Raw genomic sequence first — 56,482 nt, 5'->3', positions numbered from 1 at the left:
CGTACCCGGACGGCACGGGGGACGGCGAGGGCGGGGCCCCCGGGCTGCGCGCCGCCCAGTTGGCCCGCCTCGGCCCCCGCACCGGCGACCTCCTCTGGGACATCGGCTCCGGCGGCGGCGCCCTGGCCGTGGAGGCGGCCCGCTTCGGCGCGGCGGTCCTGGCGGTCGACAGCGACCCCGCGGCCTGCGCCCGCACCGCGGCCGCCGCCCGGGCCCACGGCGTCCAGCTCCAGGTCGTCGAGGGCCGGGCACCCCATGTGCTGGAGCGGCTGCCGGAACCGGACATCGTACGGATCGGGGGCGGCGGGGTGCCCGTCGTCACCGCCGTCACCGACCGGCGCCCGGAACGCGTCGTGACCCACGCCTCGACGCGGGACGAGGCCGAGGCGCTCGGCGCCGCCCTCGCCGCGAACGGCTACACCGTCCGCTGCTCACTGCTCCAGTCCGTCGAACTCGACACGACCGCCTGGTCGGAACGGGAACGCGCGGTCGTGTTCCTCCTCTCGGGCCTGCGCTCGGACCTGCGCCCGGACCTCTGAGCCGGGCGGTGTGCGGCGCGAGGTAGGCTGGCGGATTGTTGTACCGCGCCCGGACGTTCGTCGCTTCGTTCGTCAATGTCCGGAAAAGGGGACTGTTTTGGTTCCGGCTGTGGTACGGCGGAACCGGGGGACGCGCGACGTGGCGCAGTCCACAGCGGGCCGTGGCGAAATGGGCTGCCGCGGCGGCGAATGGCCGCGAGAATGCAGTATGTCCGCGACCGTTTCGTGCCGCGCGGCGAGCCCGCTCGTTCTTGTTGACGAGCACCGGCCCGCCGTGTTCGGGCGTCCCGGGCGAAGGGCCGAAGAAGACTGACGAATGGGCGAGGGGTACGCATGAGTGACACCGGCCAGATCCCGGGTGAGGGACTGCCGGAGAACGCAGGCACGGTGGAGCAGCCGGGCGTCGCCGCCCCGGAGGCGTACGCCTACCTCGCTCCCTCCGAGCATGTCGTCGAGGACGACGACGTTCTCCTGATGCCGAGCCCCCAGGGCGGATGGAGCGACCCGCAGCCCGTCCCGGCCCCGGTGTACCCCGAGGGCGTCGCCGCCCAGGCCCCGCCCGTGGCACAGCCCTACGCGCAGCCGGCCGGCGAGCCCCTCGCCCAGGAGCCCGTTCCCGCGCCGGAGCCCGCCCCGCAGCCGGTCGCGGAGCCGCTGCCGGTGCCCGGCCAGGGCACCCACGAGTCCGGCGGCCGTGACTCCGGATCGGTCGACCTGAGCGGCGTACGCATGCCGGAGCCCGCCCCCGCCCCGGCCCCCGCTCCGGCGGCCCAGGTCCCGCCGCAGGCACCGGCGCGCCGGCCGTTGCACCGCGGCCCGGTCGCGGCGGACGGATCGCCGACGTACGGCGGTACGCCGACCGGTGGTGTGGTGCGCTCGCTCGCCGACCGGGGGCCCGCGGGCGCTCCGAGGGCGCGTACCCGTGTCCGTGCCCAGGCTCCGGTCGCCCAGGCCCCGGCCCCAGCCGCCCCGGCCGCCCCGGCGCCGGTCGCCACGGGCCCGGAGTACTTCGAGGCACCGGTCGAGGATGCCTCGCAGCTGCCGCAGCCGGGGGAGTTCGTGCCGCAGGGCGGCACCCCGTGGGCGGCCCAGGCGCCTGCCGTGGCCGGGACCCCGGCACCGCAGCCGGAGGCCGTACCGGCCGTGGCGGAGCCGGTCGCCCCGGAACCGGTGGCCGAGACGGTGGAGGCCGTGGCACAGCCCGTGGCCGAACCGGTCGTGGAGGCGGCGGCCGAAGCGGTGGCCGAACCGGCCCCGGCGGAGGTCGAGCCCGCTCCGGTGGCGGAGCCGCAGGCCGAGGCCCCGGTCGTCGAGCCCGTGGTGACCGAGCCGATGGCCGCCGAGGCCGTACCGGTTGCACCCGTCGCTCCGGTCGCTCAGGCCGTGGAGCCGGAGCCGGTGGTGGACGAGGCGGTCGCCGAGGCGCCTGCCGAGGCCGTGGTGGCCCAGGACATCGCCGAGCCCGTTCCCGCGGAGCAGGCCGTGCCCGTGGACGGCCCGGTGGCCGTGGATCCGCACCCCGCCCCGGAGGCCGTCGAGGAGCCCGTCGTGGAACCGGCCGCCGAGGTGGAGGCCGAGGCCGTGCCCGCTTCCGAGGCTCCGGAGACCCCCTCGGTTCCCGAGACCCCCGAGGTTTCCGTGGCTTCGGAGACCGCTGAGCCCGAGACCGAGCCCGAGCGTGTTCCGTTCGTCATGGAGCCCGTGCGGCCCGCCCAGCCGGAGGCCGTCGAGCCCGTCGCGGTTGCCGAGCCCGCCGAGCCCGTTGCGGAGGCCGCCCCCGCCGGAGCCCCGGAACCGGCCCCCGTACCCGCTCCCGCGCCCGAGGTACCGGTCGCGGCCGGGCCGGAACCGGCGGCCGTCGAGATCCCGGACGCCCCGGAGGCCGCCGACGCGCCCGGCACGGGCGACGCGGAAGCGGCCGGTCCCGCCGAGGAGCCGGAACCGGCCCCCGCCGAGCAGCCCGAGGCCGCGCCCGCCGCCTCCGTACAGCCGGAAGCCCGGCCCGAGGAGCCCGCGGTCGCGGAGCCCGAGGAGTCCGCGGAGCCCGAGGCCCCCGCCGGTCCGCCCGCCCCCGGCTACGACGACGCCGAGCGCGAGGCGGTGCTCCGGGTCATGCGCGAGCGCCGTGACATCCGTAACGGCTTCCGCAGCGACCCCATCCCGCACGAGGTCCTGCTCCGCGTCCTCGAAGCCGCGCACACCGCGCCCAGCGTCGGCCACTCCCAGCCCTGGGACTTCGTCGTCATCCGTTCCGCGGAGACCCGCCGCTCCATGCACGAACTGGCCCAGCGCCAGCGCGACGCCTACGCCAAGTCGCTGCCCAAGGGCCGGGCCAAGCAGTTCAAGGAACTGAAGATCGAGGCCATCCTCGACACCCCGGTGAACATCGTCGTCACCGCCGACCCCACCCGGGGCGGCCGCCACACCCTCGGCCGGCACACCCAGCCGCAGATGGCCCCGTACTCCTCCGCGCTCGCCGTCGAGAACCTCTGGCTCGCCGCCCGCGCCGAGGGGCTCGGCGTCGGCTGGGTCAGCTTTTTCGACGAGCGGGAGATGGTCCGCGCCCTGGGCCTGCCCGAACACCTCGAGGTCGTCGCGTATCTCTGCGTCGGTTACGTCGACGAGTTCCCCGAGGAGCCCGAGCTGATGCAGGCGGGCTGGTCCAAGCGGCGCCCGCTGTCCTGGGTCGTCCACGAGGAGACGTACGGCCGCCGCGCCCTGCCCGGCGAGGAGCCGCACGACCTGCTCCAGGAGACCATCGCCAACATCCGCCCGCTGGACGCCAAGGCGCTCGGCGAGGCGTGGGAGCGCCAGAAGCGGATGACCAAGCCGGCCGGGGCGCTCGGCATGCTGGAGATCATCTCCGCGCAGCTTTCCGGGCTCTCCCGCGTCTGCCCGCCGCCGATCCCCGAGCCCGCGGCCGTCGCGATCTTCGCGGGCGACCACGGGGTGCACGCCCAGGGCGTCACGGCCTGGCCGCAGGAGGTCACCGGCCAGATGGTCGCCAACTTCCTGGGCGGCGGCGCGGTCTGCAACGCCTTCGCCTCCCAGGTCGGCGCCGAGGTCTGCGTGGTCGACGTCGGCGTGGCGATGGAACTGCCCGCGACGCCCGGCCTGCTGCCCCGCAAGGTCCGTGCCGGAACGGCCGACTTCACGACCGGCCCCGCGCTCACCCGCGAAGAGGTCCTCGCCGCGATCGAGGTCGGTATCGAGACCGCGCGCGACCTGGTCGCGGCCGGCAACAAGGGCCTGCTCACCGGTGAGATGGGCATCGCCAACACCACCGCGTCGGCCGCGCTGATCAGCGTCTACACCGGCATGGACCCGGCCGAGGTGACCGGGCGAGGCACCGGCATCAACGACGAGATGCACGCCCGCAAGGTCGACGTGGTCCGCCGCGCCCTCGACCTCCACCAGCCCGACCCGACCGATCCGATCGGGGTGCTGGCCGCGGTCGGCGGCCTGGAGCACGCCGCGATGGCCGGGTTCCTGCTCGGTGGCGCGTCGCTCCGTACGCCGGTGATCCTCGACGGCGTCAGCGCGGGCGCGGCGGCCCTGGTCGCGCGGGCGATCGCCCCCGAGGCCCTGTCCGCCTGCATCGCGGGCCACCGCAGCGCCGAGCCCGGCCATGTCGCCGCGCTCAACAAGCTGGGCCTGCGTCCGCTGGTCGACCTCGACCTCCGCCTCGGCGAGGGCACCGGCGCGCTGCTGGCCCTGCCGATCGTGCAGAGCGCCGCACGGGCGATGCACGAGGTGGCGACCTTCGATTCGGCCGGCGTCACCGAGAAGTAACGAACCGCCAACCGGAAGCGACGCACCGCGACCGGGACCGCCGCACCCGGCCCGGACCGTACGCCCCACGGCGTCCGGTCCGGGCCGGACGGCCGTCGGGGGCCGCCCGGCCCTCCCGTCCCGTGGACCGGCGCACCCCGTATCGTGGCCTCACGCTCCACAAAACCGCACGTCACCGCCGCTCCACCGTCGCAGCGGCCCGCATCCCGCATCGCACGAGGAGTCCGCACCGCCATGGCCGAGCACGCCGAGCACGCCGATCACCCCGCGTACCCCGTCGGACTCCGCCTGAGCGGGCGCCGCGTCGTCGTCATCGGCGGCGGCCAGGTCGCGCAGCGCCGCCTCCCGGCACTCATCGCGGCGGGCGCCGACATCACCCTCGTATCGCCGTCCGCGACCCCGTCCGTCGAGGCGATGGCCGACGCCGGGGAGATCCGCTGGGAGCGCCGCCGCTACCGGGACGGCGACCTCGCCGACACCTGGTACGCGCTCGTCGCCTCCGACGACGACACGGCCAACGAGGCCGCCTCCGCCGAGGCCGAGCGCACCCGCACCTGGTGCGTACGGAGCGACGACGCCGACGTCGCCACCGCCTGGACCCCGGCCACCGGCCGCAGCGAGGGCGTCACCGTCGCCGTCCTCTCCACCGACGCCCGGGGCCGCGACCCGCGCCACTCCGCCGCCGTCCGCGACGCCATCGTCGAGGGACTCCGCGACGGCAGGATCGCCGCCCCCCACCACCGCGCCCGGTCGGTCCCCGGCGTCTCCCTGGTCGGCGGCGGCCCCGGCGACCCCGACCTGATCACCGTGCGCGGCCGCCGGCTGCTCGCCGAGGCCGACGTCGTCATCGCCGACCGGCTCGGCCCGCGCGACCTCCTCGACGAACTGCCGCCGCACGTCGAGGTGATCGACGCGGCGAAGATCCCGTACGGGCGCTTCATGGCCCAGGAGGCGATCAACCAGGCGCTCATCGAGCACGCCAGGGCCGGCAAGGCCGTCGTACGGCTCAAGGGCGGCGACCCGTTCGTCTTCGGGCGGGGCATGGAGGAGGCGCAGGCGCTCGCCGCCGAGGGCATCGCCTGCACCGTCGTCCCCGGCATCTCCAGCTCGATCTCCGTGCCCGGCGCCGCCGGAATCCCCGTCACCCACCGCGGCGTCGCCCACGAGTTCACCGTCGTCAGCGGCCATGTCGCCCCCGACGACCCGCGCTCGCTGGTCGACTGGGCGGCGCTCGCCCGGCTCCGCGGCACCCTGGTCCTGCTGATGGCCGTCGACAAGATCGGCCCCATCGCGAAGGCCCTCATAGAGCACGGAAAGTCCCCGCGGACACCGGTCGCCCTCGTCCAGGAAGGCACCACGGCCGCCCAGCGCCGCGTCGACGCCACCCTCGCGACCGCGGCCGAACGGGCCGCCGCCGAGGACGTACGCCCCCCGGCCGTCATCGTCATCGGCGACGTCGTCGCGGTCGGCGCCGACACCGCCCCGCTCCCTGCCGAGTGACCACCCGCGCCCCTCAGAGTAACCAGCGGTAACAGAACTTCTCCCGAGCCGTTGGCACCGCACACCGGACAAGGCAGTATCGAACCCGTGGCTGATCTCATCACCGTCGACGACCCCGACGACCCCCGCCTGAGCGACTACACCGGACTCACCGACGTCGAACTCCGCCGCAGGCGGGAACCCGCGGAGGGCCTCTTCATCGCCGAGGGCGAGAAGGTGATCAGACGGGCCAGGCACGCCGGGTACGAGATGCGCTCGATGCTGCTTTCGGCGAAGTGGGTCGACCTGATGCGGGACGTCATCGACGAGGTCCCGGCCCCGGTCTACGCGGTCAGCCCCGAGCTCGCCGAGCGCGTCACCGGCTACCACGTCCACCGCGGCGCCCTCGCCTCGATGCAGCGCAAGCCCCTGCCGGCCGTCGACGCGCTGCTGACCGGGACGGACGGCGACGACCGCGCGGTCCGGCGCGTCGCCGTCTTCGAGGACATCGTCGACCACGCCAACCTGGGCGCCGCCTTCCGCAACGCGGCGGCCCTCGGCATCGACGCGGTGCTCCTCACCCCGCGCTGCGCCGACCCCCTCTACCGGCGATCCGTGAAGGTCTCGATGGGCGGTGTCTTCCAGGTGCCGTGGACCCGCCTGGACTCCTGGCCCAGGGACGTCGAGGTGCTGCGCGCCGCGGACTTCACGCTCGCCGCCCTCTGCCTGAGCGAACGGGCGATCACCCTCGACGAGCTCGCCGCCCGCGACCACGAGCGGCTCGCGCTGGTCTTCGGTACGGAAGGCGCGGGCCTCGCCCCCGGAACCCTCGCCGCGGTCGACGAGCACGTCCGCATCCCGATGGACGCGGGCGTCGACTCCCTCAACGTGGCCGCCGCCTCCGCCGTCGCCTTCTACGCCACCCGGCCGTCCGCCGCCTGACCCCGGACCGCACCTTTCCCGCCCCGGGGTCAACCGATCGGCCGACCCCGGGGTCGGCCGGTCCGCCCGGCACGAGGAGCCGGTATGCCGACGGGGCGGGGGACCCCCCGGCCGCACTCTTGATCAGAACGGGACGGCAGGAGCCGGCGGGTTCGGACGCCGGATCGCCGGGCGGACGGAGCCGCACCCCGCACCCAGAAGCAGGAGTGAGGCCAGTGACCGCAGTGAAGCACGCCAGGAAGACCTCGACGCGGACGCGCGTCGTCATTGGCGGCACGGTGGCCGGCGCCGTCGCCCTCGGCACGTTCGCCGTGGTCAATGCCAACGCCGGGTCCGCCGGGGCCACCGCCGTCGTCGCCGACGCGGTGGGCGGCAACCTCCAGGAGAGCACGCACCTGACGCTGGAGGCGGCGACGAGGGCCGCGCAGGCGACGCTGGACGCGGCGAAGAAGGAGAACCAGCGGGTCTCGGTCGCCGTCGTGGACCGGAACGGGAACACGATCCTCACCCTGCGCGGCGACGGTGCGGGCCCGCAGGCGTACGAGTCGGCGGTGAAGAAGGCGTACACCGCCGTCTCCTGGAATGCCCCGACCTCCGAGCTGGCCAAGCGCCTGGCCAACGCCCCGACTCTCAAGGACATCCCGGGCACCCTCTTCCTCGCCGGCGGTGCCCCGGTCACCGCCAAGGGTGCCCCGATCGCCGCCATCGGCGTCGCCGGAGCCCCCTCCGGCGACCTCGACGAGAAGTTCGCCCAGGCCGGCGTCGCCACGCTGGGCGAGTAGCGGGCGGAGGAAGCGACCCCGGGACCGTGGCCCGGGGCCCCTACTGACGCAGGCTGTGCGTCGTCCCGTTGCCGGAAGGGGCGACGCCCATGCCCCGGGCCGGTCCCTGGCAGCCCTGGGCCACCGCGATACCGAGCGCCACCAGCAGCGTCACCACGACGAAGACGAAGAGCCGCTGGCGCAGCAGCCGCGGATTGGCCGGGCGCAGCCCCGACGACGTGGGACGGTTCCCGGTCCGGGGCCCCGGGCGGCCGTTCGCCCCGGCCGTGCCCTGCGGACGCCGCCCCGACCGGGTGGTGTCGCGCGGCTGCTGCTGCCGGGGCGGGCGCGAACCGCCGGTCCGGGGAGCACCGGCCCGCGACGACGGGCCGGGCCGGCCCCCCTGCGACAGCGGCTGCTTCTGCTTCTGCGGGCGGGAGGCGGGCGGCGCCGACCGGCGCGTCTGCTGTTCGGTGTACGGGCCGTCCATCCGGCCGGTCGGCCGGTCCAGCTCCCGCGCCGAACGCTGCGCCGGGGGCCGGCTCTCGTGCAGCCCCTGGGCCTCGCGCGCCGCGATCTCCTTGAGCCGCATGGAGAGTTGCAGCGTGCTCGGCCGCTCCTCGGGGTCCTTCGCCAGACAGGCCCGCACCAGCGGCGCGAGCGCGTCGTGCACCTCGTGCAGATGGGGCTCCTCATGCACGACGCGGTACAGCATCACCTCGGAACTGCCGTGCCCGAACGGCGAGTCCGCCGTGGCCGCGTACGCCAGCGTGGCCCCCAGCGCGAACACGTCGGTCGCCGGGGTCACGGCAGCGCCCCGCACCTGCTCGGGCGCGAGGAACCCCGGCGAACCCACCGCCGTACCGACATGGGTCAGGGTGGAGGCTCCGGTCGCCCAGGCGATCCCGAAGTCGATGATCCGCGGGCCCTTGGGGGAGAGGAGGATGTTCGACGGCTTCAGGTCGCGGTGGACCACCCCCGCCTCGTGCACCGCCACCAGGCCCTCCGAGAGAGCGGCCCCGATCGCGGCCACCTCGGCCGCCGACAGCGGACCCTCCTCGGCCACCTTGTCGTGCAACGAGGGCCCCGGAACGTACTGCGTGGCGAACCACGGCCGGTCCGCCTCCAGGTCCGCCGCCACCAGCCGCGCCGTGCAGCCGCCCCGGATCCGCCGGGCGGCGGACACCTCGCGCGCGAAGCGGGAGCGGAACTCCTGGTCCTCCGCCAGGTCCGGGCGGATCACCTTCAGCGCCACCCGCTGGCCCCGCCGGTCCGAACCCAGGTAGACGACACCCATGCCGCCCGCCCCGAGCCGCCGGTGCAGCCTGAACGAACCGACGACACGCGGGTCCTCGCGCCGGAGCCGCATCATCGCCATGTCTGCCCATCCCCGCTGCCTGGTCCGCCTGACGAGGCACAGCTTACGTACCCGGCGCCCGGGGCGCTCAGAGGCCGCGCCCTCGCCCGCCGATCGATTGTCGGTACCCGGCCCGGCCGCTGACGGGGCGGACGACGGCCACCGCGCCGAAGCCCCGGCACGGTGCGGGCCCAAGGGGGCGGCGGCACACGGCGGTTGGCGCCCCGACACCCCAGCCCGCACGCGCCGCCGGAATCCCCGCCCCACCGTCCGACGCCTCCGCGCGCACCGCACCGGGGCGGGCCGGCGCCGTACGGGCGGCGGAAGGGTGAGTGACATCACGGCCACCGCAGCCGTCCCGCCGGTCAACGGTTCGGGCACCCCGCCGAGTTCGCCGTACCCCTCCGGGATCTCCCCCGGCCCGGCCGTACCGGTCTCCACCCAGGGGAGTACGCCGACGGGTCGGGGCTCATCCTCTCGTAGGCCCGGCAATCGGTACGCGGGCATGACGCCCCCTCCGCCGCGCTTCCCTAGTGTGGGACGCGAGCGGTGGGTACAGAAACTCGTTCCCCGAGGTCACACGCCCGCCGCTCCCCAACGAGTCAGGAGAGGAACCATGGCGGACACGGCGGCACGGACCACCATCCGCGCGGCACGCGGGGCGCGCGCCCCGCTCGCCGTCCGGCCCGCGGCCGGCACGCGTCACCCGCTGGTGGCGACGGCGATGGTTCTTCCCCTGGCGGCCCTGCTCGTGGTCGTCTTCGGCGGCTGGGACGCAGTGGTCACACAGGCGTCGTCCGTGGGCGTGATGCTGGGGCGCTGAGCGGCGCCCCGGGTCCGGAAGAGCGGTCCGGACCGGGACATCCGGCCAACAACCCCGTGGGGACGGGGGTGCGTCGGGCGGCAGCGTTTGTCCGGTCAGCTGGGGAGCTGACCGGACATCGCGCTGTCCGGGCCCGTCCGCGTCCCACACGCGAGCGACGGCGGGTCCACCGGGAACGCACTTCCCCTCCACGCCCCGCGTACGCTCGTCGGCGGACCCGGCACGGACCGGGCCGTACCGTCCGCCACCGGGGGAGACCGTGACCACCGCAGTCGTACGCGCTCTCGGCGCCCTCGCCCACCGGGCCGCCCACGCGCACCCCGAGGAGCCCTGCGCCTGCCCGCCCCCGCTGGTGCTCGCCGACCGCGCGGACGGCACGGTGGTCCGCAGCGGCCCCGTCGTCGCCAAGGCCCACGCCCCCGGCACGGACGGCCCAGGGCTGACCGGCCGGATGGCCCTCGCCTCCGACCCCCGCCTGGCCGGGGTCCTCCTCGCCCCTCTGGAACCCCGGCCCGCAGCCCTGCCCGCCCCGCTCCACGACCGCCCCGTCACCCTGTGGCCGCACGGCGACCCGGTCGACCCGGACGATCCCGACGCCGCCCCCTGGGCGGAGGCCGCCGCGCTGCTGGCTGTCCTGCACCGGACCCCCGCCCCGCCCGGCCTCGCCCTTCCTCCGATGCGCGGCCCCGCCAAGGCGGCGCGGGCGGTGGCCCGGATGCGCGCCGCCCGCCCGGACGATCCTGCCGCCGCCCCGGTCCTCGCCGCCTGGCACCGGCTGCCGCCCTGGGCCCGGGGCGAAGCCGCCCCGCCCGCGCACCGCGGCCGCTTCCTGTGCCACGGCGACCTCCACCTCGGCCAGCTCGTCCGCCACCCGGCCCCGCCCGGCCCCTGGCGGCTCATCGACATCGACGACGCCGGTCTCGGCGACCCCGCCTGGGACCTCGCCCGGCCCGCCGCCTGGTACGCGGCCGGAATCCTGCCGCCCGACGTCTGGCACCGCTTCCTCGACGGCTACCGGGCGGCCGGCGGGCCCGCGGTGCGCCCCGGGGGAGACCCGTGGCCGGAGCTGGACGTACCGGCCCGGGCACTGAGCGTGCAGACCGCCGCACTGGCCCTGGCCAAGTCCGCCGCTGAGGGCCGGACTCCGGACGAGGTCGAACAGGCGATGGTCGACGCCTGCGCCCGAATCGCTTCCCTCCCGCCCGAGTTGGGCAACGGGTACCCGTCGTAGGCTGGTCCGACCGCCGACGGGCACGCTGCCCGCCGGTGGAGACCCGACGCGAGGAGTGAACCCGGTCATGCAGTGTCCCAAGTGCCACGCGCAGATGCACACGTACAACCGCAACGGCATACAGATCGAGCAGTGCAGCGGCTGCCGGGGGATCTTCCTCGACTACGGCGAGCTGGAGACCCTCACCCGGATCGAGGCGCAGTGGACGCAGCAGGCCCCGCCCGCACCGCCCGCCCCGCAGGCATACCCGGCGCCCCAGCAGCCCGCCTGGGGCGCCCCTCCGCAGTACCACGGCGGCCACCACGGTGGTCACTACCGCCACAAGAGCTTCGGTCGCATGCTCTTCTCGTCCTGACCGGACCGGTCCGCGGTGGCCGACTCACCGCGGACCGGCAGAAGGCGTGTCCCGAACACGAAAGAGCCCCGGTCGTCGGAACGACCGGGGCTCTCACTGGTGCGCGATACTGGGATTGAACCAGTGACCTCTTCCGTGTCAGGGAAGCGCTCTCCCGCTGAGCTAATCGCGCGGGATGAATCTGCGTGTACTGCGTGCGCGATACTGGGATTGAACCAGTGACCTCTTCCGTGTCAGGGAAGCGCTCTCCCGCTGAGCTAATCGCGCGGGGATCCTTGCGGACCAGTGGACGATACTGGGATTGAACCAGTGACCTCTTCCGTGTCAGGGAAGCGCTCTCCCGCTGAGCTAATCGTCCTTGGAGGTGGAGACGGGATTTGAACCCGTGTAGACGGCTTTGCAGGCCGTTGCCTCGCCTCTCGGCCACTCCACCAGGAGCGGGGGTTCGGGAAGATCCCCCACCTTATGCGAGCGGACGACCAGGTTCGAACTGGCGACCTCAACCTTGGCAAGGTTGCGCTCTACCAACTGAGCTACGTCCGCTTGTCTTTCCCGGTCCGCTTGCGCGTCCCGGCGACGTGTTGAACTCTAGCGGATTCCTGGGCCAGTACAAAAACGCGTTTGCGCAGCGTGCTGAGGTGCGTCCACGCCGGGGCGGGTCGTCGGGGGCCGTCCTAGACTCGACGACGTGCACGACCTTGCTCCGATGGCCCGCTTCGACGGCCTCCACGCCTCCGATCTGCGGGACGTGACCAGTGACCCCGCAGCCCTCGACTCGACCGGCTTCTGGGCGGTGTCCGCCGACTTCGAGGGCCGTCTCGTCTGCGCCCGCTTCGGCTCCGTGCGCCGGGCGGAGGTGCCCGCCCCGGTGCCCGGCGCCTGGCGGGGCCCGGCCGCCGGTGACTGGAGCTCGTCCCTGGACCGCGCCGGGTACGTCGAGGGCGTACGGCGGATCCGCGCGTACATCGCGACGGGCGAGGTCTACCAGGCCAACCTCTGCCGGGTGCTGAGCGCGCCGCTGCCCGACCCGGCCGCCGCCGACGTGGACGCCCTGACCGCGCTGCTCGCCCGCGGCAACCCCGCCCCCTATGCGGGAACGATTCGGCTCCCCGGGCACGGCGTGGAGATCGCCACCGCCTCGCCGGAGCTCTTCCTGCGCCGCGACGGCCGGACCGTCGAGTCGGGGCCGATCAAGGGGACCGGCCGTACCGAGGCCGATCTGCTGGAGAAGGACCACGCGGAGAACGTGATGATCGTCGACCTGGTCCGCAACGACCTGGGCCGGGTCTGCGCCACCGGGTCGGTCACCGTTCCCGACCTCTGCGTGGTCGAGAAGCACCCCGGACTGGTCCACCTCGTCTCCACCGTGCGCGGTGAGCTGGCCGCCGGTACGGGCTGGCCCGAGCTGCTCGCCGCCGCGTTCCCGCCCGGATCGGTCACCGGGGCGCCCAAGTCCAGTGCCCTGCGGATCATCGAGGAGCTGGAGACCGCCCCACGCGGTCCTTACTGCGGGGGGATCGGCTGGGTCGACGCCGACCGCCGCACCGCGTCCCTCGCGGTCGGCATACGCACCTTCTGGATCGACCGGACCGGTCCCGCGCCGCTCCTCCGCTTCGGCACCGGGGCCGGGATCACCTGGGGCTCCGACCCGGAACGCGAGTGGGACGAGACCGAACTCAAGGCGTCCCGGCTCCTCGCGGTAGCGTCGGGTGCCGAGGAATCGACCGGAAGGACCGCGTGATGAGGACATGGGTCAACGGCGCGCTGCGCGACGCCGAGGACGCCCGGGTGTCGGTGCTGGACCACGGGCTCACCGTGGGCGACGGGATCTTCGAGACGGTCAAGACCGTCGACGGCAGGCCGTTCGCCCTCACCCGCCACCTCGACCGGCTGGTCCGCTCGGCCCGGGGCCTCGGCCTGCCCGAGCCCGACCTCGACACGGTCCGCCGCGCCTGCGCCGAGGTCGTCGAGGCCAACCCGATGCCGCTCGGCAGGCTGCGCATCACCTGCACCGGGGGGCTCTCCCCGCTCGGCTCCGACCGGGGAGCCTTCGGCCCCACCCTCGTCGTCGCGCTCGGCGAGGCGTCCCGTCGGCCGGACACCACCGCCGCGATCACCGTCCCCTGGACCCGCAACGAGCGCGGCGCCCTCGCCGGACTGAAGAGCACCTCCTACGCCGAGAACGTCGTCGCCCTCGCCCGGGCCCGCGAGCACGGCGCCTCGGAGGCGCTCTTCGCCAACACGGCCGGCCGGCTCTGCGAAGGCACCGGCTCCAACGTCTTCGTCGTGCTCGACGGGCAGCTGCACACCCCGCCGCTCGCCTCCGGCTGCCTCGCCGGGATCACCCGCGAGCTGGTCGTCGAGTGGACGGGCGCCCAGGAGACCGATCTGCCCCTCGACGTCCTGGAGCGGGCCGAGGAGATCTTCCTGACCTCCTCGCTGCGCGACGTACAGGCCGTCCACCGGGTCGACGGCCGTGAGCTGCCCGGCACACCCGGCCCGGTGACCGCCAAGGCCATGCGGGTCTTCGCCGAGCGGGCCGCCGACGACCTCGACCCGTAAAAGGGGATGACGGGCCGGGGGCCGGCGGATAGAACATCCCTGATGACCACCACCCTCCGGCCGACCGGGCCGATCCAGCAAGGCACCGACGGTGCGAAGAGCCGCGACTACGAGGTGTGCGACAACGGGCGGGCCATCGGCTCCGTCCGCGTCGGCACCGACGCGGGATTCGGCGCCGCCGCCGGTGTACTGAGTTCCCTGACCATCGACGAGGCGAGTCGGCGGCGGGGTCGCGGGACCATCGCCGCCCTCGCCGCCGAGGAGGTGCTGCGCGGCTGGGGCTGCGGCCGGGTCCGCATGGAAGCACCGGAGGGCAACGAGGGCGTCCGGCGCCTGGCCGCCTCCCTCGGCTACACGGAACGCAGCCGCAACATGGCCAAGGAACTCGGCGCCACCGCACCCGCACTCCCCGAGGGGCTCGCGGCCCGGCCCATGACCCCCGCGGAGTTCGAGGCATGGCGGGCCGTCGCCGTCGACGCGTACGCGCAGTCCTGGATCGATCGGGGCGTCCCGGCCGACCAGGCCATGAAGAAGTCCCTGGCCGACCACGCCCGCAACCTCCCGGACGGCCTCGACACCGAGGGCGCCCACCTGCACGTCCTGGTCGACGGCTCCACGGTCGTCGGCCATGTGTGGGTGACGCTGCTCGGGAACGACGACGGCGGGGTGGACGGGTTCGTCTACGACGTCGAGGTGGAGGAGGAGCACCGGGGCCGCGGCCACGGGCGCGCCCTGATGCTCCAGGCGGAGCGCATCGCGCTGGCCGGGGGCGCCCGCGGGATCGCGCTGCACGTCTTCGCCGCCAACACCCCGGCCCTGCGGCTGTACGAGTCGCTCGGTTACCGGACGACCCAGTACAACCTGGTCAAGGAGCTCTGAGGCTCAGCCCCGCCCGGCGAGCAGCCGGTCGGCGATCTCCTCGATCCGGCCGCGCAGCCCGTCCTGGCTCTTGCCGCCGTCCAGTCGCTCGCCGCCGATCACATAGGTCGGGGTGCCGGTGACACCGATCGCCTTGCCCTCGGCCTGGTCGGCGTCGACGATCAGCATGTGGCGCCCGTCGATCAGCGCGGTGTCCATCTCCTCGGCGTCCAGGCCGAGTTCCCGCGCCACCTCGACCAGCAGCGGCTCACCGGTGCGGTCGAGGTCGGCGGTACGGGCGAGGACGGCGTCGACGTACGCCCAGTCCCGGCCCTGGGCGGCGGCCTCCTCGGCGGCCTGGGCGGCGGCGTGGGCGTACCGGTGCTTCTCCAGCGGGAAGTGCCGCAGCCGTACGTCCAGCCGGTCGCCGTACCGGGCCCGCAGGGCGTGCACATCGGTGAGGGCGCGGTGGCAGTCGGGGCACTGGAGATCGCACCAGACGTCGAGGACGATCGGGGTCGCGGGGGTGGAATCGCTCATACGGCCAGTCTCCCAGGGCCCGCGCGAGCCACCCAACCGGCACCCGGTCCACCGCCTCCTCCCCGGCGCTCCGCGTGGCCGGCACCGCACGGAATCGGGACCTGGGGAGGATCCCGGCCCTGAGATGTCCCTGATGCGCCCGTCGATCGTGGCCGCCGTACCGGTCGCCGATGCAGGATGGAAGGGACGTTTCCCCAGCGCCTGGAGGCACCGATGCTTGCCGAGACCATCTGCTCCGCGGTGTCAGCGGCGGGTTTGGGCGTGGCCGCCGTCACCGCCTGGCGGAAGCGTTTCCTCACCGCGACGAGGATCGCCGCCTACTCCCTCGTCCCGATCGGGCTGGTGCTGACCGGGGTGGTGAGCTGGGTCGCCGGGATCGCCTTCAAGCCGGCCGTCTGGCTCGGCTTCGGGCTGCTGGGGCTGGCCTGGCTGCTGTTCATGACCACCCGGGCGATCGAGCGGCGGGCCGGCGGCACCGGCAAGGAACGCCGGGCGGCCGCGCGGGCGGAGCGGGGCCGGGCCGTGGCCCCGGAGTCCTCGGCGCCGTCCCTGGGAGCGGGCGCCTCGAGGGCCCGGCCCGAGGCGGCCCGACAGCGCTCCGCCGATCCGGGCGACGACTTCAGCGACATCGAGGCCATCCTCAAGAAGCACGGCATCTGAGCCCGGTGCCCGTGGGGCTCCCGGGATCCGCCGCCCGGACACCGTCCGTACGATGAGGACACGCCGCGGACCGGGCGCGGCCGAGGCGGCAGTGGGGCGGACGAGTGGCGCGCGTGGCAGGGATCAAGGACGTGGCGCGGCGGGCCGGAGTCTCCGTCGGCACCGTCTCCAACGTGATCAACCGGCCCGAGTCGGTCCTGCCGCGGACCCGGGACAAGGTGCTCGCCGCCATCGAGGAACTGGGCTACGTGCGCAGCGAGTCGGCGCGCCAGCTCCGCGCGGGCCACAGCCGGATCATGGCCCTGCTCGTCCTCGACATGGGCAATCCGTTCTTCGTGGACGTGGCCCGGGGCGCCGAGCGCGCGGCCCGGCGGGCCGGTCTCGGCGTCATGGTCTGCAACAGCGACCAGAGCCCGGCGGAAGAGGCCGAGTACCTCGGGCTCTTCGCCGAACAGCGGGTGTGCGGGGTCCTGATCACCCCGGCCGACGCCACCGGCCGCAATCTGGAGTCCTTCGGCCGCCACCGGATCCCCTTCGTGCTCGTGGACCGGGTGGCGGGGGCGCCCGGGATCTGCGCGGTCTCCGTGGACGACGTCCGGGGCGGTGCCCTGGCCGTCGGCCACCTGCTCGCGGCCGGCCACCGCTCGGTGGCGTACGTCAGCGGGCCGGACGTCCTCTCACAGGTCAGGAACCGGCGCCGGGGCGCCCTGGCGGCGCTGGCCGACGCCGGACTGCCGCCCGGGGCGCTCACCGAGATCCCGTCCGACCGGCTGGACGTGGCGGCGGGCCGGGACGCGGGGGCCCGGCTGCTGGGACTGGTGCCCCGGCCGACCGCGGTGTTCTGCGCCAACGACCTGCTCGCCCTGGGCGTGCTCCAGACCCTCTACGCGGCGGGGGTCGACGTGCCGGGGGAGATCGCCCTCGTCGGCTACGACGACATCGAGTTCGCCGCCGCCGCGGCCGTACCGCTCACCTCGGTCCGCCGGCCCGCGGCGGTGATGGGGCGGATGGCCGCCGAGCTGCTGCTGGAGGAGGCGTACGGCGAGGGCGGCGGTCATGAGCACCGCGAGGTGGTGCTCCAGCCGGAGCTGGTGGTGCGGTCCTCCAGTACGGCACCGCGCTGAGGCGGTACGGAGAGGGCCGGGGCGGGCGCCCGCAGCGCCACGCAACGAGAACCGGGTCATTCCGGGCATGACGTCGAACGACCGCCGAACACCCGTGGACGACTCGGACGCCGGAGCGAATCCGGGGCGCCTGGTAAGGGTGAACTCCCTTGGGCGGCGGGCTTATTGGCCGTCTATAGGGGTGGAGTGGGTCATGATCTTTCCGAGATGGTCGACACCACCCGGGGAGATGTCCCCACACGCCCCGCCGAAGAGCCTCGTGGTTGCCTCTTCGCGCTGTCCCAGCCCCCTTTGATGATCTTCCTCGCGGTCGTCGGCAGCCTGCTGCTGATGGCCGCGGTGCACGATCTCTTCATGCTGTGAGGGGCCGGTCCGTGCGATGAGGGGTCAGCCGGCCGCCTCCTTGCGGCGCGCCCGGTACGCGGCCACGTGCAGACGGTTGCCGCAGGTGCGGCTGGAGCAGTAGCGGCGCGAACGGTTCCGTGACAGATCGACGAAGGCGTACCGGCAGTCCGGTGCCTCGCACCGGCGCAGCCGCTCCAGCTCGCCCGTCACGACGATGAAGGCGAGTGCCATGCCGCAGTCGGCGGCGAAGTGGTCGGCGATGGAGGCGTCGGGCGCGAAGTAGTGCACATGCCAGTCGTACCCGTCGTGGTTGCTGAGCTGCGGCGTCGTGCCGGCGGCGGCGACGAGTGCGTTGACGAGCTCGGCGGCGGTCTTCGTGTCGTCGGTCGCGAAGATCTCGGCGAAGCGGGTCCGTACCTCCCGGACGGCCCGCAGGTCCCGCTCGTCCAGCTCGCCCACGCCGCTGATGCGGTGGCGCCCGGCGAAGTCGTACAGCGCCTCGACATCGGCGAGGCCCTCGCCGTGACCGGTCCGCGGCTGCCCGCCCTCCGGTGGTTCGCTCTCCGGCGCGGTGTTCAGCAGCTCGACCACCGTGTCGAGGGCGATCCTGGTGTCGTGGGGGATCAGCACGCTTACGCTCCCTGCCTCCGGCGGCCGGGTGTCCGCCGATGCGGGCAGACTCTACTGGCTCGGCCGGGACGCGCCCCGGCCCGAGCGGGCCGGTGCGTGGTGCGGGGGCGGATACCGGCCACGGAGACGCGCCGGCGCCGTCACCACGGTGGATTCCGTGAGGACGGCGCCGGTGTCAGCCGTATGCGGTTTTCCGGGCGGCGCCGTCTCCCCGAGTCGGACGGCGCCGTGCGGCTCTCGGCCTGGTCAGCTCTCGGCCAGGATGTGTGAGAGCTCCGTATCGAGATCGAAGTGACGATGTTCGGTGCCCGGTGGTACCGCGGCGTCGGTCCGCTTCAGGAACGACTCCAGGGCCCTTGCCGGGGCTTCGAGCAGTGCTTCGCCCTCCGGGGAGCTCAGCGCGATGCAGACGACGCCCTGGCCGTGGCTACGGGATGGCCAGACGCGGACGTCTCCGGTGCCGGTGGGCCGGTGCAGCCCCTCGGCAAGGAGGTCGCGGGCGAATACCCATTCGACCGTTTCCTCCGCTCCGGTATGGAAGGTGGCGTGCACGGCATACGGATCGGCCGTGTCATACCGCAGGCCCGCGGGTACAGGCAGTGATGACTCGCTCGACACAACGAGGCGCAGGTGCAGCTCGCAGCTGACCGTGGTGTTCATAAGCGCCAGGGCCTTTCGCTCAGTGTGCGCTCGGGGATTCGCACGTCGGCGAAATCGACATGCCACCTACGGTGGCGTTGTAAACCCCTCTGGGCTTTTTGTGTCTCTTCGAGTAGCTCGTACAGCGGTGTGTAACTTTTGGTTATGCGGCCATTCCGGTGAAGAAGGCCGTTCCGGTAGATTGGGTCCATGAATGCGGAGCGTGACGTACGGGACGGCGGTGCCGTTCCCGCGGCGCCCGTTCCGGACACGGGGAACGGTGCGGAGAGCGGCGTGGCCGGAGAGGCTGGAGAGGCCCAGGGAGGTGCCCCCGAGGAGCGGGGGCTCGGTTCGCGGGCGCCGGGGTTCATCCGGGCCTCCAGGCCGCTGCACCTGAGCTGGCAGGTCGGCGTCTTCGTGATCGGCCTCGCCGTGGTGGTGGCGGGGATCATCATGCTGCCGCTGCCCGGTCCGGGCTGGCTGGTGATCTTCGGGGGCATGGCGATCTGGGCGACGGAGTTCGTCTGGGCGCAGCTCGTGCTCCGCTGGACCAGGCGGAAGGTCACCGAGGCCGCCCAGCGGGCGCTCGACCCCAAGGTCAGGCGGCGCAACATCATCCTGACCGTGGTCGGTCTGGTGATCGTCGCGGTGCTGGTGGGGATCTACGTCTGGAAGTTCGGCATCACGATGCCGTGGAAGATCCACGAGTGATCCGGGGGTGGTCATGGGGCGCCGCTGACATGGGGTAATGTTTGCTCCGCACCCGGGCGATTAGCTCAGTGGGAGAGCGCTTCGTTCACACCGAAGAGGTCACTGGTTCGAACCCAGTATCGCCCACCCGGACAGAGGGCCCGTGAGACCGCAGAGTCTCACGGGCCCTCTGCGTTTTCCGGTTCCGGCGGGTCCTCGGCTTTCCCGCCGGCGGGGCCGCGGGAGCGCGGGGTCCGGTGGGTCTCCGGAGTTTTCCGGGACACGGGAATTCCCGGAGGGTTTCCTTCCGGGATCCCGGGCGGGCAATGACTCCGGTTCGCGGAGAATTCCCTATCGGTCGGGGCCTCCGTGAACTGCTGCATTTCCCGGGCGAGTTCGCCGTGGTGTTTCTTTCCCGCCCGGGACGACGCTCCGTCAGCGCATGCGGCCCACACTCTCCTTCAGCCGCCGCGCGTCGCGCAGCCGCTGCTCGTACGTGGCCCCGACCACCAGCAGCAGCGCTCCGGCCAGGGCGGGCGGCAGCCAGCGGGGGAGTGCGCCGACGACCTGGACGACGTACGGCGCCAACTCGTGCACGGCGTCCAGGGCCAGCACCGCGCCGCCGAGCAGCAGCAGGGCCTGGAGCCGCAGCCGGGCGCCCGCGAGGGTGATCACCAGCGCCGCCGTGCCGAGCAGCAGCGGACGCTGCCAGTCCGGGTCGAACCAGGCCGCGCAGAGGCTCGGGACCAGCGTCGCGGCGAGACCCGCCCCGTACGCCGTCCACGACGAGGCCGACGGGTCGCGGCGCCGTCGCAGCACCCCGACCGCCAGGGCGGGCACCGTCACCGGCAGGGTGTACGCCTCCGGGGCCGTCACGCCCGAGGCCGTCAGCCGCACCCAGGTGGCCAGGACGAACAGCGCGACCGCCAGGTGGCCGGCCGCCGGCCGTCGCTCGGCCCGTACCGCCGTTCCCGCCGCCAGTACCCCGCACAGCGCCAGCACCAGCGCCAGGTACGGCCGGTCCGGTGCGGCCATGAGGACCGCCAGGACGGCCGGCACCGCACCGGCGATCTCGATCACCGGGGCCACCGGGCGGTTCCGCAGCCGGGCCCCGAGCAGTACCGTCGCCGCAGTCACCGCCAGCAGCAGGGGTGCCGCCCGGTGGCCGGCCAGGCCCCACGACGCCCCGCCCGCGCGGACCAGTACCGTCGCGCACACCACGGCCCCGCCCGCCGCCACCGCCTGCGCGGCCCGCGACGCCCCCTCCACCGGCCCGTCGAGCAGCACCGCGACCGCTCCGAGCGCCACCAGCGCCATCGCGAACACCGGGTACGTCGCGGACTCCTCGGCGAGCGACAGGAAGCCCACGCCGACCGCTCCGGCCAGCCCGCACACCAGCGCCGTCCACCCCACCGCCTCCGGGCCTCGGCGCAGCCGGGTCACCGCCACGGCGAGCGTTCCGCACACCAGCACCGACTGCGCGGCCACGGCGGCCGGGTACGAGAACCCCAGCACCGCGGGGAGCGTGACGAGCCCCGCCCAGCAGACGGCCGAGGCGACGGCTCCCACCGCCGCCCGCACCCCAGGCCCCGGCCCCGGCACCGGCCCGGCCACCCGCACCAGCCCGTCCCACCAGCGGTACGCGGCCCCCAGCAGCGCGGCCGCCGCCAGCAGCGTCACTGGGGCCGCGGCCGTCGCGGACCACGCCGAACCGGTCACGCCCAGCGCGCCCCGGACACCCCCGTCGGGCGCCCCGGCCCACACCCGGCCCAGCTGCGACACCGGGCCCAGCAGCGACAGCCCGGCCAGCGGCGCCGAGACCAGCACCGCCGCCGTACCCACCGACGCGGCGGCCCAGCCCAGCCCCCGCCCGACCGGCTCCGGCAGCGGCGCGCGCACCGCCGTCAGCAGGGCCGCGCCGCACAGCAGGTACACCGGCACCGACCAGCCCCGGTCCATTCCGGCGCAGAGCACCCCGCCCACCGCGGCCACCCCGCACAGCCCGGCGAGCACCCCGCCCGCCACCGCGAGCCCCCGGGGAGCGCGCCACGCCCCGAAGAGGGCGATCGCCGCCCCCGCGAGCAGCAGTGCGGCCGGCTCCAGCGCGTCCGGCACCGAACGGGCCGCCACCGACTGCGCCAGCGCCACCAGCAGCCCCCAGAGCCCGGTCGTCCAGGCGCCCGCGCAGGCCGTCATCCGGACCGCGTCGCCCCGGCCGCGCACCGCGATCACGCAGTCCAGCGCCGCCGTCCCCAGCAGTGCCCAGCCGAACCCCGAGGCGCCCGCGCCCGCCGACCACGCCCACAGCACCAGCGGCAACTGGGCGGTCACCACGGCCAGCGGCAGGGGCAGCCGCAGCCGTCCGAGAAGCAGTCCGTACCCGCCCCACAGCACCGCGAGCACCGCCGAGGAAGCCGCGGTGAACCCCGCCGCACCGGCCTCCGGCACCGCCACCCGGTGCAGCGCGTAGGCGTCGAGCACCATCAGCAGGCACGCCAGCGCGCCGAGCGACTCCGCGGTCGCGGACAGCCCGCGGCGCAGCAGCGCGACGGGGGCGGCGAGCGCCGCGAGCGTCACCGCGCCGAGCACCGCCGAACGCCCGGCGATCCCCATGTGCCCCCAGCTCACCAGGGTGAACGCGATGGCCGCGACGGCCAGCAGGAGACCGCCGAGGGTGAGCAGCACGTTCTGCGCGCCGCCCGGGGCGTTCCCGGCGCGGGCGGCGGGGACCGCGAACGGCGCCGGAGGGGGCGGTCCGAACGGGGCGAAGTGCGGTGCGGGCGGCGCGGCGGGCGGCGTCAGCACGCTCAGCAGCCAGGCCCGGCGGACCAGCAGGTGGGACCGGCGGGCGTCGAGCCGGGCCAGTTCACGGTCGAGGAGCGCCAATTCCTCGGCGGGCGGCGGCACATGTTCCATGGACGTGAGTGTGGCGTCGGCCACGGTTTCGTACATGCGCTCGGATACTCAGTTCCCCGGCTGAGTATCCGCAGACTGGGCCCATGGACTGGAACCACTACCGCTTCATGAGCACCTGGGACCTGCCGGCCCCGCCCGACACCGTGTACGCGATCCTCGAACAGGCCGACCGGTACCCGTGCTGGTGGCCGCAGTTCCGCGCGGTGGCCACGGCCGACGGGACCACCGGGACCATCCGGATCCGCGCTTTCCTCCCGTACGAACTCGTCGTCACCGTCCGCGAGAGCCACCGCGACCCCCGGGCCCGGGTCGTGGAGGCCGTGCTCGGCGGCGACCTGGTCGGCCGGGCCCGGTGGACGGTGACCGCGCACGGCGGCGGCAGCCGGGCCGTCTACGAGCAGGAGGTCGAGGTGCGCAGGCGGCTGATGCGGCTCCTGGCGGTGCCCGGACGGCCGGTGTTCCGGGCCAATCACGCCCTGATGATGCGCGCCGGACGGCGCGGGCTGCTGGGCAGGCTGGGCGCGGTTTGAACCGGAGCCGCCGGGCCCTGTATGGTTCAACCCGTTCCCGGGCGATTAGCTCAGTGGGAGAGCGCTTCGTTCACACCGAAGAGGTCACTGGTTCGAACCCAGTATCGCCCACACCGGGAGAAGCCGGTCCGTCAGTAGCATCGACGGACCGGCTTCTGTGTGTCCGGATCCGGGTCCGGTCCCCTGCTCGTGGGCCGGGCAACCGGACGGCCGGACGGTCCCGGATCCGTCACGCGGCGGTCGGGAGCGCCGGGCGCAGCGGCCACGCCGGGTCCACCGTCTCCGCCGTACCGTTCTTCGTGAACCACGCCTGCAGCCCGCGCGCCTGCGCCGCGTGCCAGACCGCCTGGAGGGTGTGGAGCTCCGACGGGCTCAACCGGTCCAGCCGGGCGGAGAACCGCCGCCCCACCGCCCGTACCAGCTCCAGCGCGGCCGTCGCGTCGGCCTCGGCGTCATGGGCGCCGTTCAGGGCGACGCCGTACAGCGCGCAGAGGTCGGTGAGGGTGCGGCGGCCCTTGCGGTAGCGGTCCAGGTGCTTGTCGAGCACGTACGGATCGAGCACGCACAGCGGGGAGTTCTGCACATACGTCCCCAGCGAGGAGGCGCGGTGGCGCTTCAGCTCGCGGTCCAGCAGGGTCAGGTCGAACGGCGCGTTCATCACGACGAGGGGGCGCCCGGCCGCGCACTGCTCGGCCAGGGCGCGGGCCACCTCCTCCATCACCGGCGCCGGCCAGCGCCCGTGGTGCTGGAGGTGCTCGTCGGTCAGCCCGTGGATCGCGGTCGCCGCGGGCGGCACCGGCACCCCCGGATTGACCAGCCAGCGGGTGACGCGCATCCGGCCGCCCGCCATGTCCTGGACGACGAGGGCGGCCGAAACGATCCGGTCCCCCTCCACGTCGATGCCCGTCGTCTCGGTGTCGAATGCGGCCAGTGGTCCTTCGTACCAGTACGTCATCCCCGAACTCCTCGCAGCCGAACGGCAGATGGTGCTGTTCCTCCGCCCGGTTCGGTGATACCCGCGCCCTTTGCCTGATACGCCGTTTGCGGACCGTCCGGTGCGGTGACAACACAGGTGCGGGGCAAGGCAGTTGCCCGTCGTCCCGAGAACCGGGAAACCGGTCGCCACAGCCCGGAAGGCACCCGCAGCCATGGCGCTCGCGAAGCCCGAACCGAGCGGGCTGCTGCCCCAGCGGACCGAACCGCTGCGCGGCGCACTCGCCACCACCGCCTGCATGGAGACGCTCCAGGTGGGTTATCTGCACGCGGTCGCGGCGGCGGCGGGGTGCTCCCTGTCGCAGCCCTTCCCCGACAACGGCATCGACTGGCACGTCAGCCACGGAGCCCCCGGCCATGCCGTGGACGACGAAGTGACCATCAAGGTGCAGCTCAAGTGCACCTATCAGATTCCGCCGCGACCGCCGGGACCGACGTTCGCGTTCACCCTCGACAACGCCCATCTCGTGAAGCTCGCCCGGACCCCCGTGTCGGTCCACAAGATCCTCGTCGTGATGATCGTGCCGCGCAGCCGGGACGACTGGCTGCGGGCCGGGCACGACCGGCTCGACCTGCGGCACTGCTGCTACTGGACCAACCTGGCCGGTCACCCGGTGACCGGGCGGCGGCGGACCACCGTGCGCGTCCCGACCTCGCGGATCTTCGACGACCGGGCGCTCTGCGGGATCATGGCCCGCGTGGGGGCGGGAGGGAGGCCCTGATGCGCCGGCCGACGGACGGGAACCGCGCGGCACCCCCGGTGGGCGTCCCCGACCCCGCCGGGGTCGACCCGGCCGTCCTGGGCACCCTGCTCGGCCGGCACGGCTGGCTGCGCCGGGGCGGCACCCCGGGACGTTACGGCCGCTGGACCCCGCCGGGCCCCGCAGGGGGCGTGGCGAGCCTCCTGGTCCCCGACACCACCGCCTTCCCCGACAGCGAGGACCTCCTCGCCGAGGCGCTCACCGCGCTCGCCCGCTGCGCGCTGCCCTCCGCCCGCGGGATCCTGCTCTCCCTCGCCGTGCCCAGCGACGAGATCCGCTGGTGGCGGGAGGCCCCCGAACCGGTCGCGGGCGCGACCGCCTGGACCGGCGCGGAACGGCTGCACACCGCCGCCCGGCAGATCCTGCTCGCCGGGGCCCTCGCCGTGCGTTCCACCACCGGCTACCACGGCGCACGCCACCGCCGCCGGGCGCGGGCCGCGCTCGACGGCGTGCTGGTCGAGCCCGCGCCCGGCGGCCGCGAGCTCGCCGCCTTCGTACCGGTCGCCTCCGGGCGGGCCGTCGCCGTCCGGCTCCACCGGGCCCTGCACGCCACCCGCGAGGCCGTGGACTACCAGCGCGCCACCGGCGGCTTCGAAGCCTTCAACACGGCCGTCGCGGCGGGCGTCAGCCGGGAGCTGACCCAGGCCCTCGTCGCCCTCGTACGGGGTTCGGAGGGGGCGGGCATCGCCCTGGACTGGGCGCCGGCCGCCGGACCGCCCGGGGGCTGCCCGCCCCGGCCCGAGCCGGTGGAGTTCTCCCCGGGCGACCTGCCCGCGCTGCGCCGGGCGGGCGCCCGCTACCTCAGGGACGAGCCGCCCGAGACCGTCCGCGTCACCGGAGCCGTCGTCCGGCTGCGGAGGGCCGCGCCGGGCGGCCCCGGGATCGTCCGGCTGCGGGTGCTGGCGGGCGCCGAGGTGCCGCACGTACGGCTGGAACTGGACGAGGAGGCGTACCGGATCGCCGGCCACGCCCACCTGGTGGGGCTGCCGATCCGGGTGGAGGGCAGGCTGGAGAGCCACGACGGGTTCCGCCGGCTGACCCGGACCGCGCGGGTCGTGCCCGTACGGGTCGACGACGCGGAGCGGGACCGGCTGATGAAGTCCCTCCACGAGAACCTCGACTGCTTCGAGGAGGCCTGCGGCGGCGAATGAAGGGGGCGGCCCCGGCCCTTTTCGCACGGGGGGCCGTCGGCTCGGTACGATTCCCCTGGCACGCGCTAGAGGAATGCGGGTGCGCCCCCTGAGTCAGGAGAGACCGGTGTCAGACGTCCGTGTGACCATCCAACGCGATTCCGAGCGGGAAGAGCGCGTGGTGACGACGGGCACTACGGCAGCCGAGCTCTTCGCCGGCGAGCGCACCGTCGTCGCCGCCCGGGTCGCCGGTGAGCTGAAGGACCTCGCGTACGCCGTCGCCGACGGCGAGGTCGTCGAGCCCGTGGAGATCTCCTCCGAGGACGGTCTGAACATCCTGCGGCACTCCACCGCCCACGTGATGGCGCAGGCCGTGCAGCAGCTCTTCCCCGAGGCCAAGCTGGGCATCGGCCCGCCGGTCAAGGACGGCTTCTACTACGACTTCGACGTCGAGAAGCCGTTCACGCCCGAGGATCTCAAGGCCATCGAGAAGAAGATGCAGGAGATCCAGAAGCGCGGCCAGCGTTTCTCCCGCCGGGTCGTCACGGACGAGGACGCCCGCGAGGAGCTGGCCGCCGAGCCGTACAAGCTGGAGCTCATCGGGATCAAGGGCTCCGCCTCCTCGGACGACGGCGCGGACGTCGAGGTGGGCGGCGGCGAGCTGACCATCTACGACAACCTCGACCCGAAGACCGGCGAGCTGTGCTGGAAGGACCTCTGCCGGGGTCCGCACCTGCCGACCACCCGGTTCATCCCGGCGTTCAAGCTGATGCGCAACGCCGCGGCGTACTGGCGCGGCAGCGAGAAGAACCCGATGCTCCAGCGCATCTACGGCACCGCCTGGCCCACCAAGGAAGAGCTGAAGGCGCACCTGGAGTTCCTGGAGGAGGCCGCCAAGCGCGACCACCGCAAGCTCGGCAACGAGCTGGACCTCTTCTCCTTCCCCGACGAGATCGGCCCCGGCCTCGCGGTCTTCCACCCCAAGGGCGGCATCATCCGCCGCGCCATGGAGGACTACTCGCGCCGCCGCCACGAGGAGGAGGGCTACGAGTTCGTCTACTCCCCGCACGCCACCAAGGGCAAGCTCTTCGAGAAGTCCGGCCACCTGGACTGGTACGCGGACGGCATGTACCCCCCCATGCAGCTCGACGACGGGGTGGACTACTACCTCAAGCCGATGAACTGCCCGATGCACAACCTGATCTTCGACGCGCGCGGCCGCTCCTACCGTGAACTCCCGCTGCGCCTCTTCGAGTTCGGCACGGTGTACCGGTACGAGAAGTCCGGCGTGGTGCACGGCCTGACCCGCTCGCGCGGCTTCACGCAGGACGACGCGCACATCTACTGCACCAAGGAGCAGATGGCCGAGGAGCTCGACCGGACGCTCACCTTCGTCCTCAACCTGCTCCGCGACTACGGTCTGACCGACTTCTACCTGGAGCTCTCCACCAAGGACCCGGAGAAGTTCGTCGGCTCCGACGAGATCTGGGAGGAGGCCACCGAGACGCTGCGCCAGGTCGCCGAGAAGCAGGGCCTGCCGCTGGTCCCGGACCCGGGCGGCGCCGCGTTCTACGGCCCGAAGATCTCGGTCCAGTGCAAGGACGCCATCGGCCGCACCTGGCAGATGTCGACCGTGCAGCTCGACTTCAACCTGCCGGAGCGCTTCGACCTGGAGTACACCGGCCCGGACGGCACCAAGCAGCGCCCGGTCATGATCCACCGCGCCCTGTTCGGTTCCATCGAGCGCTTCTTCGCGGTGCTCCTGGAGCACTACGCGGGCGCCTTCCCGGTCTGGCTGGCCCCGGTCCAGGCGGTCGGCATCCCGATCGGCGACGCGCACGTCCCGTACCTCCAGGAGTTCGCGGCCAAGGCCCGCAAGCAGGGGCTGCGGGTCGAGGTGGACGCCTCCTCCGACCGGATGCAGAAGAAGATCCGCAACCAGCAGAAGGCCAAGGTGCCCTTCATGATCATCGCGGGTGACGAGGACATGGCCAACGGCGCCGTCTCCTTCCGCTACCGCGACGGTTCGCAGGAGAACGGCATCCCGGTCGAGGACGCCCTCGCCAAGATCCGCAAGGCCGTGGAGGACCGCGTCCAGGTCTGACCCGACGACGGTCCCGAGGCCCCCGGAGCGCTACCCGCCCTCCGGGGGCCTCGTCTCGTCCTCCCGCCGGAACACCTGCATCAGCCACGACGAGAACGAACCCGTCACCGCCCCGAGCAGTGCCAGCCCGCACAGCATCAGCCCCGACGCCACGGCCCGGCCGCCCGCCGTGACCGGCACCGCGTCCCCGTACCCCACGGTCGTCAGCGTCTCGCAGGCCCACCAGACGGCGTCCCCGAAGGTGTGGATCGTGGTCCCGGGCGCCCGGTGCTCCAGGTGGTAGACGGTCAGCGCGGCGGAGAACCCGAGCAGCAGGGCGGCCGTCCCCGCGTAGCCGATCACCCGGGCGTACAGGCTCAGGCGCGGCTTCTCCCGGCCCTGCTGGACCACCGTGTAGATGTGGATCAGACGCAGCGGCCGCAGCAGCGGAAGCAGCAGCACCAGGGTGTCCAGCCAGTGCACCCGGACGAAACGGTGCCCGAGGCCGCTGAACCGCAGCCGTACCGCGTAGTCCGCCGCGAAGACCAGCCAGCAGGCCCCGACCAGGGCGAGGCCGAGATCCCGCAGGGCCCCCAGGCTCTCGGGCGCGAGGACATGGAGCGCGTAGCCGAGCAGGAAGAGCAGCGAGACGCCGAAGAGCGGCACCTCGCTGCGCTGCTCCCAGCGCCGGAGACGGGGCGGGGCGGAGTCGGCGGGCGGGGCGCTCATCGCCTCAGCATCGCCTCGCGACGGTGGGCGCGCCCCCGACGACACGCGCCCGGGGAGTGAAGCAATATGCTGATCCGCATGACGAGTGAGCCGGAACAGCAGATCGGAGTGGGGACGCCCGACGCGTTCCAGCGCCTGTGGACGCCCCACCGGATGGCGTACATCCAGGGGGAGAACAAGCCGACCGGCCCGGAGGCCGGCGACGGCTGTCCGTTCTGCGGCATCCCGTCGGGTTCGGACGAGGACGGGCTCGTCGTCGCCCGCGGGACGCACGTCTACGCGGTGCTGAACCTCTACCCGTACAACGGCGGCCACCTGATGGTGGTGCCCTACCGGCACGTGGCCGACTACACCGAGCTGGACGGGCCGGAGACCATGGAGCTGGCCGACTTCACCAAGCGGGCCATGGTGGCGCTGCGGGCGGCCTCCGGGGCGCACGGATTCAACATCGGCATGAACCAGGGCGCGGTCGCGGGCGCGGGCATCGCGGCCCATCTGCACCAGCACCTGGTGCCGCGCTGGGGCGGGGACACCAACTTCATGCCCGTCGTCGGGCACACGAAGGTGCTGCCGCAGCTGCTCGCGGACACGCGCAAGATGCTGGCCGACGCCTGGCCGGTCGGCTGACGGGACCGGCGTACGAAAAGCCCGAAGGCCGCCCCCGACGGAGGGGGACGGCCTTCGGGCTTTTCGTCGTGCCTGCTACGCGTCGTACAGGTCGGCCTTGCGCGGGCTCGGGTCCTGCACGGCGCCGCTGAGCACCATCGAGCGGTTGTCGAAGCGCTCGGTGTCGACGCCGTTCTCCGAGAGGACCCGCAGCGCGGCGTTGTGCACGGCGCGCAGCACGGGCGTCGCGGCGCGCATCGCGTCGTCCGCCATGAAGCGGTGGCGCCACGGCTGCTCGGCCCAGGCGTGCCGCAGGCCGAAGGGCTCGGGCAGGGCGATCTTCCCGCCCAGGTAGTCCAGCAGCGGCGGATACCAGGTGAGCGGGGCGCGCAGGGCGAGGCGGACCACCTCGCTGGACTCCACCAGCGGCAGCTTGATGTCCCGGGTCTCCCAGAAACGCACCGTCTTGTTGACCGTCTTGGACGGGGCCGAGGGCTTGCTGGTGAAGAGCGAGTGGACCGGGCCGAGCGCGTGCCCGGTCACCTCGATGCGCAGCGTCTCGTGGAGCACCGTGACCGTGATCATCATGGTGATGATCAACTGCCCGTCCCAGAGGACGAACTGGACGCCCAGATAGTGCCGGTTGCCGCCGCCGAACTGCTGGTGGTTGCAGATCCGCTGTATCTCGTGCGGCTTGACCTGGAAGGTGGCGACGTCCTCACCGGCCGGCCGGGAGACCGAGTCCGCGTTCTCGCCGACGGGGGAGACGATCCAGTGGGTGACCGACGGCTTGGGGAACCCCCCGGTGTTCAGCGGGCCGCGCTCCAGCATCTTGAGCTGGTCGTGGATCGCCCGGATCACGTCCCAGCTGCGGAACTGGTGGAACTCCTTGCCGGGCTCCTTGGAGACGAGCTCCTCGGCCAGCTGCCAGCTTCCCCAGCGGGTCCCCATGCCGAGGATGCCCTTGGGGCCCGCGTAGAAGACCGAGTTGGAGTGCTGCTCGGCGGTGAGCTTCTCCAGGCCCTGGCGGAGCGCCTCGCGGGAGGTCTCGCTGGGGTTCTTCGGCACCGCCTCGGGGATCTTGGCGGTGACGCCGCCGCCGGAGAGCAGCCCCTCCCAGCGGGCCCGCATGTCCTTGGCGGACGCCTCGGCCACCTGCTTGGCGAGATACCAGCCGACGACCGGGGCGACGATGGCCAGCAGGACGTAGATCGCCAGGAAGTTGTGGAGATCCACGTTGACCACGGCGATCAGCGCCACGATCCCGATGATCGGGAGCATGGCGTTGCCCAACGCGGAGAGCACCTTGTCCGAGGTCTTGGCGAGGGAGTCGCGCAGCCGGAACGCGATGATCCACATCAGCATGCCGGGGAGGAAGAGGAGGCCGAACACGGCGGTGATGACGGTGAGTTTGGTGTCGCGGCTCTTGCGGAGACGGGACGCGGACAGACAGTGCTCGACGACGGTCTGCGGGTCGGTCCCGAAGGACTGGATGAGGGCCTTGCGGGCGCCGCCCAGCATGCGCTCCTGGACGGCGCGGGAGAACGCCTCACCGAAATTCGGCTTGAAGTAGTCGGACTTGAGGAACTTGGAACGGCCCACCTTGACTTCGGACTTGTGCCACTCGTTGTTGGCTTCAAGGATCTTCTCCACCGGGCTGTCCCGGTACGCCGCCGAGGCGAGGGCATTCGTCACCACTGCCTGCCCGCCCGATCCCTGGAGCGGGATCTGCGCTCCGGGAGAGAAATCGAATCCGTCGCTGGCCACTGTCGCCCCCACTCGCCGCCGAGGAACTGCTCCTGCGGCTGTTTCCCAACTGCCGTGCTCGGCACACTTTCTGAGCTGGGACCACAGAGTATCGTCCGGATCGCCACGCCGTCCGCCCCGTGGACAAAGGCGGACGGCGCGGCCGGTTCAGTTGTCGCCGGGGGCGCCCGCCCGCTGGTCCCGGAGGCGTTCGGCGAGGTGCGGGGGCATCGGTTCGTGCCGGGCGTACGCCCGGTCGAACCGTCCGGCGCCATGGGTGAGGGCCCGCAGGTCGACCGCGTACCGGTCGATCTCCAGCTCGGGCACCTCGGCCCGCACCAGGGTGCGGCCCGGCCCGGACTGCTCGGTGCCGACCACCCGGCCGCGCCGTCCGGACAGGTCGCTCATCACCGGCCCCACGTAGTCGTCCGGGACCAGGACCGTGACCTCGGCGACCGGTTCGAGCAGCTGGACACGGGCCGCGGCGGCCGCCTCGCGCAGCGCCAGTGCGCCCGCCGTCTGGAAGGCGGCGTCGGAGGAGTCCACCGAGTGGGCCTTGCCGTCCCGCAGGGTGATGCGTACGTCGACGAGCGGATGGCCGCTCGCCACCCCGCGGGCGGCCTGGGCGCGCACCCCCTTCTCGACGGACTGGACGAACGGGCGGGGCACCGCGCCGCCCACCACCCGGTTCACGAACTCGATGCCCGAGCCCGGGGGCAGCGGCTCCACCTCGATCTCGCAGACGGCGTACTGGCCGTGGCCGCCGGACTGCTTCACATGACGGCCGCGCCCCGCCGACGGGGCGGCGAAGGTCTCGCGGAACGCCACCCGGTGCGGTACGGCGTCGACGTGGACCCCGTAGCGGTTGCGCAGCCGGTCCAGCGCCACGTCCTGGTGGGCCTCGCCGAGACACCACAGGACCACCTGGTGGGTGTCCTGGTTCTGTTCCAGGCGCATGGTCGGGTCCTCGGCGACCAGCCGGGCGAGCCCCTGGGACAGCTTGTCCTCGTCCGCCTTGCCGTGGGCCTCGACGGCGAGCGGCAGCAACGGGTCCGGCACGGTCCAGGGCTCCAGCATCAGCGGCAGGTCCCGGTCGGTCAGGGTGTCCCCGGTCTCGGCGCCGCCGAGCCGGGCGACCCCGACCAGATCGCCCGCCACGCACCTCTCACGCGGACGCTGCTGCTTGCCGAAGGGGGTGGAGAGGGCACCGACCCGCACCTCCGCCTCGTGGAAGGGGAGGGGAGCGTGCCCCGGACCGGTGAGACCGCGGCCGAGCACCTGGACGGTCTCGTCGGCGCGGAGCGTGCCGGAGAAGACCCGGACGAGCGACATCCGGCCGACGTACGGATCGGTGGCCGTCTTGACGACCTCGGCGACCAGCGGGCCGTCCGGATCGCAGACCAGGTCCGGCCGCGCCGCCCCGTGCAGCGGGGTGACCCCGGGGAGCGGGCGCTCCGGCGGGGCCGGGAGGCCGCCGGTGATCAGCTCCAGCAGCTCCACCGTGCCGACGCCCTGGCGGGCCCCCTCGGCGGCCGGGGCTGCGGCGAGCACGGGGTGGAAGGTGCCCCGGGCCACGGCGCGCTCCAGGTCGCCGAGGAGCGTGGCGACGTCCACCGGGGCCCCGTCGAGGTAGCGGTCCATCAGGGTCTCGTCCTCGCTCTCCGCGATGATCCCCTCGATGAGCCGGTCGCGGGCCTTCCGCAGGGTGTCCCGGCGGCCCTCCTCGGGCGGGCGCTCCAGGCGCTCGCCCGAGGAGTAGTCGAGGAACCGTTCGGTGAGGAGCCCGGTGAGCCCGATGAGCGGGGCGTGCCCGTCGGCGCTCTCGGGACCGTGGACGGGCAGATAGAGCGGGAGCACCGCGTCGGGGTCGTCGCCGCCGAAGATCTCCCCGCAGAGCCGGGTCATCGCGTCGAACGGGGTCCGCGCCGTGTCGAGGTGGGTGACGACGACGGCGCGCGGCATCCCGACCGCGGCGCACTCCTCCCACGCGGCGCGGGCGGTGTCCCCCACCGCCTGGGCCTCCTGGGCGGCCGACACGACGAAAAGGGCCGCGTCCGCCGCCCGCAGGCCCGCCCGCAGCTCCCCGACGAAATCGGCGTACCCGGGGGTGTCCAGCAGATTGATCCGGTACCCGCCCCACTCGACGGGGACCAGGGAGAGCTGTACGGAGCGCTGCCTGCGGTGCTCGATCTCGTCGTAGTCGGAGACGGTGGCACCGTCCTCGACCCGGCCGGCCCGGTTGACCGCGCCGGCCGTCTGCGCGAGGGCCTCGACGAGGGTGGTCTTGCCCGAGCCGCTGGGGCCGACCAGCACCACGTTCCGTACGGACGAGGGCCGGTCGGCCGCCGTCGCCCTGCCGGCGGCCCCGGTGTGCGCGTGTCCTCTGTCGCCCATGATGCGTACCTCCCGGCTGATGGCGCGGAGCGGGGGAAGATCCGATGCGGAAAGGGTCCGGGAGCGCGGTTCCGCCGCGGCGGCCGGACGGAATCCGCGGTAATTCGAGCTTTCCACTCGGACCGGTACGCGTCCATCCAAAGCACCCCGCGGCGCGCGGCCGGGTGCCCGGAGGGTGGAGCCCGGCGGGCGTGACTACGATGGGCCAGCCGGTGGCCGTAGGGGCCGCTCGGCCCACCGACCCTCGGGAAGGCCATGCTGAACAAGTACGCGCGTGCATTTTTTACGCGTGTCCTCACACCGTTCGCCGCACTGCTGCTCCGTCTCGGCGTGAGCCCCGACGCGGTCACTCTGATCGGCACGGCCGGGGTGATGGCAGGTGCGCTGGTCTTCTTCCCCATGGGGGAGTTCTTCTGGGGCACGATCGTCATCACGATCTTCGTCTTCTCCGACCTCGTCGACGGCAACATGGCCCGTCAGGCCGGGATCTCCAGCCGCTGGGGCGCCTTCCTCGACTCGACGCTCGACCGGGTCGCCGACGGAGCGATCTTCGGCGGGTTCGCGCTCTGGTACGCGGGCAACGGCGACGACAACACCCTCTGCGCCGTCGCGATCTTCTGCCTGGCCAGCGGCCAGGTGGTCTCGTACACCAAGGCGCGCGGCGAGTCGATCGGCCTGCCGGTCGCGGTCAACGGTCTCGTCGAGCGCGCCGAGCGGCTCGTGATCTCGCTGGTCGCGGCCGGGCTCGCCGGTCTCCACGCGTTCGGTGTCCCGGGCGTCCAGGTGCTGCTCCCGATCGCGCTGTGGATCGTCGCCGTGGGCAGTCTGATCACGCTCGTGCAGCGGGTCGTCACGGTACGCCGCGAGGCCGCCGAGGCCGATGCCGCCGACGCGGCCGCCGCCCCGGGGAGCGGGACCGCCCGGTGAGCGACGATCCGGACCACGGGCGCTCCGGCCTGCGGGACCGGCTGACCGACGGGCTCTACGGGCTCGGCTGGACGGCCGTCAAGAAGCTCCCCGAACCGGCCGCCCGCACCCTCTTCCGCACCCTCGCCGACCAGGTCTGGAAGCGGCGCGGCAAGGGCGTGCTGCGACTGGAGTCCAACCTCGCCCGGGTCGTCCCCGACGCGTCCCCGGCCCGGCTGGCCGAGCTCTCCCGCGCCGGAATGCGCTCGTACATGCGCTACTGGATGGAGTCCTTCCGACTGCCCACCTGGAGCCCGGAACGGATCAAGGCCTCCATCGACGTGACCGGCGCGCACCGGCTCACCGACGGCCTCGACGCCGGGCGCGGCGTCATCCTCGCCCTGCCGCACCTGGCCAACTGGGACCTGGCGGGCGCCTGGGTCACCACCGACCTCAAGGTGCCGTTCACGACCGTCGCCGAGCGGCTGAAGCCCGAGACGCTGTACGACCGCTTCGTCGCCTACCGCGAGGGCCTCGGCATGGAGGTCCTGCCGCACAGCGGCGGCGCCGCCTTCGGCACCCTGGCCCGGCGGCTGCGCGCGGGCGGGCTGGTCTGCCTGGTCGCCGACCGCGACCTGTCCGCCTCCGGCGTCGAGGTGACGTTCTTCGGCGACACCGCGCGGATGCCCGCAGGCCCCGCGCTGCTGGCCCAGCAGACCGGCGCCCTGCTGCTCCCCGTGACCCTCGGCTACGACGGCACGCCGGTCATGAAGGGCCGCATCCACGAGCCGGTCGAGGTGCCGGACTCGGGCACCCGCGCCCAGCGGACGTCCTCGATGACCCAGGCGCTGGCCGACGCCTTCGCCGGCGGAATCGCCGACCATCCGGAGGACTGGCACATGCTGCAACGGCTCTGGCTCGCCGATCTGGAGACCCGGGAGGACCCGAGGTGAAGATCGGCATCGTCTGCCCGTACTCCTGGGACGTACCGGGCGGCGTGCAGTTCCACATCCGCGACCTCGCCGAGCACCTGATCCGGCTGGGCCACCGGGTCTCCGTCCTCGCCCCCGCCGACGACGAGACCCCGCTGCCGCCGTACGTGGTGTCGGCGGGCCGCGCCGTGCCCGTCCCGTACAACGGCTCGGTGGCCCGGCTGAACTTCGGCTTCCTGTCGGCGGCCCGGGTGCGCCGCTGGCTGCACGACGGCACCTTCGACGTGATCCACATCCACGAGCCGACCTCGCCCTCGCTCGGGCTGCTCGCCTGCTGGGCCGCCCAGGGGCCGATCGTCGCCACGTTCCACACCTCCAACCCGCGCTCCCGGGCCATGATCGCCGCGTACCCGATCCTCCAGCCCGCCCTGGAGAAGATCAGCGCGCGCATCGCGGTGAGCGAGTACGCCCGCCGCACCCTGGTCGAACACCTCGGCGGCGACGCGGTGGTCATCCCGAACGGGGTCGACGTCGGCTTCTTCGCCGGCGCCGAGCCCCGGGCCGAGTGGCAGGGCGGGACGATCGGGTTCATCGGCCGGATCGACGAGCCCCGCAAGGGCCTGCCCGTCCTGATGCGGGCGCTGCCCGCCATCCTCGCCGCCCGCCCCGGGACCCGGCTGCTGGTCGCGGGCCGGGGGGACGAGGAGGAGGCGGTCGCCTCGCTGCCGAAGGAGATGCGCGAGCGGGTCGAGTTCCTCGGCATGGTGAGCGACGAGGACAAGGCACGGCTGCTGCGCAGCGTCGACGTGTACGTCGCGCCCAACACCGGCGGCGAGAGCTTCGGAATCATCCTGGTCGAGGCGATGTCGGCCGGGGCCCCGGTCCTCGCCAGCGACCTGGACGCCTTCGCGCAGGTGCTGGACCAGGGCGGGGCGGGCGAGCTGTTCGCCAACGAGGACGCGGACGCGCTGGCCGCCGCCGCGATCCGGCTGCTCGGCGACGAGGAGCGGCGCGCCGGCCTGAGCGGGCGGGGCGCCGCGCACGTACGGCGGTTCGACTGGTCGACGGTCGGTGCGGACATCCTCGCGGTGTACGAGACGGTGACGGACGGGGCTGCCTCGGTGGCCGCCGACGAACGCACCGGTCTGCGCGCCCGCTTCGGCCTGACCCGCGAGTAGGAGCCGGGCGCGGGCCGGGGCCGCCCCGGCACGCCGCCCGCGCCCCGGCGGTAGCCTTGCCGCCCGTGATCGAAACCCTCTTCTGGATCGTGGTCGCGGTCGTCGCGACCGGCATGTACCTCAGCTGGACCGCCGGCCGACTGGACCGCCTGCACACCCGGATCGACGCCGCCCGGGCCGCCCTCGACGCGCAGCTCCTGCGCCGCGCCTCGGTGACGCAGGAACTCGCCACGTCCGGCGTCCTCGACCCCGCCGCCTCCATCGTCCTGTACGAGGCCGCGCACGCGGCCCGCCAGGCGGAGGGGGAGCAGCGCGAGGTGGCCGAGAGCGAACTGAGCGCCGCGCTGCGGGCGGTCTTCGGCGAACCGGAGCAGGTGGAGGCCGTCAAGGAGATCCCCGGCGGCGAGGAGACGGCGCTCGAACTGGCCGCCGCCGCCCGCCGCGTCCCGATGGCCCGGCGGTTCCACAACGACGCGGTGCGCGCGGCCCGCGCCCTGCGCCGCCACCGCAAGGTGCGGTGGTTCCGGCTGGCCGGCCACGCGCCCTTCCCCCTGGCCTTCGAGATGGACGACGAACCCCCGACGGCCCTGGCGGACCGCCCCGGCAGCTGACCGGACGGCCACTTCCCGCGTGACCGGGGCCACATCGCCGTCCGCGCCCGGCCAAAACGATCCACCGGCCCACTATTGGCCCTTGCAGTGGACTGTTCCCGGGGAGTTTGCTCAGGACCGCACCAACCCGTGCGTTTCGGCAACTTTTCTCCCAGTGAGGTCGACCCATGTCCACGCTTCCCGCCCCCCCGCAGTCCGCCGACTCCCCGGCCACCGGCACCGCGCGCGTCAAGCGCGGCATGGCCGAGCAGCTCAAGGGCGGCGTGATCATGGACGTCGTCGACGCCGAGCAGGCGAAGATCGCCGAGGACGCGGGCGCGGTGGCCGTCATGGCCCTGGAGCGGGTGCCGGCCGACATCCGCAAGGACGGCGGCGTGGCCCGGATGTCGGACCCGAACATGATCGAGGAGATCATCGGGGCCGTCTCCATCCCGGTCATGGCGAAGTCCCGTATCGGCCACTTCGTCGAGGCCCAGGTGCTCCAGTCCCTCGGCGTCGACTACATCGACGAGTCCGAGGTCCTCACCCCGGCCGACGAGATCAACCACAGCGACAAGTTCGCCTTCACCACCCCGTTCGTCTGCGGCGCCACCAACCTGGGCGAGGCCCTGCGCCGGATCGCCGAGGGTGCGGCCATGATCCGCTCGAAGGGCGAGGCCGGCACCGGCAACGTCGTCGAGGCCGTCCGCCACCTTCGGCAGATCAAGAACGAGATCGCCCGCCTGCGCGGCTACGACAACAACGAGCTCTACGCCGCCGCCAAGGAGCTGCGCGCCCCGTACGAGCTGGTCAAGGAGGTCGCCGAGCTCGGCAAGCTGCCCGTCGTGCTCTTCTCCGCGGGCGGTGTCGCCACCCCGGCCGACGCCGCGCTGATGCGCCAGCTCGGCGCCGAGGGCGTCTTCGTCGGCTCCGGCATCTTCAAGTCCGGCGACCCCGCCAAGCGCGCCGCCGCGATCGTGAAGGCCACCACCTTCTACGACGACCCGAAGGTCATCGCGGACGCCTCCCGGAACCTGGGCGAGGCCATGGTCGGCATCAACTGCGACACCCTGCCCGAGGCCGAGCGCTACGCGAACCGTGGCTGGTAAGCACCGATGAGCGACACCCCTGTGATCGGCGTCCTGGCACTCCAGGGCGACGTACGGGAACACCTGATCGCCCTGGCCTCGGCGGACGCCCTGGCCAGGCCGGTCCGGCGTCCCGAGGAACTCGCCGAGGTGGACGGCCTGGTCATCCCCGGCGGCGAGTCCACCACGATGTCCAAGCTGGCCTCCCTCTTCCGCATGCTGGAACCGCTGCGCGACCGGGTCCGGGACGGCATGCCCGTCTACGGCACCTGCGCCGGGATGATCCTGCTCGCCGACAAGATCCTCGACCCGCGCGCGGGCCAGGAGACGGTCGGCGGGATCGACATGATCGTGCGCCGCAACGCCTTCGGACGGCAGAACGAGTCCTTCGAGGCGGCCGTCGAGGTCGCCGGGATCGAGGGCGGCCCCGTGGAGGGCGTCTTCATCCGCGCCCCCTGGGTGGAGTCGGTCGGCGCCCGCGCCCGGGTGGTCGCCGAGCACGGCGGCCATATCGTCGCGGTACGTCAGGGAAACGCCCTGGCGACGTCCTTCCACCCGGAATTGACCGGGGACCACCGTGTTCACGCGCTGTTCGTGGACATGGTGCGCGCAGTCGGCTGACTCGATCCCGGTAGGATCTCTCGGGTTCGAATCGTTTTGGGTGACGCGAAGGAGAAGGCAGATGTCCGGCCACTCTAAATGGGCTACGACGAAGCACAAGAAGGCCGTGATTGACGCCAAGCGCGGCAAGCTCTTCGCGAAGCTGATCAAGAACATCGAGGTGGCGGCCCGTACCGGCGGCGCCGACCCCGATGGAAACCCGACCCTTGTGGACGCGATCCAGAAGGCGAAGAAGAGCTCCGTCCCGAACAAGAACATCGACTCCGCGGTCAAGCGCGGCGCCGGTCTCGAAGCGGGCGGCGTCGACTACCAGACGATCATGTACGAGGGTTACGGCCCGAACGGTGTCGCGGTGCTCATCGAGTGCCTCACCGACAACCGCAACCGCGCCGCTTCCGACGTACGTGTGGCGATGACCCGCAACGGCGGTTCGATGGCCGACCCCGGGTCGGTCTCGTACCTCTTCAACCGCAAGGGCGTCGTGATCGTCCCCAAGGGCGAGCTGTCCGAGGACGACGTCCTCGGCGCGGTCCTCGACGCGGGCGCCGAGGAGGTCAACGACCTCGGTGACACGTACGAGGTCGTCAGCGAGGCCACCGACATGGTCGCGGTCCGTACCGCGCTCCAGGAGGCCGGCATCGACTACGACTCCGCCGAGGCCAACTTCCTGCCCACCATGCAGGTCGAGCTGGACGAGGAAGGCGCGCGCAAGATCTTCAAGCTGATCGACGCGCTGGAGGACAGCGACGACGTGCAGAACGTCTTCGCCAACTTCGACGTCTCGGACGAAGTCATGGAGAAGGTCGAGGCATAGGCCGAGCTCGGCACAGCCTCCACGTGCGGGCCGACGGGGACACACCCCCGTCGGCCCGTCGCGTTGTCAGTGCCGGCCGATAGCCTGCGGGAACACTTGACCGACCGGTACGGAGGGGGTGCCCCATGAGGGTGCTGGGCGTGGACCCGGGGCTGACCCGGTGCGGTGTCGGCGTCGTCGAGGGCGTCGCCGGCCGTCCGCTGACGATGCGCGGCGTGGGTGTCGTACGGACCCCGCCCGACGCGGAGCTCGGGCACCGGCTGGTCGCCATCGAGCGCGGCATGGAGGAATGGCTCGACGAGCACCGGCCCGAGTACGTCGCCGTGGAGCGGGTCTTCAGCCAGCACAACGTCCGCACGGTGATGGGCACCGCCCAGGCCAGCGCGGTCGCCATGCTCTGCGCCTCGCGCCGCGGCATCCCCGTGGCGCTGCACACCCCCAGCGAGGTGAAGGCCGCCGTCACCGGCACCGGCCGCGCCGACAAGGCACAGGTCGGCGCCATGGTCACCCGGCTGCTCCGGCTCGACGCCCCGCCGAAACCGGCCGATGCGGCCGACGCCCTCGCGCTCGCCATCTGCCACATCTGGCGCGCCCCCGCCGTCAACCGCCTCCAGCAGGCGCACGCGGCCGCCGCCGCGGCCCGCGCCCCCCGCACCCCGGCGGCCCGCCCCGCCGCAGCTCCCGCCCGGAAGGCCTCCCGATGATCGCTTTCGTCAGCGGCCCGGTGGCCGCCCTCGCCCCGACCACGGCCGTGATCGAGGTCGGCGGCATCGGCATGGCCGTCCAGTGCACGCCGAACACCCTCGCAGCCCTCCGGATCGGCCAGGACGCCCGGCTCGCCACCTCGCTCGTCGTACGGGAGGACTCGCTCACCCTCTACGGCTTCGCCGACGACGACGAGCGGCAGGTCTTCGAGCTGCTCCAGACCGCCAGCGGGGTCGGGCCGCGGCTCGCCCAGGCGATGCTCGCCACCCACAGCCCGGACGCGCTGCGCACCGCGGTCGCCACCGGCGACGAGAAGGCGCTCACCGCCGTCTCCGGCATCGGCAAGAAGGGCGCCCAGAAACTCCTCCTCGAACTGAAGGACAGACTCGGCGAGCCGGTCGGCGCCCACATCGGCCGCCAGGGCATCGGCACCGCCGTCACCTCCTCCTGGCGCGACCAGCTCCAGGCCGCCCTGATCGGCCTCGGCTACGCCACCCGCGAGGCGGACGAAGCGGTCGCCGCCGTCGCACCACAGGCCGAGGCGGCCATCGCCGAGGGCGGCCAGGCCCCCGTGCCGCAACTGCTCCGCGCCGCACTCCAGACCCTCAACCGCGCGCGCTGACCCCAGCGCGCGCCACCCCGACGCCGGGCCGGGCACCGCACGGCACCGAGACATCCGAGGCGGGACAGACCGAATGAACTGGGACGAGACCGGACCCGACACCGACGAGCGGCTCGACGAGCGCCTCGTCCGGGCCGACGCGGACGGCGAGGACACCGCCGTGGAGGCCGCCCTGCGCCCGAAGGACCTGGACGAGTTCGTCGGCCAGGAGAAGGTCCGCGAGCAGCTCGACCTGGTCCTCAAGGCGGCCAGGGCCCGCGGCGCCACCGCCGACCACGTCCTGCTCTCCGGCGCCCCCGGCCTCGGCAAGACCACCCTCTCCATGATCATCGCGGCGGAGATGGGCGCCCCCATCCGGATCACCTCCGGCCCCGCCATCCAGCACGCGGGCGACCTCGCCGCGATCCTCTCCTCCCTCCAGGAGGGTGAAGTCCTCTTCCTCGACGAGATCCACCGCATGTCGCGGCCGGCCGAGGAGATGCTCTACATGGCGATGGAGGACTTCCGGGTCGACGTCATCGTCGGCAAGGGCCCCGGCGCCACCGCCATCCCGCTGGAACTTCCCCCGTTCACCCTGGTCGGCGCCACCACGCGCGCGGGCCTGCTCCCGCCCCCGCTGCGCGACCGCTTCGGCTTCACCGGCCACATGGAGTTCTACGCCCCCGCCGAGCTGGAGCGCGTCATCCACCGCTCCGCCCGCCTCCTCGATGTCGAGATCGACGTGGACGGCGCCGCCGAGATCGCCGGCCGGTCCCGGGGCACCCCCCGTATCGCCAACCGGCTGCTGCGCCGCGTCCGGGACTACGCCCAGGTCAAGGCCGACGGACGGATCGACCGCCCGATCGCCGCCGCGGCCCTCGGGGTGTACGAGGTCGACGCCCGCGGGCTCGACCGGCTCGACCGCGCGGTGCTCGAAGCCCTGCTGAAGCTCTTCGGCGGCGGACCGGTCGGGCTGTCCACCCTCGCGGTCGCCGTGGGGGAGGAGCGCGAGACCGTCGAGGAGGTCGCGGAGCCCTTCCTGGTGCGGGAAGGACTGCTGGCCAGGACGCCGCGCGGGCGCGTCGCGACCCCCGCGGCCTGGGCCCACCTCGGGCTCGTACCCCCGCAGCACGGCGGAAAGGGACAACAGGGCCTGTTCGGGGCGTGATCCGTCACAGGTTCGCCGGAGCCGGAACCACGGACCGGGTTCGGGCGTTGTTCCATCGATGCGGACTCGCTTAGACTCCGCCGATGCCGCCCTTATCAGGTCGGTGTACCCACCCCCGTAGATACAGGCCGCTCCCCGGACGCGGTCGTGCGAAGGAAACTCGTCCCGTGAATCCCGTGACTCTCCTCCCCTTCATCGTGCTCATCGGGGCCATGTTCCTGATGACGCGGTCCGCCAAGAAGAAGCAGGCGGCCGCCGCCCAGATGCGCGACGAGATGCAGCCCGGCACCGGCGTCCGGACGATCGGGGGTATGTACGCCACCGTCAAGGAGCTGCACAACGACACGGTCCTCCTCGAGGTCGCGCCCGGCGTCCACGCCGTCTACGCCAAGAACGCCATCGGCGCCGTCCTCAGCGACGAGGAGTACAACCGCATCGTCCACGGTGACGACGAGAGCGGCCTCGACGGCACGGTCGTCCCGGACGATGCCTCCTCGCTGACCGAGCGTGACGACGACACCCGGATCGACCTCGGCAAGAAGGCCGACGAGGACGAGCCGAAGGACGCCGAGGCCGGCAAGAAGTCCGAGGGCAAGGACGACGGCGAGTCCGACGCGAAGTGACCCACGCCCGGGGATGCCGTGAGCCCACCGGCGTCCGGCACTCCCCGGTCCGTGCGATCTTCTGCGGGGGCGGGTCCCCACTACACTTCGTGGCCGCTCGGGTGCGTACCCGGCCCGGGGCGGTTGGACAGGGAGAAACGAGAAGGTGGCAGCACCGAAGAAGAGCCGGGGACCGGCCGGCGGTCAGGGCAGGCCGGGGCGTTCCCTGGCTCTGATCCTGATCGCCATGGTCGCGCTCACCGGCGGGATGTTCCTGGCGGATCAGCCCACCCCGAGGCTGGGCATCGACCTGGCGGGCGGCACCTCGATCACGCTCGAGGCGAAGAGCGAGCCGGGCCAGGAATCGGCGATCAACAAGACCAACATGGACACGGCCGTCCAGATCATGGAGCGCCGTGTCAATGGTCTGGGTGTCTCCGAGGCCGAGGTCCAGACCCAGGGCGATCGCAACATCATCGTCAACATCCCCAAGGGCACGAACTCCGCCCAGGCCCGTGAGCAGGTCGGTACGACCGCCAAGCTCTACTTCCGGCCGGTGCTGACCGTCGCCCAGGGCACGCCCACTCCGACGCCCAGCGCGTCGACCTCCGGCAAGCCCGACCCGTCCACCAGCCCCACCGCCCCCAAGGCGGAGAACGGGAAGGGCTCGGCGAGCCCGGACCCGAGCGCCACCACCCAGGGCCGCGCGGTCACCGGCGGCCTGAAGGCAGACTCCACCCCGGACCCGAAGGCGAGCACCACGCCCAAGGGCGACGCCTCCCCGTCGGCCTCCACCGCCGACCAGGCGGCCACGGCCGCGCTCCAGAAGAAGTTCGAGGCGCTCGACTGCTCCAGCGCGGCGTCCCGCGCCAAGGCCACCCAGGGCACCAAGCCGACCGAGCCGGTCGTCGCGTGCGGCTCCAAGGAGGACGGCTGGCCCAAGTACATCCTCGGCCCGGCCGAGGTGTCCGGCACGGACGTGGACAACGCCAAGGCGGCGCTGGACCAGAACGGTCAGTGGATCGTTCAGATGGAGTTCACCAAGTCCGGCGCCAAGCAGTTCCAGAAGATCACGGGCCGCCTCGCCGCGCAGCAGCAGCCGCAGAACCAGTTCGCCATCGCGCTCGACGGCGAAGTCGTCTCGGCGCCCTCCGTGCGTACGGCGCTGAGCGCCAACGCCGAGATCTCCGGCAGCTTCACCCAGCAGTCCGCCGAGGACCTGGCCAACGTGCTCTCCTACGGCGCGCTCCCGCTCTCGTTCAAGGAGCAGAGCGTCACCACGGTCACCGCCGCGCTCGGCGGTGAGCAGCTCCGGGCCGGTCTGATCGCCGGTGCGATCGGCCTCGCCCTGGTCGTGATCTACCTGGTCGCCTACTACCGGGGCCTGGCGTTCATCGCGCTCCTCAGCCTCCTGGTCTCCGGGATCCTGACCTACACGCTGATGTCGCTGCTCGGCCCGGCCATCGGCTTCGCGCTGAACCTCCCGGCCGTCTGTGGTGCCATCGTGGCCATCGGTATCACCGCGGACTCCTTCATCGTGTACTTCGAGAGGATCCGCGACGAGATCCGCGAGGGCCGCACGCTCCGCCCCGCGGTCGAGCGGGCCTGGCCGCGCGCCCGGCGCACCATCCTGGTCTCCGACTTCGTGTCGTTCCTGGCCGCCGCCGTCCTCTTCGTCGTCACCGTCGGAAAGGTGCAGGGCTTCGCCTTCACGCTTGGTCTCACCACCCTGCTCGACGTGGTCGTGGTCTTCTTCTTCACCAAGCCCGTCATGACGATCATGGCCCGCACGAAGTTCTTCGCGAGCGGTCACCCGTGGTCCGGCCTGGACCCGAAGCGGCTCGGCGCCAAGCCGCCGCTGCGCCGCTCGCGGCGTGCCACCGCCCCCACTTCTGACCCGAAGGAGGCGTGAGATGTCGCGACTCGGCACGCTCGGCGCCCGTCTCTACCGAGGCGAGGTCGGCTACGACTTCATCGGCAAGCGCAAGATCTGGTACGGGATCTCGATCCTGATCACCATCACGGCCATCGTCGGCCTGGCGGTCAGCGGCCTGAACATGGGCATCGAGTTCAAGGGCGGCGCGGTCTTCACCACCCCGAAGACCTCCGCCACCGTCGCCGAGGCCGAGGACCTGGCCACCAAGGCCTCCGGGCACCAGGCCATCGTCCAGAAGCTCGGCAACGGCGGTCTGCGCATCCAGATCACCGAGGTCGACACCGCGAAGTCCGACCAGATCAAGGACACGCTCTCCAAGGACCTCGACGTCCCGGCCGAGAAGATCGCCGCCGACCTGGTCGGCCCCAGCTGGGGCGAGCAGATCGCCAACAAGGCGTGGACCGGGCTCGGCGTCTTCATGGTCCTGGTCGTGATCTACCTGGCCATCGCCTTCGAATGGCGGATGGCCATCGCGGCCCTGGTCGCGCTGATCCACGACATCACCATCACGGTCGGCATCTACGCCCTGGTCGGCTTCGAGGTCACCCCGGGCACCGTGATCGGTCTGCTGACCATCCTCGGCTACTCGCTCTACGACACCGTCGTGGTCTTCGACAGCCTCAAGGAGAGCACGGTCGGGATCACCAAGCAGACCCGCTGGACCTACAGCGAGATCGCCAACCGGTCCATCAACGGCACGCTGGTGCGTTCGATCAACACCACCGTCGTGGCGCTGCTGCCGGTCGCCGGCCTGCTCTTCATCGGTGGCGGTGTCCTCGGCGCGGGCATGCTGAACGACATCTCGCTGTCGCTCTTCGTCGGCCTCGCGGCCGGTGCGTACTCCTCGATCTTCATCGCCACGCCGCTCGTCGCAGACCTCAAGGAACGCGACCCGCAGATGAAGGCCCTGAAGAAGCGGATCCTCGCCAAGCGCGCGGCGGCCGCCGCCAAGGGCGAGTCCGCCGAGGACGAGCCGGAGGACGACGGCTTCCCGCAGGACGCCGCCCCCGCCGCGGCGGTCGTCGGTCAGCGTCAGCAGCCCCCCAGGGGCCACGGCCGGACCCCCGGGAACCGCCGATGACCAGCACCACCGACACCACCCGCGAGCTCCTGCTCAGCCGGATCCGTGACGTCCCCGACTACCCGAAGCCGGGCGTGCTGTTCAAGGACATCACCCCGCTGCTCGCGGACCCGGCGGCCTTCACCGCCCTCACCGACACCCTCGCGGAGCTGTGCGTACGGCACGGCGCCACGAAGGTCGTCGGTCTGGAGGCGCGCGGCTTCATCCTGGCCGCCCCGGTCGCCGTCCGGGCCGGGCTCGGCTTCGTACCGGTCCGGAAGGCGGGCAAGCTCCCCGGGGCGACGCTCAGCCAGTCCTACGAGCTGGAGTACGGCACCGCCGAGATCGAGATCCACGCGGAGGACCTGTCCGCCGACGACCGGATCATGGTCATCGACGACATCCTCGCCACGGGCGGCACGGCAGAGGCCTCACTGGAGCTGATCCGGCGAGCCGGAGCCGAGGTCGCGGGCGTAGCGGTCCTCATGGAGCTCGGCTTCCTGGCCGGGCGTGCCCGTCTGGAACAGGGGCTGCGCGGTGCGCCGCTGGAAGTCCTGATCACGGTCTGAGCCGCACGTGCCGACACGGCCACGCACGGAACGGGCACCCGGGAACAACCGGGTGCCCGTTCCGCGTTGTCGGGAGTCTCCACGGTCCCCGGGGGAAGAGCGGGCGCAGGCTCGATACGATGGCCTTTCCGGGTACCCGGATCCGCACGAGGAGCACTCTTGCCAGACGAGGCCCAGCCAGTCGCCGCCCCGCAGCCCGACCAGCCCGCGGCGGCCCCAGCCGCGCCCGGGAAGAGGCAGTCCGCGGAGAAGCCGAAGCCGATGCCAGGCAAGGGCCCCGAGGCAGGTCCCGTCGCTCCCGGCCCGCCCGTGCAGCCGGCCGCCGCGGCGCCCCCCGCCGCCTCCGCCCCGAAGCCGCCGTCCAAGCCCGCGGCCAGGCCCGTGCAGCCCACCGCTCCCGCCACCCGCTCCGGCGGCTCGTCCAACCGGGTGAGGGCCCGGCTGGCCCGGCTCGGCGTGCAGCGCTCCAGCCCGTACAACCCGGTGCTCGAACCGCTGCTGCGGATCGTCCGCGGCAACGACCCCAAGATCGAGACGGCCACGCTCCGCCAGATCGAGCGCGCCTACCAGGTCGCCGAGCGCTGGCACCGGGGCCAGAAGCGCAAGAGCGGCGACCCGTACATCACCCACCCGCTCGCCGTGACGACCATCCTCGCCGAGCTTGGCATGGACCCGGCGACCCTGATGGCCGGGCTGCTCCACGACACCGTCGAGGACACCGAGTACGGCCTCGACACCCTGCGCCGCGACTTCGGCGACCAGGTCGCCCTGCTCGTCGACGGCGTCACCAAGCTGGACAAGGTCAAGTTCGGCGAGGCCGCGCAGGCCGAGACCGTACGCAAGATGGTCGTCGCCATGGCCAAGGACCCCCGGGTCCTGGTCATCAAGCTCGCCGACCGCCTGCACAACATGCGCACCATGCGGTACCTCAAGCGGGAGAAGCAGGAGAAGAAGGCCCGCGAGACGCTGGAGATCTACGCCCCGCTGGCGCACCGCCTGGGCATGAACACCATCAAGTGGGAGCTGGAGGACCTCGCCTTCGCGATCCTCTACCCCAAGATGTACGACGAGATCGTGCGCCTGGTGGCCGAGCGCGCCCCCAAGCGCGACGAGTACCTCGCCATAGTGACCGACGAGGTCCAGGCCGATCTGCGCGCCGCCCGGATCAAGGCCACCGTCACCGGCCGGCCGAAGCACTACTACAGCGTCTACCAGAAGATGATCGTGCGGGGCCGGGACTTCGCCGAGATCTACGACCTGGTGGGCATCCGGGTCCTCGTCGACACCGTCCGCGACTGCTACGCGGCGCTCGGCACCGTCCACGCGCGATGGAATCCGGTCCCCGGCCGGTTCAAGGACTACATCGCGATGCCCAAGTTCAACATGTACCAGTCACTGCACACCACGGTGATCGGTCCCAGCGGCAAGCCCGTCGAACTCCAGATCCGCACCTTCGACATGCACCGCCGCGCCGAGTACGGCATCGCCGCGCACTGGAAGTACAAGCAGGAGGCCGTCGCGGGCGCCTCCAAGGTCCGCACCGACGTGCCCAAGAGCCCCGGCAAGGGCGCCCGCCAGGACACCGTCAACGACATGGCCTGGCTGCGCCAGCTCCTGGACTGGCAGAAGGAGACCGAGGACCCCGGCGAGTTCCTGGAGTCGCTGCGCTTCGACCTCTCGCGCAACGAGGTCTTCGTCTTCACGCCCAAGGGCGATGTGATAGCGCTGCCCGCCGGAGCGACCCCGGTCGACTTCGCGTACGCGGTGCACACGGAGGTCGGCCACCGGACCATAGGAGCACGGGTCAACGGCCGGCTCGTCCCGCTCGAATCGACGCTCGACAACGGCGACCTGGTGGAGGTCTTCACCTCCAAGGCGGCCGGAGCCGGACCGTCCCGGGACTGGCTGGGCTTCGTCAAGTCGCCCCGCGCCCGCAACAAGATCCGTGCCTGGTTCTCCAAGGAGCGCCGCGACGAGGCGATCGAGCAGGGCAAGGACGCCATCGCCCGGGCCATGCGCAAGCAGAACCTGCCGATCCAGCGCATCCTGACCGGCGACTCCCTGGTCACCCTCGCCCACGAGATGCGCTACCCCGACATCTCCTCGCTGTACGCGGCGATCGGTGAGGGCCATGTCGCGGCCGCCGGGGTCGTGCAGAAGCTGGTCCAGGCGCTCGGCGGCGAGGACGAGGCCAACGAGGACATCGCCGAGAGCTCGCCGCCCTCCCGCAGCCGTGGCAAGCGGCGCTCCAACGCCGACCCGGGCGTGGTCGTCAAGGGCGTCGAGGACGTCTGGGTCAAGCTGGCCCGCTGCTGCACGCCGGTGCCCGGCGACCCGATCATCGGCTTCGTCACCCGCGGCAGCGGCGTCTCCGTGCACCGCGCCGACTGCGTCAACGTCGACTCGCTGTCGCAGCAGCCGGAGCGGATCCTGGACGTCGAGTGGGCGCCGACCCAGTCCTCGGTCTTCCTGGTCGCCATCCAGGTCGAGGCGCTCGACCGGTCCCGGCTGCTCTCGGACGTCACGCGCGTCCTGTCCGACCAGCACGTCAACATCCTGTCGGCGGCCGTCCAGACCTCCCGGGACCGGGTGGCCACCTCCCGCTTCACCTTCGAGATGGGCGACCCCAAGCACCTCGGCCACGTACTGAAGGCGGTCCGGGGCGTGGAGGGCGTCTACGACGTCTACCGGGTCACCTCGGCCCGCCGGCCGTAGCGGCGGGCCGGTACGGGACACGGGGCTCCGCCTCGGCCTCGTACCGGCCGTACGGCACGGCACTGCCGCACCCCGGCAGTTGCCGCGCCGCACCCGCCCGGACGCGGAAGGGGCCTTCCCGCGCGAACGCGGAAAGGCCCCTCGGGCGTACGTCGGCTCCCCCGACTCAGCCCCCGAACTCCTCCAGGCCCTTGAGCGCCTGGTCCAGCAGCGCCTGACGGCCTTCGAGCTCCTTGGCCAGCTTGTCGGCGCGGGCGTTGTTGCCCGAGGCGCGGGCGGCGTCGATCTGCGTACGCAGCTTGTCGACGGCCGCCTGGAGCTGACCGGTCAGCCCCGCGGCGCGGGCCCGCGCCTCGGGATTCGTCCGGCGCCACTCCGCCTCCTCGGCCTCCTGGAGGGCCCGCTCCACCGCGTGCATCCGCCCCTCTACCTTCGGGCGGGCGTCGCGCGGTACGTGGCCGATGGCCTCCCAGCGCTCGTTGATGGCCCGGAACGCGGCCCTGGCCGCCTTCAGGTCCTTCACCGGCACCAGACGCTCGGCCTCGACCGCGAGCTCCTCCTTCAGCTTGAGGTTGTCGCCCTGCTCCGCGTCCCGCTCGGCGAAGACCTCGCTGCGGGCGGCGAAGAAGACGTCCTGCGCACCGCGGAAGCGGTTCCACAGGTCGTCCTCGGCCTCGCGCTGGGCGCGGCCCGCCGCCTTCCACGCCGTCATCAGGTCGCGGTAGCGGGCGGCGGTGGCCCCCCAGTCGGTGGAGCCGGAGAGCGACTCCGCCTCGGCGACCAGCTTCTCCTTCGCCTTGCGGGCGTCCTCGCGCTGGGCGTCCAGCGAGGCGAAGTGGGCCTTGCGGCGCTTGGAGAACGCCGAGCGGGCGTGCGAGAAGCGGTGCCACAGCTCGTCGTCGGACTTGCGGTCGAGCCGGGGGAGGCCCTTCCACGTGTCGACGAGCGCGCGGAGCCGTTCGCCGGCCGAGCGCCACTGCTCGCTCTGCGCCAGCTCCTCGGCCTCGGCGACCAGGGCCTCCTTGGCGTGCTTCGCCTCGTCGGTCTGCTTCGCCTTCTGGACCTTGCGCTCCTCACGACGCGCCTCGACTGCCGCGACGAGCGCGTCGAGCCGCTTGCGCAGCGCGTCGAGGTCACCCACGGCGTGGTGCTCGTCCACCTGGACACGCAGATGCTCGATGGCGGTCGTCGCGTCCTTCGCCGACAGGTCGGTCGTCTTCACCCGCCGTTCGAGGAGGCCGATCTCGACCGCAATGCCCTCGTACTTGCGCTCGAAGTAGGCCAGAGCCTCCTCGGGGGAACCCGCCTGCCACGATCCGACGACCTGCTCGCCGTCGGCTGTCCGCACGTACACGGTGCCGGTCTCATCGACACGGCCCCACGGGTCGCTGCTCACAGCGTCTCCTCCACCTGATGCCCGCGAGGGGGTTTTACCCCCCTTGGCATCGTCCACAGTTTCCTGGGGCGGGCAGCGCCCGCCCTGCACAACGTCAATCTAGGCGACCGGCCGCCCGGCTGTCCGCACTCAGCGCGACCGAAAAAAATCAGTCCCGCACCCGGCGGCGCCGGAGGCGGTCCGGCCGGTCACGACTTGTCGACAGTGGCCTTCGTGATCTTCACTTCCTTCTTCGGCGCGGCGTCGGGCGCACCGCCCACCGCGCCCGCCGCCCCGATCTTCTCCAGGGTCTTCAGCGAGGCGTCGTCCATCGTGCCGAACGGGGTGTAGTTGGGCGGCAGCTTGCTGTCCTTGTAGACCAGGAAGAACTGGCTGCCACCGGTCTGCGGTCCGGCGTTCGCCATCGCGACCGTACCCGCCGGGTACGTCACCGTGCCGTCCTTGCCGGGCTTGCCCAGACCGTCCAGGTTCTCGTCGGGGATGGTGTATCCGGGGCCGCCCGTGCCGTCGCCCTTGGGGTCGCCGCACTGCAGGACGAAGATGCCCTGCGTGGTGAGCCGGTGGCACTTGGTTCCGTCGAAGAAGCCCTTGTCGGCCAGCGACTTGAAGGAGTTCGTGGTGTGCGGCGTCTTCGCCGCCTCCATGGAGAACGAGATGTCGCCCTGGCTCGTTCCCAGCGCCATCGTGTACGCGGCCTTCTTGTCGATCTTCATCGCGGGCTCGGGAGCCTTGCTCTCCTCGCTCGGCGACGGGCTCGCGCTCGCGGCGGCGTCCGCGGTGTCCTTCTTGGTGTCGTCGCCGCTGAGGGCGAGGTAGGAGGCCCCGCCGATGACCGCCACCGCCACGACCGAGGACGCGATGATGATCGTCAGCCGCTTCCTGCGGTTGCGGGCCTCCTCCCGGCGCTGCTGCTGCCGCTGGAACTTGTCCCTGGCGAGCTGCCGTCGCCGCTGATCGCTGCTGACCACCGGGTGATCTCCTTGCTGGGTCGTGGGTTCGGGCCTTGGCTGCCCCGTACCGTATATGGGTTAGCTGTGGAATGAGGAGCGCCGGTAGGCTCTGAACTGCCGCGACCCCCTCCGTCGCGTTCCGCCGTCGGACGACCATTAAGGACGATCGTGCTCATTGCCGGGTTCCCCGCAGGGGCCTGGGGGACCAATTGCTATCTGGTCGCCCCGGCCGCGGGCGAGGAGTGCGTGATCATCGACCCGGGCCACCAGGCCGCCTCCGGAGTCGAGGAGGCGCTGAAGAAGCATCGGCTGAAGCCGGTCGCCGTCGTACTGACCCACGGCCACATCGACCACGTCGCCTCGGTGGTCCCGGTGTGCGGCGCGCACGACGTCCCCGCCTGGATCCACCCCGAGGACCGGTTCATGATGAGCGACCCGGAGAAGGCCCTCGGCCGCTCCATCGGGATGCCGCTCATGGGCGAGCTGACGATCGGGGAGCCGGACGACGTCAAGGAGCTGAGTGACGGTGCCCGTCTGGAGTTGGCCGGTATGGAGTTCTCCGTCGCGCACGCGCCAGGCCATACCAAGGGGTCGGTGACGTTCAGGATGCCCGAGGCCGCGGATGTTCCGCAGGTCCTCTTCTCGGGCGACCTGCTCTTCGCCGGCTCCGTCGGACGCACCGACCTGCCCGGTGGCGACCACGCCGAGCTGCTCGAGTCGCTGGCCCGCGTGTGCCTGCCGCTCGACGACTCGACCGTGGTGCTGTCCGGCCACGGCCCCCAGACGACCATCGGCCGCGAGCGCGTCTCCAATCCGTTCCTGAACGGACTGGACGCGCCCCGACGAGGAATGTGACGAGAAGAACCCCGTGAGCACCTTCAAGGCCCCCAAGGGCACGTACGACCTGACTCCGCCGGACTCCGCCAAGTACCTCGCGGTGCGCGAGGCGATCGCCGCACCCCTGAAGAACTCCGGCTACGGCTACATCGAGACGCCCGGTTTCGAGGACGTCGCCCTCTTCTCGCGCGGTGTCGGTGAGTCCACCGACATCGTGACCAAGGAGATGTACACCCTCACCACCAAGGGCGGCTCGCAGCTGGCCCTGCGCCCCGAGGGCACCGCCTCGGTGCTCCGCGCCGCGCTGGAGGCCAACCTCCACAAGCTCGGCAACCTGCCGGTGAAGCTCTGGTACTCCGGTTCCTACTACCGCTACGAGCGCCCGCAGAAGGGACGCTACCGGCACTTCTCGCAGGTCGGCGCCGAGGCGATCGGGGCCGAGGACCCGGCGCTGGACGCCGAGCTGATCATCCTGGCCGACCAGGCGTACCGCACGCTGGGCCTGCGGAACTTCCGCATCCTGCTCAACTCGTTGGGCGACAAGGAGTGCCGCCCCGTCTACCGGGACGCCCTCCAGACCTTCCTGCGCGAGCTCGACCTGGACGAGGAGACCCGCCGCCGCATCGAGATCAACCCGCTCCGGGTCCTCGACGACAAGCGGGCCGAGGTGCAGAAGCAGCTGACCGGCGCCCCGGTGCTGCGCGACTACCTGTGCGACGCCTGCAAGGCGTACCACGAGGAGGTGCGCGACCTGCTCTCGGCGGCCGGTGTGGTCTACGAGGACGACGAGAAGCTCGTCCGCGGTCTCGACTACTACACCCGCACCACCTTCGAGTTCGTCCACGACGGGCTCGGCTCGCAGTCCGCGGTGGGCGGCGGCGGCCGCTACGACGGCCTCTCCGAGATGATCGGCGGCCCGGCGCTCCCCTCGGTGGGCTGGGCGCTCGGCGTGGACCGTACGGTGCTCGCGCTGGAGGCCGAGGGCGTCGAGCTCGAACTCCCCGCGACCACCAGCGTCTTCGCGGTACCGCTCGGCGAGGAGGCCCGGCGGGTGCTCTTCGGCGTGGTCACCCAGCTGCGCCGCGACGGTGTCGCGGCGGACTTCGCGTACGGGAACCGGGGCCTCAAGGGCGCGATGAAGAGCGCGAACCGGTCCGGGGCCCGCTTCACGGTCGTCGCGGGCGAGCGCGACCTGGCCGAGGGCGTCGTCCAGCTCAAGGACATGGAGTCCGGCGAGCAGACGCCCGTGGCCCTGGCCGAGGTGGCCGGGGAGATCCGCGGGCGCCTGGGCCGATAGGTCCCGGAAGGGGGCGGTGACGGGGTTCCGTCGCCGCCCCCTTCGGCGTGTGCGGCCACCCCACCCGGCGTCAACTCGGCGGGGGTAGATTCATTCCAGCGGGTGGAATTGACGGGGAAACGCCAACCGTGGTTTCCCAGAGCCGCGTTGAGGAGGGTGAGCCGCGACTCGGTCCCCGTCAGGAGCCCGGCGCCGGTGCGGGCCCCTCCAACCCCCGCAGCCCGTACCGGCCGTGCGGGCAGCTTTGGGCACACCTTTATGTTCATCGAACGGAAGACCGGTGCCGGGTTGCGGCACAATGACCCGTGCCCAGCAGGCCACTCACTGATGGAACGGCGATATGACGACTGCAACGGTTGACCATCCCTCCTCCGAGCAGGACGAGGACGGCGGCGGGCGGACCATCGGCGGCGGTCGCGCGTTCGCACTGCTCCTGGTGATCACCGGTGCCGCCGGGCTCCTCGCCGCCTGGGTCATCACGATCGACAAGTTCAAGCTGCTGGAGGACCCCAACTTCACACCGGGGTGCAGCCTGAACCCCGTGGTCGCCTGCGGCAACATCATGAAGAGCGAGCAGGCGGCGGCCTTCGGCTTCCCGAACCCGATGCTCGGCCTGGCCACCTACCCCGTGATCATCGGCATCGGCCTGGCCCTGCTCGCCGGTGCCCGGTTCCGCAGCTGGTACTGGCTCGGCATGAACGCCGGAACCCTGTTCGGCGTCGGCTTCTGCACCTGGCTCCAGTACCAGTCGCTCTACAACATCAACTCGCTCTGCCTCTGGTGCTGCCTGGCCTGGGTCGCCACGATCTTCATGTTCTGCTACGTCACCACGCACAACATCAAGCACCGGATCATCCCCGCGCCGAACTGGCTCCGCAACGGCCTCACGGAGTTCCACTGGGTGGTGCCGGTCCTGTGGATCGGGGTCATCGGCATGCTCATCCTGACCCGCTGGTGGGACTTCTGGACCAGCTGACCGGCGGGCCTCCCCCGATCGCCCGGTCCGGCGGGGATGTCGGTGCCGTGACATAGGCTTCAAGACGTGGAGCCCGACCTTTTCACCGCAGCAGCCGAAGACCGCCAGGAGAAGGACCCGACCGGCAGCCCCCTGGCCGTCCGGATGCGTCCCCGCACCCTCGACGAGGTCGTCGGCCAGCAGCATCTGCTCAAGCCGGGCTCGCCGCTGCGCCGCCTCGTGGGGGAGGGGAACGGCGGCCCGGCCGGCCCGTCGTCCGTGATCCTCTGGGGCCCGCCCGGCATCGGGAAGACGACCCTGGCGTACGTGGTCAGCAAGGCCACCAACAAGCGCTTCGTCGAGCTCTCGGCGATCACCGCGGGCGTCAAGGAGGTGCGGGCCGTCATCGAGGGCGCGCGCCGCGCCACCGGGGGGTACGGCAAGGAGACCGTCCTCTTCCTCGACGAGATCCACCGCTTCTCCAAGGCGCAGCAGGACTCCCTGCTCCCCGCGGTCGAGAACCGCTGGGTCACCCTGATCGCGGCGACCACCGAGAACCCCTACTTCTCGGTCATCTCGCCGCTCCTCTCCCGCTCCCTGCTGCTCACCCTGGAGCCGCTCACCGACGACGACCTGCGCGGGCTGCTCGGCCGGGCGCTGGCCGACGAGCGCGGGCTCGGCGGTGCGGTGACGCTGCCGGAGGACGCCGAATCGCATCTGCTGCGCATCGCGGGCGGTGACGCCCGCCGGGCGCTGACGGCGCTGGAGGCCGCGGCCGGTGCGGCGCTGGACAAGCGGGAGGAGGAGATCAGCCTCCAGACGCTGGAGGAGACCGTCGACCGCGCGGCCGTCACCTACGACCGGGACGGCGACCAGCACTACGACGTGGCGAGCGCGCTCATCAAGTCGATCCGCGGCTCCGACGTGGACGCCGCGCTCCACTACCTGGCCCGGATGATCGAGGCGGGGGAGGACCCCCGGTTCATCGCGCGCCGGCTGATGATCTCGGCCAGCGAGGACATCGGCCTGGCCGACCCCACGGCGCTGCCCACCGCCGTTGCCGCCGCGCAGGCGGTCGCCATGATCGGTTTCCCGGAAGCGGCGCTCACCCTGAGCCACGCCACCATCGCCCTCGCCCTGGCCCCCAAGTCCAACGCGGCCACGCTGGCGATATCCGCCGCCCAGGAGGACGTGCGCAAGGGCCTCGCCGGCCCCGTCCCGGCCCATCTGCGCGACGGCCACTACAAGGGCGCCGCCAAGCTCGGCCACGCCCAGGGCTATGTCTACCCGCACGACGTCCCCGGCGGCATCGCCGCCCAGCAGTACGCGCCGGACGCGGTCCGGGACCGGCACTACTACCGCCCGACGCGCTACGGCGCGGAGGCCCGCTACGCGGACGTGGTCGACCGGGTCCGCGAGCGGCTCGGCCGTACGGGCCCGGGCAAGGAGGCCGGTCCGGCCTCGGGGTGAGGCGCTGCGACAGCGTCCCCGGTCAGCGCGCCGCCGCCTCGAAGAGGGTCCGTACGGCGTGGCTCAGTCCGGAGGCGTCCCGCACCGGCTCGGGGAACTCGAAGCGCGCGTCGTAGTACGGGCCGGCCGGCTCGCACAGCCGCACGCGCAGTCCGTACCGGTCCATCGCCAGCGGAACGACCGAGGGCAGATGGGCCGGGCAGCGGCCCGCCGTCCGCCCGCCCAGCAGCCCGCGCAGACTCCGCAGCTGCTCGCCGTGGGCCGTGGCCAGATGCTGGAGCAGCTCCGCCTCGTGGTCCAGGAACGGGTCGGCGGACGCGTCGCGCAGCTCCTCGGGCCGGACCTCCCCCGTGCCCCACAGATCGTCCACGTACGCCTCCTCGGTCTCCAGCCGGAGCGTCGTGCGGCCGGGGCCCGAGAGGCCGGGGACGGCGGTCAGCCGGCCGGAGACCCATGCCCGGCCGCGGACGCGGTGCGGGACGGAGACCGGGGCGACGTCCGTGATCTCCAGCACGGCCTCCGGTTCCCCGGCCCGGGCGTGCGCGGCGGCCCGTACGACGGGGGAGCCGGTGGGCAGTTCGAGGAAGACATCGCCCTCCGGTCCCACCGTCCTGGCCAGGGGCGTCAGCTGTTCCCAGGGCAGACGGCGCAGCCCGGGGACGAGCAGTACGGCGGAGCAGGTACTCTGTACGAGAGTTCGTGTGCGCTCGGCTGCTGACGGCATCCGAGTGGTTTCAAGCCCGCTGGGGCGCGGCTGACCACGATCTGATCGGTCCTCCGTCGTATCGGCACCCCGAGGGGTGTCGACGCTGTCAGTGCTGTCCGTGAAGTGACTGGTGTTCCCCGGGCGAGACATGCGATCTCCTCAACTAAGGTG

The 56,482-nt window shown here is 72.7% G+C and carries 51 protein-coding genes and 7 tRNA genes (1 of these 58 running past the window's edge); 41 read left to right on the top strand and 17 right to left on the bottom strand.

Translation table 11 applies throughout. The annotated features are described in order from the left end of the window. The 5 genes from cbiE to ACWC97_RS17730 all read left to right on the top strand — a co-directional run. A protein-coding gene (gene cbiE, locus ACWC97_RS17750) for a precorrin-6y C5,15-methyltransferase (decarboxylating) subunit CbiE (RefSeq protein ID WP_352277488.1) crosses the window boundary here: on the top strand, positions 1-539 show its 3' portion. It extends 691 nt beyond the left edge of the window; the window shows 539 of its 1,230 coding nt (coding positions 692-1,230); its start codon lies beyond the left edge, outside the window; its stop codon occupies positions 537-539. 333 nt (positions 540-872) lie between these two features. Then, on the top strand, positions 873-4,331 hold the full coding sequence (gene cobT, locus ACWC97_RS17745) for a nicotinate-nucleotide--dimethylbenzimidazole phosphoribosyltransferase (RefSeq protein ID WP_450650175.1): 3,459 nt from the start codon (positions 873-875) through the stop codon (positions 4,329-4,331). 234 nt (positions 4,332-4,565) lie between these two features. Continuing rightward, positions 4,566-5,831 carry a uroporphyrinogen-III C-methyltransferase gene (cobA, locus tag ACWC97_RS17740; protein WP_352277486.1) on the top strand — a complete coding sequence of 422 codons (1,266 nt, stop codon included), beginning with the start codon at positions 4,566-4,568 and terminating at the stop codon, positions 5,829-5,831. An 87-nt stretch (positions 5,832-5,918) separates the two neighbouring features. Continuing rightward, entirely contained in the window at positions 5,919-6,752 is an 834-nt protein-coding gene (locus ACWC97_RS17735; RefSeq protein ID WP_352277484.1) for a TrmH family RNA methyltransferase, read from the top strand. 224 nt (positions 6,753-6,976) lie between these two features. After that, complete coding sequence (locus ACWC97_RS17730; RefSeq protein ID WP_450650388.1) at positions 6,977-7,534, top strand: GlcG/HbpS family heme-binding protein; 558 nt, start codon at positions 6,977-6,979, stop codon at positions 7,532-7,534. A 40-nt stretch (positions 7,535-7,574) separates the two neighbouring features. Here the strand turns inward: ACWC97_RS17730 and ACWC97_RS17725 are convergent, their stop codons facing one another. After that, entirely contained in the window at positions 7,575-8,891 is a 1,317-nt protein-coding gene (locus ACWC97_RS17725; protein WP_352277482.1) for a protein kinase domain-containing protein, read from the bottom strand. A 595-nt stretch (positions 8,892-9,486) separates the two neighbouring features. Between ACWC97_RS17725 and ACWC97_RS17720 the strand changes: the two genes are divergently transcribed. From ACWC97_RS17720 to ACWC97_RS17710, 3 genes are all read left to right on the top strand, one after another. Continuing rightward, positions 9,487-9,693, top strand: a complete 207-nt coding sequence (locus tag ACWC97_RS17720; protein WP_352277480.1) for a hypothetical protein — start codon at positions 9,487-9,489, stop codon at positions 9,691-9,693. 259 nt (positions 9,694-9,952) lie between these two features. Beyond that, positions 9,953-10,924 (top strand): phosphotransferase family protein, encoded by a 972-nt coding sequence (locus tag ACWC97_RS17715; RefSeq protein WP_450650171.1) that lies wholly within the window; start codon positions 9,953-9,955, stop codon positions 10,922-10,924. Positions 10,925-10,991: 67 nt separating this feature from the next. Then, complete coding sequence (locus ACWC97_RS17710) at positions 10,992-11,279, top strand: TFIIB-type zinc ribbon-containing protein (protein WP_352277477.1); 288 nt, start codon at positions 10,992-10,994, stop codon at positions 11,277-11,279. Positions 11,280-11,376: 97 nt separating this feature from the next. On the opposite strand, the gene ACWC97_RS17705 is transcribed toward ACWC97_RS17710, so the two are convergent. From ACWC97_RS17705 to ACWC97_RS17685, 5 genes are all read right to left on the bottom strand, one after another. After that, positions 11,377-11,451 (bottom strand) — tRNA-Val (locus ACWC97_RS17705). A 23-nt stretch (positions 11,452-11,474) separates the two neighbouring features. Continuing rightward, positions 11,475-11,546, bottom strand: a tRNA-Val gene (locus tag ACWC97_RS17700). Positions 11,547-11,565: 19 nt separating this feature from the next. Further along, positions 11,566-11,637: transfer RNA gene (locus tag ACWC97_RS17695), tRNA-Val, on the bottom strand. Between the two features lies 1 nt (position 11,638). After that, a tRNA-Cys gene (locus ACWC97_RS17690) sits at positions 11,639-11,712 on the bottom strand. Between the two features lie 37 nt (positions 11,713-11,749). Further along, a tRNA-Gly gene (locus tag ACWC97_RS17685) sits at positions 11,750-11,822 on the bottom strand. 163 nt (positions 11,823-11,985) lie between these two features. Here ACWC97_RS17685 and ACWC97_RS17680 point away from each other — a divergent pair. The 3 genes from ACWC97_RS17680 to ACWC97_RS17670 are packed head-to-tail and all read left to right on the top strand — an operon-like array spanning position 11,986 to position 14,720. Continuing rightward, positions 11,986-13,020: a chorismate-binding protein gene (locus ACWC97_RS17680; protein ID WP_352277603.1), complete on the top strand. Its 1,035-nt coding sequence runs from the start codon at positions 11,986-11,988 to the stop codon at positions 13,018-13,020. Then, a complete protein-coding gene (locus tag ACWC97_RS17675) occupies positions 13,020-13,841 on the top strand; it encodes an aminotransferase class IV (protein WP_385210799.1) in 822 nt (273 codons plus the stop codon). The genes ACWC97_RS17680 and ACWC97_RS17675 overlap by 1 nt, the downstream gene beginning before the upstream one ends. A 42-nt stretch (positions 13,842-13,883) precedes the next feature. Then, positions 13,884-14,720: a GNAT family N-acetyltransferase gene (locus ACWC97_RS17670; RefSeq protein WP_352277475.1), complete on the top strand. Its 837-nt coding sequence runs from the start codon at positions 13,884-13,886 to the stop codon at positions 14,718-14,720. 3 nt (positions 14,721-14,723) lie between these two features. Here the strand turns inward: ACWC97_RS17670 and ACWC97_RS17665 are convergent, their stop codons facing one another. Next, positions 14,724-15,239, bottom strand: coding sequence for a DsbA family protein (locus tag ACWC97_RS17665; protein ID WP_352277473.1), 516 nt, complete (start codon positions 15,237-15,239; stop codon positions 14,724-14,726). Positions 15,240-15,452: 213 nt separating this feature from the next. On the opposite strand from ACWC97_RS17665, the gene ACWC97_RS17660 reads away from it, so the two are divergent. The 3 genes from ACWC97_RS17660 to ACWC97_RS17650 all read left to right on the top strand — a co-directional run bounded on the left by ACWC97_RS17660 (position 15,453) and on the right by ACWC97_RS17650 (position 17,386). Beyond that, positions 15,453-15,899 carry a hypothetical protein gene (locus tag ACWC97_RS17660; RefSeq protein ID WP_352277471.1) on the top strand — a complete coding sequence of 149 codons (447 nt, stop codon included), beginning with the start codon at positions 15,453-15,455 and terminating at the stop codon, positions 15,897-15,899. Positions 15,900-16,003: 104 nt separating this feature from the next. After that, entirely contained in the window at positions 16,004-17,023 is a 1,020-nt protein-coding gene (locus tag ACWC97_RS17655; RefSeq protein WP_450650168.1) for a LacI family DNA-binding transcriptional regulator, read from the top strand. Positions 17,024-17,230: 207 nt separating this feature from the next. Further along, positions 17,231-17,386 carry a hypothetical protein gene (locus ACWC97_RS17650; RefSeq protein WP_352277468.1) on the top strand — a complete coding sequence of 52 codons (156 nt, stop codon included), beginning with the start codon at positions 17,231-17,233 and terminating at the stop codon, positions 17,384-17,386. 24 nt (positions 17,387-17,410) lie between these two features. On the opposite strand, the gene ACWC97_RS17645 is transcribed toward ACWC97_RS17650, so the two are convergent. Together ACWC97_RS17645 and ACWC97_RS17640 are read right to left on the bottom strand one after the other, a co-directional pair. After that, entirely contained in the window at positions 17,411-17,998 is a 588-nt protein-coding gene (locus tag ACWC97_RS17645; RefSeq protein ID WP_352277466.1) for a CGNR zinc finger domain-containing protein, read from the bottom strand. A 246-nt stretch (positions 17,999-18,244) separates the two neighbouring features. Next, the gene (locus ACWC97_RS17640) at positions 18,245-18,658 is read right to left on the bottom strand and encodes an SsgA family sporulation/cell division regulator (protein WP_003959770.1); all 414 of its coding nucleotides are present in this window, start codon (positions 18,656-18,658) and stop codon (positions 18,245-18,247) included. Between the two features lie 189 nt (positions 18,659-18,847). Between ACWC97_RS17640 and ACWC97_RS17635 the strand changes: the two genes are divergently transcribed. Both ACWC97_RS17635 and ACWC97_RS17630 read left to right on the top strand, forming a co-directional pair. Continuing rightward, entirely contained in the window at positions 18,848-19,348 is a 501-nt protein-coding gene (locus ACWC97_RS17635) for a TIGR02611 family protein (RefSeq protein ID WP_450650167.1), read from the top strand. Between the two features lie 54 nt (positions 19,349-19,402). After that, positions 19,403-19,474, top strand: a tRNA-Val gene (locus ACWC97_RS17630). Between the two features lie 288 nt (positions 19,475-19,762). Here the strand turns inward: ACWC97_RS17630 and ACWC97_RS17625 are convergent. Next, positions 19,763-22,243 (bottom strand): SCO7613 C-terminal domain-containing membrane protein, encoded by a 2,481-nt coding sequence (locus tag ACWC97_RS17625; RefSeq protein WP_450650165.1) that lies wholly within the window; start codon positions 22,241-22,243, stop codon positions 19,763-19,765. An 83-nt stretch (positions 22,244-22,326) separates the two neighbouring features. On the opposite strand from ACWC97_RS17625, the gene ACWC97_RS17620 reads away from it, so the two are divergent. Beyond that, positions 22,327-22,773 (top strand): SRPBCC family protein, encoded by a 447-nt coding sequence (locus ACWC97_RS17620; RefSeq protein ID WP_450650164.1) that lies wholly within the window; start codon positions 22,327-22,329, stop codon positions 22,771-22,773. A 39-nt stretch (positions 22,774-22,812) separates the two neighbouring features. After that, positions 22,813-22,884 (top strand) — tRNA-Val (locus ACWC97_RS17615). Between the two features lie 118 nt (positions 22,885-23,002). Here ACWC97_RS17615 and ACWC97_RS17610 read toward each other — a convergent pair. Further along, the gene (locus tag ACWC97_RS17610; RefSeq protein ID WP_352277461.1) at positions 23,003-23,728 is read right to left on the bottom strand and encodes a 3'-5' exonuclease; all 726 of its coding nucleotides are present in this window, start codon (positions 23,726-23,728) and stop codon (positions 23,003-23,005) included. Between the two features lie 193 nt (positions 23,729-23,921). Between ACWC97_RS17610 and ACWC97_RS17605 the strand changes: the two genes are divergently transcribed. From ACWC97_RS17605 to thrS, 3 genes are all read left to right on the top strand, one after another. Then, positions 23,922-24,488 (top strand): DUF4365 domain-containing protein, encoded by a 567-nt coding sequence (locus ACWC97_RS17605; protein ID WP_352277460.1) that lies wholly within the window; start codon positions 23,922-23,924, stop codon positions 24,486-24,488. Beyond that, complete coding sequence (locus tag ACWC97_RS17600; protein ID WP_450650161.1) at positions 24,488-25,678, top strand: hypothetical protein; 1,191 nt, start codon at positions 24,488-24,490, stop codon at positions 25,676-25,678. The genes ACWC97_RS17605 and ACWC97_RS17600 overlap by 1 nt, the downstream gene beginning before the upstream one ends. A gap of 106 nt (positions 25,679-25,784) precedes the next feature. Beyond that, positions 25,785-27,761, top strand: a complete 1,977-nt coding sequence (gene thrS / locus ACWC97_RS17595; protein ID WP_352277458.1) for a threonine--tRNA ligase — start codon at positions 25,785-25,787, stop codon at positions 27,759-27,761. Positions 27,762-27,791: 30 nt separating this feature from the next. Here the strand turns inward: thrS and ACWC97_RS17590 are convergent, their stop codons facing one another. Beyond that, positions 27,792-28,469: a potassium channel family protein gene (locus ACWC97_RS17590; protein WP_352277457.1), complete on the bottom strand. Its 678-nt coding sequence runs from the start codon at positions 28,467-28,469 to the stop codon at positions 27,792-27,794. A 66-nt stretch (positions 28,470-28,535) separates the two neighbouring features. On the opposite strand from ACWC97_RS17590, the gene ACWC97_RS17585 reads away from it, so the two are divergent. After that, positions 28,536-29,096 carry an HIT family protein gene (locus ACWC97_RS17585; RefSeq protein WP_352277456.1) on the top strand — a complete coding sequence of 187 codons (561 nt, stop codon included), beginning with the start codon at positions 28,536-28,538 and terminating at the stop codon, positions 29,094-29,096. Positions 29,097-29,171: 75 nt separating this feature from the next. Here ACWC97_RS17585 and ACWC97_RS17580 read toward each other — a convergent pair whose 3' ends face one another. Next, entirely contained in the window at positions 29,172-30,842 is a 1,671-nt protein-coding gene (locus ACWC97_RS17580; RefSeq protein WP_352277455.1) for a hypothetical protein, read from the bottom strand. 147 nt (positions 30,843-30,989) lie between these two features. Beyond that, positions 30,990-33,215, bottom strand: a complete 2,226-nt coding sequence (locus ACWC97_RS17575) for an elongation factor G-like protein EF-G2 (protein WP_352277454.1) — start codon at positions 33,213-33,215, stop codon at positions 30,990-30,992. Positions 33,216-33,470: 255 nt separating this feature from the next. Here ACWC97_RS17575 and pgsA point away from each other — a divergent pair, with 255 nt between their 5' ends. The 15 genes from pgsA (at position 33,471) to ACWC97_RS17500 (ending at position 48,700) form a co-directional block, all read left to right on the top strand. Next, entirely contained in the window at positions 33,471-34,142 is a 672-nt protein-coding gene (gene pgsA, locus ACWC97_RS17570; protein WP_352277453.1) for a phosphatidylinositol phosphate synthase, read from the top strand. After that, positions 34,139-35,074 carry a phosphatidylinositol mannoside acyltransferase gene (locus ACWC97_RS17565; protein WP_450650158.1) on the top strand — a complete coding sequence of 312 codons (936 nt, stop codon included), beginning with the start codon at positions 34,139-34,141 and terminating at the stop codon, positions 35,072-35,074. The genes pgsA and ACWC97_RS17565 overlap by 4 nt, the downstream gene beginning before the upstream one ends. Beyond that, positions 35,071-36,231: a glycosyltransferase family 4 protein gene (locus ACWC97_RS17560; protein WP_352277450.1), complete on the top strand. Its 1,161-nt coding sequence runs from the start codon at positions 35,071-35,073 to the stop codon at positions 36,229-36,231. The genes ACWC97_RS17565 and ACWC97_RS17560 overlap by 4 nt, the downstream gene beginning before the upstream one ends. 65 nt (positions 36,232-36,296) lie before the next feature. Continuing rightward, positions 36,297-36,842 (top strand): hypothetical protein, encoded by a 546-nt coding sequence (locus tag ACWC97_RS17555; protein ID WP_352277449.1) that lies wholly within the window; start codon positions 36,297-36,299, stop codon positions 36,840-36,842. A gap of 167 nt (positions 36,843-37,009) precedes the next feature. After that, positions 37,010-37,930: a pyridoxal 5'-phosphate synthase lyase subunit PdxS gene (pdxS, locus tag ACWC97_RS17550; RefSeq protein WP_450650155.1), complete on the top strand. Its 921-nt coding sequence runs from the start codon at positions 37,010-37,012 to the stop codon at positions 37,928-37,930. 6 nt (positions 37,931-37,936) lie between these two features. Next, entirely contained in the window at positions 37,937-38,530 is a 594-nt protein-coding gene (pdxT, locus tag ACWC97_RS17545) for a pyridoxal 5'-phosphate synthase glutaminase subunit PdxT (protein ID WP_450650154.1), read from the top strand. Between the two features lie 61 nt (positions 38,531-38,591). Beyond that, entirely contained in the window at positions 38,592-39,344 is a 753-nt protein-coding gene (locus ACWC97_RS17540) for a YebC/PmpR family DNA-binding transcriptional regulator (protein ID WP_352277445.1), read from the top strand. Positions 39,345-39,469: 125 nt separating this feature from the next. Beyond that, positions 39,470-40,048, top strand: a complete 579-nt coding sequence (ruvC, locus tag ACWC97_RS17535; RefSeq protein WP_450650152.1) for a crossover junction endodeoxyribonuclease RuvC — start codon at positions 39,470-39,472, stop codon at positions 40,046-40,048. After that, the gene (gene ruvA, locus ACWC97_RS17530) at positions 40,045-40,671 is read left to right on the top strand and encodes a Holliday junction branch migration protein RuvA (protein WP_385210846.1); all 627 of its coding nucleotides are present in this window, start codon (positions 40,045-40,047) and stop codon (positions 40,669-40,671) included. The genes ruvC and ruvA overlap by 4 nt, the downstream gene beginning before the upstream one ends. Before the next feature lie 73 nt (positions 40,672-40,744). Further along, positions 40,745-41,818, top strand: a complete 1,074-nt coding sequence (gene ruvB / locus ACWC97_RS17525) for a Holliday junction branch migration DNA helicase RuvB (protein ID WP_352277440.1) — start codon at positions 40,745-40,747, stop codon at positions 41,816-41,818. 167 nt (positions 41,819-41,985) lie between these two features. Further along, complete coding sequence (gene yajC, locus ACWC97_RS17520) at positions 41,986-42,441, top strand: preprotein translocase subunit YajC (RefSeq protein WP_352277439.1); 456 nt, start codon at positions 41,986-41,988, stop codon at positions 42,439-42,441. Positions 42,442-42,586: 145 nt separating this feature from the next. Next, entirely contained in the window at positions 42,587-44,332 is a 1,746-nt protein-coding gene (gene secD / locus ACWC97_RS17515) for a protein translocase subunit SecD (RefSeq protein WP_450650149.1), read from the top strand. A gap of 1 nt (position 44,333) precedes the next feature. Further along, complete coding sequence (gene secF / locus ACWC97_RS17510) at positions 44,334-45,437, top strand: protein translocase subunit SecF (protein WP_392279342.1); 1,104 nt, start codon at positions 44,334-44,336, stop codon at positions 45,435-45,437. After that, on the top strand, positions 45,434-45,985 hold the full coding sequence (locus ACWC97_RS17505) for an adenine phosphoribosyltransferase (RefSeq protein WP_352277435.1): 552 nt from the start codon (positions 45,434-45,436) through the stop codon (positions 45,983-45,985). The genes secF and ACWC97_RS17505 overlap by 4 nt, the downstream gene beginning before the upstream one ends. A gap of 159 nt (positions 45,986-46,144) precedes the next feature. Next, the gene (locus ACWC97_RS17500; protein ID WP_352277433.1) at positions 46,145-48,700 is read left to right on the top strand and encodes a RelA/SpoT family protein; all 2,556 of its coding nucleotides are present in this window, start codon (positions 46,145-46,147) and stop codon (positions 48,698-48,700) included. A gap of 166 nt (positions 48,701-48,866) precedes the next feature. On the opposite strand, the gene ACWC97_RS17495 is transcribed toward ACWC97_RS17500, so the two are convergent. After that, on the bottom strand, positions 48,867-50,096 hold the full coding sequence (locus tag ACWC97_RS17495) for a DUF349 domain-containing protein (protein ID WP_352277431.1): 1,230 nt from the start codon (positions 50,094-50,096) through the stop codon (positions 48,867-48,869). Between the two features lie 188 nt (positions 50,097-50,284). Next, positions 50,285-51,064 (bottom strand): peptidylprolyl isomerase, encoded by a 780-nt coding sequence (locus ACWC97_RS17490; RefSeq protein WP_352277430.1) that lies wholly within the window; start codon positions 51,062-51,064, stop codon positions 50,285-50,287. 150 nt (positions 51,065-51,214) lie between these two features. Here ACWC97_RS17490 and ACWC97_RS17485 point away from each other — a divergent pair, with 150 nt between their 5' ends. From ACWC97_RS17485 to ACWC97_RS17470, 4 genes are all read left to right on the top strand, one after another. Continuing rightward, positions 51,215-51,901, top strand: a complete 687-nt coding sequence (locus ACWC97_RS17485) for an MBL fold metallo-hydrolase (protein WP_352277428.1) — start codon at positions 51,215-51,217, stop codon at positions 51,899-51,901. A gap of 13 nt (positions 51,902-51,914) precedes the next feature. Beyond that, positions 51,915-53,180 carry a histidine--tRNA ligase gene (gene hisS / locus ACWC97_RS17480; RefSeq protein WP_352277427.1) on the top strand — a complete coding sequence of 422 codons (1,266 nt, stop codon included), beginning with the start codon at positions 51,915-51,917 and terminating at the stop codon, positions 53,178-53,180. A 340-nt stretch (positions 53,181-53,520) separates the two neighbouring features. Then, entirely contained in the window at positions 53,521-54,156 is a 636-nt protein-coding gene (locus ACWC97_RS17475; protein WP_385210872.1) for a vitamin K epoxide reductase family protein, read from the top strand. Positions 54,157-54,222: 66 nt separating this feature from the next. Further along, positions 54,223-55,605: a replication-associated recombination protein A gene (locus ACWC97_RS17470; protein ID WP_352277424.1), complete on the top strand. Its 1,383-nt coding sequence runs from the start codon at positions 54,223-54,225 to the stop codon at positions 55,603-55,605. 22 nt (positions 55,606-55,627) lie between these two features. Here the strand turns inward: ACWC97_RS17470 and ACWC97_RS17465 are convergent, their stop codons facing one another. Continuing rightward, positions 55,628-56,329: a DUF2470 domain-containing protein gene (locus tag ACWC97_RS17465; RefSeq protein WP_450650145.1), complete on the bottom strand. Its 702-nt coding sequence runs from the start codon at positions 56,327-56,329 to the stop codon at positions 55,628-55,630. Positions 56,330-56,482: the final 153 nt, after the last annotated feature.

The sequence above is a fragment of the Streptomyces sp. NPDC001108 genome (genome assembly GCF_053598535.1).
The sequence above is the reverse complement of the archived record's forward strand: the minus strand, read 5'-3'. Positions and strand labels throughout refer to the sequence as shown.

What these genes read in the sequence shown, in the direction of transcription:
- cobT (WP_450650175.1), top strand. Translation starts at nt 873, where the DNA reads ATGAGTGACACCGGCCAGATCCCGGGTGAGGGACTGCCGGAGAACGCA.
- cobA (WP_352277486.1), top strand. Translation starts at nt 4,566, where the DNA reads ATGGCCGAGCACGCCGAGCACGCCGATCACCCCGCGTACCCCGTCGGA.
- ACWC97_RS17725 (WP_352277482.1), bottom strand. Translation starts at nt 8,891, where the DNA reads ATGGCGATGATGCGGCTCCGGCGCGAGGACCCGCGTGTCGTCGGTTCG.
- ACWC97_RS17720 (WP_352277480.1), top strand. Translation starts at nt 9,487, where the DNA reads ATGGCGGACACGGCGGCACGGACCACCATCCGCGCGGCACGCGGGGCG.
- ACWC97_RS17710 (WP_352277477.1), top strand. Translation starts at nt 10,992, where the DNA reads ATGCAGTGTCCCAAGTGCCACGCGCAGATGCACACGTACAACCGCAAC.
- ACWC97_RS17680 (WP_352277603.1), top strand. Translation starts at nt 11,986, where the DNA reads ATGGCCCGCTTCGACGGCCTCCACGCCTCCGATCTGCGGGACGTGACC.
- ACWC97_RS17675 (WP_385210799.1), top strand. Translation starts at nt 13,020, where the DNA reads ATGAGGACATGGGTCAACGGCGCGCTGCGCGACGCCGAGGACGCCCGG.
- ACWC97_RS17670 (WP_352277475.1), top strand. Translation starts at nt 13,884, where the DNA reads ATGACCACCACCCTCCGGCCGACCGGGCCGATCCAGCAAGGCACCGAC.
- ACWC97_RS17665 (WP_352277473.1), bottom strand. Translation starts at nt 15,239, where the DNA reads ATGAGCGATTCCACCCCCGCGACCCCGATCGTCCTCGACGTCTGGTGC.
- ACWC97_RS17660 (WP_352277471.1), top strand. Translation starts at nt 15,453, where the DNA reads ATGCTTGCCGAGACCATCTGCTCCGCGGTGTCAGCGGCGGGTTTGGGC.
- ACWC97_RS17650 (WP_352277468.1), top strand. Translation starts at nt 17,231, where the DNA reads ATGGTCGACACCACCCGGGGAGATGTCCCCACACGCCCCGCCGAAGAG.
- ACWC97_RS17640 (WP_003959770.1), bottom strand. Translation starts at nt 18,658, where the DNA reads ATGAACACCACGGTCAGCTGCGAGCTGCACCTGCGCCTCGTTGTGTCG.
- ACWC97_RS17635 (WP_450650167.1), top strand. Translation starts at nt 18,848, where the DNA reads ATGAATGCGGAGCGTGACGTACGGGACGGCGGTGCCGTTCCCGCGGCG.
- ACWC97_RS17625 (WP_450650165.1), bottom strand. Translation starts at nt 22,243, where the DNA reads ATGGAACATGTGCCGCCGCCCGCCGAGGAATTGGCGCTCCTCGACCGT.
- ACWC97_RS17620 (WP_450650164.1), top strand. Translation starts at nt 22,327, where the DNA reads ATGGACTGGAACCACTACCGCTTCATGAGCACCTGGGACCTGCCGGCC.
- ACWC97_RS17610 (WP_352277461.1), bottom strand. Translation starts at nt 23,728, where the DNA reads ATGACGTACTGGTACGAAGGACCACTGGCCGCATTCGACACCGAGACG.
- ACWC97_RS17605 (WP_352277460.1), top strand. Translation starts at nt 23,922, where the DNA reads ATGGCGCTCGCGAAGCCCGAACCGAGCGGGCTGCTGCCCCAGCGGACC.
- ACWC97_RS17600 (WP_450650161.1), top strand. Translation starts at nt 24,488, where the DNA reads ATGCGCCGGCCGACGGACGGGAACCGCGCGGCACCCCCGGTGGGCGTC.
- ACWC97_RS17590 (WP_352277457.1), bottom strand. Translation starts at nt 28,469, where the DNA reads ATGAGCGCCCCGCCCGCCGACTCCGCCCCGCCCCGTCTCCGGCGCTGG.
- ACWC97_RS17585 (WP_352277456.1), top strand. Translation starts at nt 28,536, where the DNA reads ATGCTGATCCGCATGACGAGTGAGCCGGAACAGCAGATCGGAGTGGGG.
- ACWC97_RS17575 (WP_352277454.1), bottom strand. Translation starts at nt 33,215, where the DNA reads ATGGGCGACAGAGGACACGCGCACACCGGGGCCGCCGGCAGGGCGACG.
- pgsA (WP_352277453.1), top strand. Translation starts at nt 33,471, where the DNA reads ATGCTGAACAAGTACGCGCGTGCATTTTTTACGCGTGTCCTCACACCG.
- pdxS (WP_450650155.1), top strand. Translation starts at nt 37,010, where the DNA reads ATGTCCACGCTTCCCGCCCCCCCGCAGTCCGCCGACTCCCCGGCCACC.
- pdxT (WP_450650154.1), top strand. Translation starts at nt 37,937, where the DNA reads ATGAGCGACACCCCTGTGATCGGCGTCCTGGCACTCCAGGGCGACGTA.
- ACWC97_RS17540 (WP_352277445.1), top strand. Translation starts at nt 38,592, where the DNA reads ATGTCCGGCCACTCTAAATGGGCTACGACGAAGCACAAGAAGGCCGTG.
- ruvC (WP_450650152.1), top strand. Translation starts at nt 39,470, where the DNA reads ATGAGGGTGCTGGGCGTGGACCCGGGGCTGACCCGGTGCGGTGTCGGC.
- ruvA (WP_385210846.1), top strand. Translation starts at nt 40,045, where the DNA reads ATGATCGCTTTCGTCAGCGGCCCGGTGGCCGCCCTCGCCCCGACCACG.
- ruvB (WP_352277440.1), top strand. Translation starts at nt 40,745, where the DNA reads ATGAACTGGGACGAGACCGGACCCGACACCGACGAGCGGCTCGACGAG.
- secF (WP_392279342.1), top strand. Translation starts at nt 44,334, where the DNA reads ATGTCGCGACTCGGCACGCTCGGCGCCCGTCTCTACCGAGGCGAGGTC.
- ACWC97_RS17505 (WP_352277435.1), top strand. Translation starts at nt 45,434, where the DNA reads ATGACCAGCACCACCGACACCACCCGCGAGCTCCTGCTCAGCCGGATC.
- ACWC97_RS17475 (WP_385210872.1), top strand. Translation starts at nt 53,521, where the DNA reads ATGACGACTGCAACGGTTGACCATCCCTCCTCCGAGCAGGACGAGGAC.
- ACWC97_RS17465 (WP_450650145.1), bottom strand. Translation starts at nt 56,329, where the DNA reads ATGCCGTCAGCAGCCGAGCGCACACGAACTCTCGTACAGAGTACCTGC.